Annotated in this window: 52 protein-coding genes, 3 tRNA genes and 1 pseudogene; 37 read left to right on the top strand and 19 right to left on the bottom strand. The window is 71.7% G+C overall.

Annotated features, from left to right (window positions below; translation table 11 throughout):
- Nucleotides 1-424 precede the first annotated feature (424 nt).
- Both ligA and SACE_RS29645 read left to right on the top strand, forming a co-directional pair.
- Nucleotides 425-2,608: an NAD-dependent DNA ligase LigA gene (ligA, locus tag SACE_RS29650; protein ID WP_009944378.1), complete on the top strand. Its 2,184-nt coding sequence runs from the start codon at nt 425-427 to the stop codon at nt 2,606-2,608.
- Nucleotides 2,609-2,616: 8 nt separating this feature from the next.
- Nucleotides 2,617-3,117 (top strand): GNAT family N-acetyltransferase, encoded by a 501-nt coding sequence (locus tag SACE_RS29645; RefSeq protein ID WP_009944379.1) that lies wholly within the window; start codon nt 2,617-2,619, stop codon nt 3,115-3,117.
- A 637-nt stretch (nt 3,118-3,754) separates the two neighbouring features.
- On the opposite strand, the gene SACE_RS29640 is transcribed toward SACE_RS29645, so the two are convergent.
- Complete coding sequence (locus tag SACE_RS29640; RefSeq protein WP_029621463.1) at nt 3,755-4,408, bottom strand: ACT domain-containing protein; 654 nt, start codon at nt 4,406-4,408, stop codon at nt 3,755-3,757.
- Nucleotides 4,409-5,105: 697 nt separating this feature from the next.
- Here SACE_RS29640 and gatC point away from each other — a divergent pair.
- The 4 genes from gatC to gatB are packed head-to-tail and all read left to right on the top strand — an operon-like array spanning nt 5,106 to nt 8,639.
- Nucleotides 5,106-5,405, top strand: coding sequence for an Asp-tRNA(Asn)/Glu-tRNA(Gln) amidotransferase subunit GatC (gene gatC, locus SACE_RS29635; RefSeq protein ID WP_009944381.1), 300 nt, complete (start codon nt 5,106-5,108; stop codon nt 5,403-5,405).
- On the top strand, nt 5,405-6,934 hold the full coding sequence (gatA, locus tag SACE_RS29630; RefSeq protein WP_009944382.1) for an Asp-tRNA(Asn)/Glu-tRNA(Gln) amidotransferase subunit GatA: 1,530 nt from the start codon (nt 5,405-5,407) through the stop codon (nt 6,932-6,934). Before gatC ends, gatA begins: the two co-directional genes overlap by 1 nt.
- Nucleotides 6,935-6,936: 2 nt before the next feature.
- Entirely contained in the window at nt 6,937-7,137 is a 201-nt protein-coding gene (locus SACE_RS29625) for a hypothetical protein (protein ID WP_031334250.1), read from the top strand.
- Entirely contained in the window at nt 7,134-8,639 is a 1,506-nt protein-coding gene (gatB, locus tag SACE_RS29620; RefSeq protein ID WP_009944384.1) for an Asp-tRNA(Asn)/Glu-tRNA(Gln) amidotransferase subunit GatB, read from the top strand. The genes SACE_RS29625 and gatB overlap by 4 nt, the downstream gene beginning before the upstream one ends.
- A 60-nt stretch (nt 8,640-8,699) precedes the next feature.
- Here the strand turns inward: gatB and SACE_RS29615 are convergent, their stop codons facing one another.
- Nucleotides 8,700-9,095, bottom strand: a complete 396-nt coding sequence (locus tag SACE_RS29615; protein WP_009944385.1) for a DUF2267 domain-containing protein — start codon at nt 9,093-9,095, stop codon at nt 8,700-8,702.
- Between the two features lie 35 nt (nt 9,096-9,130).
- Complete coding sequence (locus SACE_RS29610) at nt 9,131-9,640, bottom strand: hypothetical protein (RefSeq protein ID WP_009944386.1); 510 nt, start codon at nt 9,638-9,640, stop codon at nt 9,131-9,133.
- 83 nt (nt 9,641-9,723) lie between these two features.
- Between SACE_RS29610 and SACE_RS29605 the strand changes: the two genes are divergently transcribed.
- A complete protein-coding gene (locus SACE_RS29605; RefSeq protein WP_009944387.1) occupies nt 9,724-10,380 on the top strand; it encodes a TetR/AcrR family transcriptional regulator in 657 nt (218 codons plus the stop codon).
- 22 nt (nt 10,381-10,402) lie between these two features.
- On the opposite strand, the gene SACE_RS29600 is transcribed toward SACE_RS29605, so the two are convergent.
- The 4 genes from SACE_RS29600 to SACE_RS29585 all read right to left on the bottom strand — a co-directional run bounded on the left by SACE_RS29600 (nt 10,403) and on the right by SACE_RS29585 (nt 14,753).
- On the bottom strand, nt 10,403-11,899 hold the full coding sequence (locus tag SACE_RS29600) for a potassium/proton antiporter (protein WP_009944388.1): 1,497 nt from the start codon (nt 11,897-11,899) through the stop codon (nt 10,403-10,405).
- A gap of 85 nt (nt 11,900-11,984) precedes the next feature.
- Nucleotides 11,985-12,317: a hypothetical protein gene (locus SACE_RS29595; RefSeq protein ID WP_009944389.1), complete on the bottom strand. Its 333-nt coding sequence runs from the start codon at nt 12,315-12,317 to the stop codon at nt 11,985-11,987.
- 93 nt (nt 12,318-12,410) lie between these two features.
- Nucleotides 12,411-13,538 (bottom strand): PQQ-dependent sugar dehydrogenase, encoded by a 1,128-nt coding sequence (locus SACE_RS29590; protein ID WP_009944390.1) that lies wholly within the window; start codon nt 13,536-13,538, stop codon nt 12,411-12,413.
- Nucleotides 13,539-13,799: 261 nt separating this feature from the next.
- A complete protein-coding gene (locus tag SACE_RS29585) occupies nt 13,800-14,753 on the bottom strand; it encodes an alpha/beta fold hydrolase (RefSeq protein ID WP_009944392.1) in 954 nt (317 codons plus the stop codon).
- A 243-nt stretch (nt 14,754-14,996) separates the two neighbouring features.
- Here SACE_RS29585 and SACE_RS29580 point away from each other — a divergent pair, with 243 nt between their 5' ends.
- Nucleotides 14,997-15,725, top strand: a complete 729-nt coding sequence (locus tag SACE_RS29580; RefSeq protein ID WP_011874968.1) for a DoxX family protein — start codon at nt 14,997-14,999, stop codon at nt 15,723-15,725.
- 129 nt (nt 15,726-15,854) lie between these two features.
- On the opposite strand, the gene ilvD is transcribed toward SACE_RS29580, so the two are convergent.
- Both ilvD and SACE_RS29570 read right to left on the bottom strand, forming a co-directional pair.
- On the bottom strand, nt 15,855-17,699 hold the full coding sequence (gene ilvD / locus SACE_RS29575; RefSeq protein ID WP_009944394.1) for a dihydroxy-acid dehydratase: 1,845 nt from the start codon (nt 17,697-17,699) through the stop codon (nt 15,855-15,857).
- A 191-nt stretch (nt 17,700-17,890) separates the two neighbouring features.
- Entirely contained in the window at nt 17,891-18,610 is a 720-nt protein-coding gene (locus tag SACE_RS29570; protein WP_231849835.1) for a PH domain-containing protein, read from the bottom strand.
- 294 nt (nt 18,611-18,904) lie between these two features.
- On the opposite strand from SACE_RS29570, the gene SACE_RS29565 reads away from it, so the two are divergent.
- The 10 genes from SACE_RS29565 (at nt 18,905) to SACE_RS29520 (ending at nt 29,942) form a co-directional block, all read left to right on the top strand.
- Nucleotides 18,905-20,737, top strand: a complete 1,833-nt coding sequence (locus tag SACE_RS29565) for an acetolactate synthase large subunit (RefSeq protein WP_081468259.1) — start codon at nt 18,905-18,907, stop codon at nt 20,735-20,737.
- A 7-nt stretch (nt 20,738-20,744) separates the two neighbouring features.
- A complete protein-coding gene (gene ilvN, locus SACE_RS29560) occupies nt 20,745-21,251 on the top strand; it encodes an acetolactate synthase small subunit (protein ID WP_009944397.1) in 507 nt (168 codons plus the stop codon).
- Nucleotides 21,252-21,354: 103 nt separating this feature from the next.
- Nucleotides 21,355-22,353, top strand: a complete 999-nt coding sequence (ilvC, locus tag SACE_RS29555; protein WP_009944398.1) for a ketol-acid reductoisomerase — start codon at nt 21,355-21,357, stop codon at nt 22,351-22,353.
- Between the two features lie 309 nt (nt 22,354-22,662).
- Nucleotides 22,663-22,908 carry a DUF397 domain-containing protein gene (locus SACE_RS29550; RefSeq protein ID WP_009944399.1) on the top strand — a complete coding sequence of 82 codons (246 nt, stop codon included), beginning with the start codon at nt 22,663-22,665 and terminating at the stop codon, nt 22,906-22,908.
- Between the two features lie 189 nt (nt 22,909-23,097).
- A complete protein-coding gene (gene serA / locus SACE_RS29545) occupies nt 23,098-24,693 on the top strand; it encodes a phosphoglycerate dehydrogenase (protein ID WP_009944400.1) in 1,596 nt (531 codons plus the stop codon).
- 336 nt (nt 24,694-25,029) lie between these two features.
- Nucleotides 25,030-26,073, top strand: a complete 1,044-nt coding sequence (locus tag SACE_RS29540) for a 3-isopropylmalate dehydrogenase (protein ID WP_009944401.1) — start codon at nt 25,030-25,032, stop codon at nt 26,071-26,073.
- 157 nt (nt 26,074-26,230) lie between these two features.
- Entirely contained in the window at nt 26,231-26,674 is a 444-nt protein-coding gene (locus tag SACE_RS29535; RefSeq protein ID WP_009944402.1) for an SRPBCC domain-containing protein, read from the top strand.
- Complete coding sequence (locus SACE_RS29530; protein WP_009944403.1) at nt 26,671-27,000, top strand: ArsR/SmtB family transcription factor; 330 nt, start codon at nt 26,671-26,673, stop codon at nt 26,998-27,000. Before SACE_RS29535 ends, SACE_RS29530 begins: the two co-directional genes overlap by 4 nt.
- Nucleotides 27,001-27,336: 336 nt before the next feature.
- Nucleotides 27,337-28,980, top strand: coding sequence for a citramalate synthase (gene cimA, locus SACE_RS29525; protein ID WP_009944404.1), 1,644 nt, complete (start codon nt 27,337-27,339; stop codon nt 28,978-28,980).
- Nucleotides 28,981-29,159: 179 nt separating this feature from the next.
- Entirely contained in the window at nt 29,160-29,942 is a 783-nt protein-coding gene (locus tag SACE_RS29520) for a fumarylacetoacetate hydrolase family protein (RefSeq protein WP_009944405.1), read from the top strand.
- Between the two features lie 52 nt (nt 29,943-29,994).
- On the opposite strand, the gene SACE_RS29515 is transcribed toward SACE_RS29520, so the two are convergent.
- Nucleotides 29,995-31,224, bottom strand: a complete 1,230-nt coding sequence (locus tag SACE_RS29515; protein WP_009944406.1) for an FAD-dependent oxidoreductase — start codon at nt 31,222-31,224, stop codon at nt 29,995-29,997.
- Between the two features lie 101 nt (nt 31,225-31,325).
- On the opposite strand from SACE_RS29515, the gene gltX reads away from it, so the two are divergent.
- From gltX to SACE_RS29490, 5 genes are all read left to right on the top strand, one after another.
- Nucleotides 31,326-32,837, top strand: a complete 1,512-nt coding sequence (gene gltX / locus SACE_RS29510; RefSeq protein ID WP_011874967.1) for a glutamate--tRNA ligase — start codon at nt 31,326-31,328, stop codon at nt 32,835-32,837.
- Between the two features lie 172 nt (nt 32,838-33,009).
- Complete coding sequence (locus tag SACE_RS29505) at nt 33,010-33,768, top strand: HAD family hydrolase (RefSeq protein ID WP_009944408.1); 759 nt, start codon at nt 33,010-33,012, stop codon at nt 33,766-33,768.
- A gap of 180 nt (nt 33,769-33,948) precedes the next feature.
- A tRNA-Gln gene (locus tag SACE_RS29500) sits at nt 33,949-34,020 on the top strand.
- 54 nt (nt 34,021-34,074) lie between these two features.
- Nucleotides 34,075-34,147 (top strand) — tRNA-Glu (locus tag SACE_RS29495).
- A gap of 696 nt (nt 34,148-34,843) precedes the next feature.
- Nucleotides 34,844-34,916: transfer RNA gene (locus SACE_RS29490), tRNA-Glu, on the top strand.
- Between the two features lie 219 nt (nt 34,917-35,135).
- On the opposite strand, the gene SACE_RS29485 is transcribed toward SACE_RS29490, so the two are convergent.
- On the bottom strand, nt 35,136-35,837 hold the full coding sequence (locus tag SACE_RS29485; protein WP_193755451.1) for an IclR family transcriptional regulator: 702 nt from the start codon (nt 35,835-35,837) through the stop codon (nt 35,136-35,138).
- Nucleotides 35,838-35,926: 89 nt separating this feature from the next.
- On the opposite strand from SACE_RS29485, the gene leuC reads away from it, so the two are divergent.
- From leuC to SACE_RS29470, 3 genes are all read left to right on the top strand, one after another.
- Complete coding sequence (leuC, locus tag SACE_RS29480) at nt 35,927-37,330, top strand: 3-isopropylmalate dehydratase large subunit (protein ID WP_009944410.1); 1,404 nt, start codon at nt 35,927-35,929, stop codon at nt 37,328-37,330.
- A 26-nt stretch (nt 37,331-37,356) separates the two neighbouring features.
- A complete protein-coding gene (gene leuD / locus SACE_RS29475; RefSeq protein ID WP_009944411.1) occupies nt 37,357-37,959 on the top strand; it encodes a 3-isopropylmalate dehydratase small subunit in 603 nt (200 codons plus the stop codon).
- 136 nt (nt 37,960-38,095) lie between these two features.
- Nucleotides 38,096-38,836 carry an HU family DNA-binding protein gene (locus SACE_RS29470; protein ID WP_425328972.1) on the top strand — a complete coding sequence of 247 codons (741 nt, stop codon included), beginning with the start codon at nt 38,096-38,098 and terminating at the stop codon, nt 38,834-38,836.
- A 130-nt stretch (nt 38,837-38,966) separates the two neighbouring features.
- Here SACE_RS29470 and SACE_RS29465 read toward each other — a convergent pair whose 3' ends face one another.
- From SACE_RS29465 to cofC, 3 genes are all read right to left on the bottom strand, one after another.
- Complete coding sequence (locus SACE_RS29465) at nt 38,967-39,953, bottom strand: NUDIX hydrolase (protein WP_009944413.1); 987 nt, start codon at nt 39,951-39,953, stop codon at nt 38,967-38,969.
- Between the two features lie 2 nt (nt 39,954-39,955).
- A complete protein-coding gene (locus SACE_RS29460) occupies nt 39,956-42,235 on the bottom strand; it encodes an RNA degradosome polyphosphate kinase (RefSeq protein WP_009944414.1) in 2,280 nt (759 codons plus the stop codon).
- A 99-nt stretch (nt 42,236-42,334) separates the two neighbouring features.
- A complete protein-coding gene (gene cofC, locus SACE_RS29455; protein WP_009944415.1) occupies nt 42,335-42,967 on the bottom strand; it encodes a 2-phospho-L-lactate guanylyltransferase in 633 nt (210 codons plus the stop codon).
- Nucleotides 42,968-43,079: 112 nt separating this feature from the next.
- Between cofC and SACE_RS29450 the strand changes: the two genes are divergently transcribed.
- The 6 genes from SACE_RS29450 to SACE_RS29430 all read left to right on the top strand — a co-directional run bounded on the left by SACE_RS29450 (nt 43,080) and on the right by SACE_RS29430 (nt 47,307).
- Nucleotides 43,080-43,859, top strand: a complete 780-nt coding sequence (locus tag SACE_RS29450; protein ID WP_011874964.1) for a lysophospholipid acyltransferase family protein — start codon at nt 43,080-43,082, stop codon at nt 43,857-43,859.
- Entirely contained in the window at nt 43,852-44,883 is a 1,032-nt protein-coding gene (locus tag SACE_RS29445) for an NAD(P)H-dependent glycerol-3-phosphate dehydrogenase (RefSeq protein ID WP_009944417.1), read from the top strand. Before SACE_RS29450 ends, SACE_RS29445 begins: the two co-directional genes overlap by 8 nt.
- 24 nt (nt 44,884-44,907) lie before the next feature.
- The gene (locus SACE_RS29440) at nt 44,908-45,996 is read left to right on the top strand and encodes a cystathionine gamma-lyase (RefSeq protein WP_009944418.1); all 1,089 of its coding nucleotides are present in this window, start codon (nt 44,908-44,910) and stop codon (nt 45,994-45,996) included.
- Nucleotides 45,997-46,045: 49 nt separating this feature from the next.
- Nucleotides 46,046-46,174 (top strand): hypothetical protein, encoded by a 129-nt coding sequence (locus SACE_RS39855; RefSeq protein ID WP_009944419.1) that lies wholly within the window; start codon nt 46,046-46,048, stop codon nt 46,172-46,174.
- 34 nt (nt 46,175-46,208) lie between these two features.
- Entirely contained in the window at nt 46,209-46,577 is a 369-nt protein-coding gene (locus SACE_RS29435) for a mycothiol transferase (protein WP_231849833.1), read from the top strand.
- Nucleotides 46,578-46,830: 253 nt separating this feature from the next.
- Nucleotides 46,831-47,307 (top strand): cysteine dioxygenase, encoded by a 477-nt coding sequence (locus SACE_RS29430; RefSeq protein ID WP_011874960.1) that lies wholly within the window; start codon nt 46,831-46,833, stop codon nt 47,305-47,307.
- Nucleotides 47,308-47,585: 278 nt separating this feature from the next.
- Here the strand turns inward: SACE_RS29430 and SACE_RS29425 are convergent.
- Nucleotides 47,586-48,267 (bottom strand): annotated as a pseudogene (locus SACE_RS29425) (pyridoxamine 5'-phosphate oxidase family protein).
- A gap of 60 nt (nt 48,268-48,327) precedes the next feature.
- On the opposite strand from SACE_RS29425, the gene pdxR reads away from it, so the two are divergent.
- Together pdxR and SACE_RS29415 are read left to right on the top strand one after the other, a co-directional pair.
- Complete coding sequence (pdxR, locus tag SACE_RS29420; RefSeq protein WP_011874959.1) at nt 48,328-49,734, top strand: MocR-like pyridoxine biosynthesis transcription factor PdxR; 1,407 nt, start codon at nt 48,328-48,330, stop codon at nt 49,732-49,734.
- Between the two features lie 36 nt (nt 49,735-49,770).
- Nucleotides 49,771-50,859 carry a D-alanine--D-alanine ligase family protein gene (locus SACE_RS29415; RefSeq protein WP_009947516.1) on the top strand — a complete coding sequence of 363 codons (1,089 nt, stop codon included), beginning with the start codon at nt 49,771-49,773 and terminating at the stop codon, nt 50,857-50,859.
- A 27-nt stretch (nt 50,860-50,886) separates the two neighbouring features.
- On the opposite strand, the gene SACE_RS29410 is transcribed toward SACE_RS29415, so the two are convergent.
- Together SACE_RS29410 and SACE_RS29405 are read right to left on the bottom strand one after the other, a co-directional pair.
- Complete coding sequence (locus tag SACE_RS29410; protein ID WP_231849831.1) at nt 50,887-51,468, bottom strand: DUF3515 domain-containing protein; 582 nt, start codon at nt 51,466-51,468, stop codon at nt 50,887-50,889.
- 79 nt (nt 51,469-51,547) lie between these two features.
- Nucleotides 51,548-51,781, bottom strand: coding sequence for an Lrp/AsnC ligand binding domain-containing protein (locus SACE_RS29405; protein ID WP_011874957.1), 234 nt, complete (start codon nt 51,779-51,781; stop codon nt 51,548-51,550).
- A 95-nt stretch (nt 51,782-51,876) separates the two neighbouring features.
- On the opposite strand from SACE_RS29405, the gene SACE_RS29400 reads away from it, so the two are divergent.
- Entirely contained in the window at nt 51,877-52,842 is a 966-nt protein-coding gene (locus SACE_RS29400; RefSeq protein ID WP_009947520.1) for a thiamine-phosphate kinase, read from the top strand.
- 110 nt (nt 52,843-52,952) lie between these two features.
- Here SACE_RS29400 and SACE_RS29395 read toward each other — a convergent pair whose 3' ends face one another.
- A complete protein-coding gene (locus SACE_RS29395; protein WP_009947521.1) occupies nt 52,953-54,293 on the bottom strand; it encodes an MFS transporter in 1,341 nt (446 codons plus the stop codon).
- Between the two features lie 376 nt (nt 54,294-54,669).
- Between SACE_RS29395 and SACE_RS29390 the strand changes: the two genes are divergently transcribed.
- Nucleotides 54,670-55,344 (top strand): uracil-DNA glycosylase, encoded by a 675-nt coding sequence (locus tag SACE_RS29390; protein WP_011874956.1) that lies wholly within the window; start codon nt 54,670-54,672, stop codon nt 55,342-55,344.
- Between the two features lie 268 nt (nt 55,345-55,612).
- Nucleotides 55,613-56,194: an Rv1733c family protein gene (locus SACE_RS29385; protein WP_009947523.1), complete on the top strand. Its 582-nt coding sequence runs from the start codon at nt 55,613-55,615 to the stop codon at nt 56,192-56,194.
- Nucleotides 56,195-56,288: 94 nt separating this feature from the next.
- On the opposite strand, the gene rpmB is transcribed toward SACE_RS29385, so the two are convergent.
- Complete coding sequence (gene rpmB / locus SACE_RS29380) at nt 56,289-56,480, bottom strand: 50S ribosomal protein L28 (RefSeq protein WP_009947524.1); 192 nt, start codon at nt 56,478-56,480, stop codon at nt 56,289-56,291.
- Nucleotides 56,481-56,678: the final 198 nt, after the last annotated feature.

Genomic DNA, 56,678 nt, shown 5'->3' with positions numbered 1-56,678 from the left:
GCCGTCCCGTGGACCGCAGGCGGACTGGTGACGCGCTGGTGCGCCCGGAAAGAGAGGCCGTGAGTTTGTGCCCGCCGTGCGGTGGGTCGATCGGCCAGCGAATCGGGGGACACTCAAACGACGGGCCGGGGAGCGGCGGACCTTCGACTGGTTGACCTTCGACCGGAGGACCGTCGGACGGTGAGCTAGAGGCCGGGGTTCGGAGCCCATGGCCACAGGCACACCGGCCTGAGTGACGCGCCAGCCATGGAACGGACCGGTCCGGGTGGCTGTCCTGCTGGCGGGCACGTGCCCCGCCGCGCCGTCCGCCGCCGCGCCACCACCGCACGGCGCTACGCCCGCCCCGCCGCGCGTGCCCCGCCGCCCCGCCCCGCCGCGCCGGACACCGGGCGCCGGTGTCGGGCCCGCTGGTTAGTCTCGTGGGGTGACCAGCAACGACCCAGCCGACCCAGCCGACCGCGCCGAGTTCGACGACGCGGCGGTCGCCGGAATGACCAGCGAGGCCGAGGCCGGTGCGACGGCCGAGGGCGTCGAGGACGTGCCCGCCGGAGTGCGGGAGCGCTACGCCGATCTCGTCGAGCAGGTGCGCGCGCACCAGTTCCGGTACTACGTGCTGGACTCGCCGACGATCTCCGACGGCGAGTTCGACGAGCTGTTCACCGAGCTCCAGACGCTGGAGTCCGACCACCCCGCGCTGCGCGACCCGGACTCGCCGACGCAGGTGGTGGGCGGCACCTTCTCCACCGACTTCACCGCGGTGGACCACCTGGAGCGGATGCTCAGCCTCGACAACGCCTTCGACCCCGACGAGCTGCGCGCCTGGGTGGAGCGGGTCGAGCGCGAGGTCGGCTCCTCCGCGCACTACCTGTGCGAGCTGAAGATCGACGGCCTTGCCATCAACCTGCTCTACCGCGACGGCAAGCTCGAACGCGCGCTGACCAGGGGCGACGGACGCACCGGCGAGGACGTCACGCTCAACGTCCGCACCATGGACGACGTGCCCGACCAGCTGACCGGCACCGACGAGTACCCGGTGCCCGCGCTGGTGGAGATCCGCGGCGAGGTGTTCTTCCGGGTCGACGAGTTCGCCCAGCTCAACGCGTCGCTGGTGGAGGCGGGCAAGCCGCCGTTCGCCAACCCGCGCAACTCGGCCGCCGGCTCGCTGCGGCAGAAGGACCCGCGGGTGACCAAGAGCCGCCCGCTGCGGATGATCTGCCACGGCCTCGGCAAGCGCGAGGGCTTCGAGCCGAAGCAGCAGTCGGAGTCCTACGCCGCGCTCAGGGCGTGGGGCCTGCGGGTCTCCCCGCACACCAAGGTGCTGTCGACGGTGGACGAGGTGCTGGAGCACATCGACTACTGGGGCAAGCACCGCAACTCCGCCGAGCACGAGATCGACGGCGTCGTGGTCAAGGTCGACGAGGTGTCGTTGCAGCGCAGGCTCGGCGCCACCTCGCGCGCCCCGCGCTGGTCGATCGCCTACAAGTACCCGCCGGAGCAGGCCACCACCCGGCTGCTGGACATCCAGGTCGCCGTGGGCCGCACCGGCCGGGTCACCCCGTACGCGGTGATGGAGCCGGTCAAGGTCGCCGGCTCGACGGTCGCCAGGGCGACGCTGCACAACGCCGACCAGGTCCGCCACAAGGGCGTGCTGATCGGCGACCGGGTGGTCATCCGCAAGGCCGGTGACGTGATCCCCGAGGTCCTGGGCCCGGTCGTCGACGTCCGCGACGGCAGCGAGCGCGAGTTCGTCATGCCGACCGAGTGCCCCGACTGCGGCACGGCGCTGGCCCACCAGAAGGAGGGCGACGTCGACCTGCGCTGCCCGAACTCGCACAACTGCATCGGGCAGCGCCGCGAGCGCCTGTTCCAGCTCGCCGGGCGCAAGGCGTTCGACATCGAGGTGCTGGGCTACGAGGGCGTGTCGGCGCTGCTGTCGGCGGGCGTGGTCTTCGACGAGGGCGACCTCTTCGACCTCAACGAGGAGGCGCTGCTCAAGACCACGCTGTTCCGCACCGACGACGGCAGCCTGTCGGTCAACGGCGGCAAGCTGCTGGCCAACCTGGAGTCGGCGAAGCAGCAGCCGCTGTGGCGGGTGCTGGTGGCGCTGTCCATCCGGCACGTGGGCCCGATCGCGGCGCGGGTGCTGGCCCGCGAGTTCGGCTCGCTCGACCGCATCCAGGAGGCGTCGGAGGAGGAGCTGGCGGCGGGCGAGGGCGTCGGCCCGACGATCGCCACCGCCGTGCGCGAGTGGTTCGACGTCGACTGGCACCGCGAGATCGTGCGCAAGTGGAGCGAGGCCGGCGTCCGGATGGCCGACGAGCGCGACGAGTCGATCGAGCGCCACCTGACCGGCCTGTCGATCGTGGTCACCGGGTCGCTGGAGGGCTTCTCCCGCGACGAGGCCAAGGAGCTGATCATGGCGCGCGGTGGCCGGGCCGCCGGCTCGGTGTCGAAGAAGACCGCGTTCGTCGTCGTCGGCGAGTCGCCCGGCTCCAAGTACGACAAGGCGGTGCAGATGAAGGTGCCGGTCCTGGACGAGGACGGCTTCCGCGTCCTGCTGGAGCAGGGCCCGGAAGCGGCGGCCGAAGCGGCGCTGCCCGCCGAGTGAGGCCGCCGATGAGGACTTCCACGATCACGGTCCGCGCCGTCGGACCGGACGACTTCGAAGCGGTCGCCGACCTGACCGCTCGCGCCTACGTCGACGGCGGGCACCTGTCCGCCGACGACGGCTACGTGCGCAAGCTGCGCGACGTGGCCGACCGGGCGCGGCGCGCGGAGCTGCTGGTCGCCGTCGAGGGCGACCGGGTGCTCGGCTCGGTGACCCTGGCCAGGGGCGAGGGCGACTACGCCAACATCGCCAGGCGGGGCGAGATGGAGTTCCGGATGCTGGCCGTCGCGCCCGAGGCTTCGGGTCGCGGCGTCGGCCGGGCGCTGGTGCAGGCGGTGGTCGACCGGGCCCGCGTCGAGGGGCACGAGCGGATCGTGCTCACCAGCCAGGCGTCGATGACCGTCGCCCACGGGCTCTACGAGCGCTTCGGTTTCCGGCGGACGCCCGACCGCGACTGGGAGCCGGAACCCGGGCTGCACCTGATGGCCTACGTCCTCGACCTGGGCTGAGCCAGGCGCTCCGAAGCGGCGCGGGCCTGTGGCCGGGCTCCGCCGCCCGGCCTGCCGATAGGCCCGTGGCGGGACGCCGCCGCTCCGGGCGCCATTGGCCGCAACCACCAGGACCCCGGTGAGAGCTTCCGGGGACGGGGAACGAAACCGTCCAGGCCACGCGTGGAAGTCCCCGGACCCGGCGAGCCAACGCCTGACCGGCGCGGCGCGGACCTTCCCCGTGGCCAGGCACGGCGAGCTTGGCCGCCAGTGCGCAAGAGCCCACCCGCGGCCGGGTCCGGCGAGTCGACGCCCACCGCTAGGGAGCGAGAGCCGCCCGTGGCCGGGTCCGGCGAGTCAACGCCTCGCTGCCGGTGCGCGAGAGCCGCCCGTGGCCGGGTCCGGCGAGTCAACGCCTCGCTGCCGGTGCGCGAGAGCCGCCCGTGGCCGGGTCCGGCGAGTCAACGCCTCGCTGCCGGTGCGCGAGAGCCGCCCGTGGCCGGGTCCGGCGAGTCAACGCCTCGCTGCCGGTGCGCGAGAGCCGCCCGTGGCCGGGTCCGGCGAGTCAACGCCTCGCTGCCGGTGCGCAAGAGCCGCCCGCGGCCGGGCCCGGCGAGCCGACGGCCGCCGCCAGAGCGAGAACCGCGCCGACCGGAAGTCAGCCGTCGAGGACCACCGAGACGATGCCCGCCAGGTGGGCGAGCCTGGCCACCTCGGCGGCGCGGAACATCGGTCCGCCCGGCCGTCCGGCCAGCAGCACCCGGTCGGGCTTGCCGATCGGGGTGGCGGCCAGCTCGGTGCCGAGCTCCTGCCAGGTTTCGGGCACCCACGGCTCGTCGCCGTCGAGGATCGTCGCCCTGGGCAGCGGCAGCCACGGCAGCTCCAGGTAGCCCTCCTGCGGGGCCGAGGTGCTGGCGGCGAGCTGCTCGGCGCCACCGGAGCGGTGCCCGAACACGACCGCCCAGCCGGAGCGGATGATGCGCGGCACGCCCTCGGCGAAGATCTGCAGACCTCGCGCGGGTTCGGCCGCGATCTCCTCGACCAGCTCCAGCTCCCGGTGGGTGTCGAGGACCCCGGCGTAGGGGCGCACCGCGTCGACCTCCACGCCCGCGACCGACTCCGCGGCGGTGATCAGCACGTCGGGGAGCCGTCCGGACGGCAGCTCCACCACCATGTCGTCGATCGCCATGTCGTTGCCGCGCTCGACGACATCGACGCTGAGGATGTCGGCACCGATCTCGCCCAGCGCGCTCGCCACCGCACCGAGCGTTCCCGGACGGTCCGGAATCTGCACCCGGATCAGGAAGGACACCGGACTCAACGCCTCCAGCTTCTTGCGCGGCACCTTGCCGTCCGCGCTCCTCGCGATACCCGTTCGGGTCGCGTTCAAGTCGCACTCAAGCCGCCACCGCGCGAGGCGCAGGCGATGAAATTGTGTCAGACCCGCGGCGCGTGGCGTCGCCAGGCGCGCAGCTCCGACCGCCGGGGCGGGCAGGCGATGGCCCGTCGGCCCTCCCGGCGGAACGAGGACCACCCGCCGCGCCGGGTGAGGGGCTCACCGGGCCTTCCGCACGGCGGGCGCGGGGCCCGGATGTGGTTCTCCGGGCCTCCGGCGCGGTGGTCGTGGCCACCGTCTGCGCCGGGTCGGGGTCTTCGCGGCCTCGCTTTCCACGGCCGGCCGATGACCCCCGCACACCGTGCGGAGCGGCGAGCCTATGCAGTCTCCGCACACTCCCGCAAGGTCGTTCTATCGCGTTGTTACCCCGAGTCGTTACACCGAAACCGATCGGAGACCAATACCACTGCGCCCACTCGGCTCGGGTACTCCGGAGGCGGGAGTGGCGCACGGGGTAAGGGCCCGGCGGACGGCGACACCGGCCCGCGACCGGCGCCGTCGGGTGCGGGAAGGCCCTCAGCCCCCTGGGGACCGCGACCGGTGGCGGCCATAGACTTGAGCGTTGATGACGGGGGACACCCGTGAACCGGACATGACCAGGGAGCCTTCGCAAGTGTCCAAGATCTCCCGCGACGAGGTCGCGCACCTCGCCGGCCTGGCCAGGCTGGCGGTCACCGAGCAGGAACTCGACACCTTCGCCGGGCAGCTCGACCAGATTCTGGACGCGGTGGCCAAGGTGGGGCAGGTCGCCGCGGAGGACATCCCGCCGACCTCGCACGCCGTGCCGGTGACCAATGTCTTCCGCGAGGACGTGGTGCGGCCCGGGCTGTCGCGCGAGCAGGCGCTCTCCGGCGCGCCCGCGGCGGAGGAGAACCGCTTCCGCGTCCCGCGGATTCTCAGCGAGGAGGCGTGATGACCACGACCGGTGGTCGCTCGGAACTGACCGGACTGACCGCGGCCGAGCTTGCGGGCCGGCTGAGCGCGGGTGAGGTGTCGTCGGTCGAGGTGACGCAGGCGCACCTGGACCGCATCGCAGCCGTGGAGCCCGTCGTGCACGCGTTCCTGCACGTGGACTCCGATGGCGCGCTGGCCGCCGCCCGCAAGGCCGACGAGGACCGCGCGGCCGGGCGGGCCGCCTCGCCGCTGGCGGGCGTGCCGCTGGCGCTCAAGGACGTGCTCGCCACCAGCGACATGCCCACCACGTGCGGCTCGAAGATGCTGGAGAACTGGACGCCGCCCTACGACGCCACGGTGACCCGCAGGCTGCGCGAGGCCGGGATCGTCGTCCTCGGCAAGACCAACATGGACGAGTTCGCGATGGGCTCCTCCACCGAGAACTCGGCCTACGGCCCGACCCGCAACCCGTGGAACACCGACCGGATCCCCGGCGGCTCCGGCGGCGGGTCCTCGGCGTCGCTGGCCGCCTTCGAGGCGCCGCTGGCCATCGGCACCGACACCGGCGGCTCGATCCGCCAGCCCGGCGCGGTCACCGGCACGGTCGGCGTGAAGCCCACCTACGGCGGGGTGTCGCGCTACGGGCTGGTCGCGTTCTCGTCGTCGCTGGACCAGCCGGGGCCGTGCGCGCGGACGGTGCTCGACGCCGCTCTGCTGCACGAGGCCATCGCCGGGCACGACCCGATGGACTCCACCTCGATCGACCAGCCGGTGCCGCAGGTCGTGGCCGCGGCCCGGGAGGGCGCGAGCGGCGACCTCAAGGGCGTGCGGGTCGGCGTGGTCCGCGAGTTCTCCGGTGACGGCTACCAGCCGGGCGTGCAGCGGTCGTTCCAGGCCGCCGTCGACCAGCTCGCGGCGCTGGGCGCGGAGGTCGTCGAGGTCTCCTGCCCGCACTTCGACTACGCGCTGCCCGCCTACTACCTGATCGCGCCGAGCGAGGCGTCGTCGAACCTCGCCCGCTTCGACGCGATGCGCTACGGCCTGCGCGTGGGCGACGACAGCACCCGCAGCGCCGAGGAGGTCATGTCGCTGACCCGCGAGGCCGGTTTCGGCCCCGAGGTCAAGCGGCGCATCATGCTCGGCACCTACGCGCTGTCGTCGGGCTACTACGACGCCTACTACGGCCAGGCGCAGAAGGTCCGCACGCTGATCACCCGGGACTTCGACGCGGCCTTCGCCCAGGTCGACGTGCTGGTCTCGCCGACCACGCCGACCACGGCGTTCGAGATCGGCGCCCGGGTCGACGACCCGATGGCGATGTACCTGGCCGACCTGTGCACCATCCCGGCCAACCTGGCGGGCAACGCCGCCATGAGCGTCCCGAGTGGACTGTCCGATGAGGACGGCCTGCCGGTGGGCCTGCAGATCATGGCCCCGACGCTGGCCGACGACCGGCTCTACCGGGTCGGCGCGGCCTACGAGACCGCCCGCGACGCCGCGCAGGGCGGTCCGCTGATCGACCGTGTTCCGGAGTTGGAGGTAGCGTGAAGATGAATCCCAAGATGAAGGCGGTCTTCCAGCTCGTCTCCGCTCTTTCGGCGGTCTTCGGGCTGCGCGCCAGCTTCCGCGACGCGCGCGCGAACAACGACAAGCTCGCGCTGGCCGACACCATCATCACCACCCTCGGTCTGATCACCGGAACCGCGCTGGCCGTGCGCACGCTGCGCCGGGGAGAGGACGCCGACAAGTGACCGCGGTAGCCGAGATCATGGATTACGACGAGGTGCTGGCCCGGTTCGACCCGGTGCTGGGCCTCGAGGTCCACGTGGAGCTGTCCACGGCGACCAAGATGTTCTGCGGCTGCGCCAACGCCTTCGGTGCCGAGCCCAACACGCAGGTGTGCCCGGTGTGCCTGGGCCTGCCGGGCGCGCTGCCGGTGGTCAACGGCAAGGCCGTCGAGGCGGCCATCCGAATCGGTCTGGCGCTGAACTGCCAGGTGGCGGAGTGGTGCAGGTTCGCGCGGAAGAACTACTTCTACCCGGACATGCCGAAGAACTTCCAGACCTCGCAGTACGACGAGCCGATCGTCTTCGACGGCCACCTCGACGTCGTGCTCGACGACGGCGACACCTTCCGGGTGGAGATCGAGCGGGCGCACATGGAGGAGGACACCGGCAAGTCGCTGCACGTCGGCGGCGCCACCGGCCGCATCCACGGCGCCGAGCACTCGCTGCTGGACTACAACCGCGCGGGCGTGCCGCTGATCGAGATCGTCACCAAGCCGATCATCGGTGCCGGTGAGCGCGCGCCGGAGGTCGCCCGCGCCTACGTCACGGCGCTGCGCGACCTGCTGCGCTCGCTGGACGTCTCCGACGTCCGGATGGACCAGGGCTCGCTGCGCTGCGACGCCAACGTGTCGCTGATGCCCAAGGGCTCCTCGGAGTTCGGCACCCGCACCGAGACCAAGAACGTCAACTCGCTGCGCAGCGTGGAGCGGGCGGTGCGCTACGAGATGCGCCGCCACGCCGCCGTGCTGGCCTCCGGCGGGTCGATCGTGCAGGAGACGCGGCACTTCGACGAGTCCACCGCGAGCACTTCGGCCGGTCGTCCCAAGGAGACCTCCGAGGACTACCGGTACTTCCCGGAGCCCGACCTGGTGCCGATCGCGCCGTCGCGCGAGTGGGTCGAGGAGCTGTCCGGGACGCTGCCCGAGCTGCCGTGGGAGCGGCGCAAGCGCGTGCAGGAGGAGTGGAAGCTCTCCGACGAGGAGCTGCGCGACCTGGTCAACGCCGGTGCGCTGGAGCTGGTCACCGAGACCGTCGACGCGGGCGCCCCGCCAGCCGAGGCGCGGTCCTGGTGGGTCGCGTACCTGACGCAGCAGGCCAACACCCGCGGCGTGGAGCTGCCGGAGCTGGCGATCACGCCGAAGCAGGTGGCCCGGGTGATCGAGCTGATCGCCGAGGGCAAGCTGACCAACAAGCTCGCCCGCCAGGTCGTCGACGGGGTCCTCGACGGCCAGGGCGAGCCGGACGAGGTCGTCGCGGCCAAGGGCCTGGAGGTCGTCTCCGACGACTCGGCGCTGCAGTCGGCGATCGACGAGGCGCTGACCGCTCAGCCGGACGTGGCCGACAAGATCCGCGGCGGCAAGGTGCAGGCCGCGGGCGCCATCGTGGGCGCCGTCATGAAGGCGACCAAGGGCCAGGCCGACGCCAAGCGCGTCCGCGAGCTGGTGCTCGCCGCCTGCGGTCAGTGACCACGGGTCTTCCGGTCGCCGTGCGGGCGGCGACCGGAAGACCCCGACGCCCGCACGGCGTCACGGCGCGACCAGTTCGCGGAAGCCGGCCGGTAGCTGCGAGCGCACGTCCTCCAGCTCGCCCTCGGACACGAACCCGGCGATCGTCCCCAGCACGGCGCGGGCGTGGGCCTGACCGATCTCCGGGTCGCCGCCGCGGCCTTCGCGTTCGGCGATGCGCCGGAAGAACTCGTCGGCACCGAACTTCTCGGCCGCACCGGTGTGCCTGGTCAGGGGCCCCTTCAGCTCAGGGGGAAGCTGGCCTGCGAGGTCGGCCGGTTCCTGGCCTTCCAGGCGGCTTCCCAGTTCCTCGAGCACGATGGTGCTGACCTGCTCCGGGGATTCGATGCCGCTCTTTTCCTTCAGCTGCTTGAGAAACTCGTCGTAGCGCATGCCGTCGTCGTACCCGGCGGCCACACGGCCTACACGTGCACGCGACCGCCGTGGAGGGTCTACGCGGCCTGGGCCTTGCGCTCCAGGCGCTGGTAGGTGGTGCGCAGCAGGCCCGGCACGATCTGCCGCTGCTTCCTCGACAGAGGCTCCCACACGCGCCGCGCGAGCAGGCGGTCGTAGCGGACGAACGTCGCCAGGGACACGTGGTCGTCGCCGGCTTCCAGGACCAGGTTCGCGGTCATGAACCAGGAACTCGCCTCCAGCCGCACCCAGGTGTCGCCGCGACCACCGAGCCGCCATCCCGCCACCCGGTCCGGCGCTGACTTGAGCCGCAGGCCGAGCAGCCCGCGCCAGAGGACCTGAGCCTGGCGCCCCAGGGCGTCTTCGGTCGCCGTGCGGGCCCACTGCTCCGCGGACGTGCCCGGCAGGCCGGCAGCCATCGTGAACAGGTCGACGTAGTCGGGATCGCTGATCGAGCTGAGCGCGCGGATCGACTCGGTGGCGGTGTGCTGCTGGTGGACAGCCGGCTCGAAGCTCCGCTCGTCCGGGTGGGGACTGCTGTCTGCCATTTCCTGACTCCTCCCGGCGGGGCGGGTGGCGCACCGCCTACGGCCACATTACATACACGCGTGTATGTACGTAAGCTGGTCCGGTGGAATCGATACCTTCTCGCCGGACGCAGGCGGACCGGCGCGCGCGGACCAGGAACGCCCTGCTGGAGGCGGCGGCCCGCGGGCTGTCCCGGTACGGCTACAACAACCTCAGGCTGGAACGCGTGGCCGCCGACGCCGGCTACACGCGCGGGGCCCTGTACCACCTGTTCGCCAACAAGGAAGAGCTGGCGCTGGCGGTGGTGGAGTGGGTCGAGCGGACCTGGGGCGAGGAGGTGGGCAGCCTCGGCGACGGCGCGGACCCGCTGGACGCGCTGATCGCGATCGCGCGGGGCCACGTCGCCTACTGCCGGCGCGACGTGGCCCGCGTGATGATGACGCTGCACATCGAGTTCGCCGGGCAGGACCACCCGGTCGGCCGGGCTGTCACCGAGGTCGGTGACAGCTTCGCGGCCGACACGGCCAAGCGCATCGAAGCCGCACGGGCCGCAGGCGCGCTCCCGCCGGGCCCGCCGCCCCGCGAGACGGCGCTGGCCTACCTCGGTGCGCTCCACGGGCTCGGCATCCACCTCGCCTGCGGAGCTCCCCACGACGTCGAGCTCGCCGAGCGAGCGGTTCGCGGCGTGCTCGGGCTGCCGCCCGTCGCGGGCGGGGAAGCCGAGCCGGCGGAGCCGTTGCCGCGCAAGGAGGTCCGGTGACCCGCGCTGGTGTCCTCGGCTCCTAGTCCGGCTCGCCGTGCTCGCCGAACCAGCGGGCGAGCTTGCCGCGGCGGCTGATCGCGCGCAGCCGCCGCTCGGTGTCCTCGCGGTGCGCGCTAGTGGTGACGATGATCAGGGTGTCGCCGCCGAGCAGCTTGGTGTGGGGCTGCGGCACGAAGGTGCGGCCCTCGCGGATGACCAGCGTGATCATGCTCGGTCCTGGCAGCCGGAGCTCGAGCACGCTGACGTAGTGCAGCCCGGACTTCTCCGGGATGGCCAGGGTCAGCATCTCGGCGTCGAGCACGTCCAGCGGCGCGGACTCCACGTGGACCTCCCGCGCGGTGTCGGCGCGCACCAGGCCCAGCGCCCGGGCCAGCACGTGCAGGCTCGGCCCCTGCACCAGGGTGAAGATGACGACCAGCACGAAGACGATGTCCAGCAGCCGGGCGCTGCCCGGCACGCCCTGCACGATCGGGAAGGTCGCGAGCACGATCGGCACCGCGCCGCGCAGCCCGGCCCACGACAGGAACGCCTGTTCCCGCCAGGGGATCCGGAAGCCCGCGACACTTCCCATCACCGACAATGGCCGTGCGAGCAGCAGCAGGACCAGGCCGATGCCGAGGGCCGGCAGCACGGCCGCGGGCAGCTCGCTCGGCGTGACCAGCAGGCCGAGCAGCACGAACAGCCCGATCTGGGCCAGCCAGCCCACGCCCTCGGCGAACGAGCGGGTCGCCGACCGGTGCGGCAGACCGGCGTTGGCCAGCACCACACCGGCGAGGTACGCGGCGAGGAAACCGCTCGCGTGCACCGCGCCGCCGGCGGCGAAGGCGACGATGCCCAGGCCGAAGGTCGCCAGCGGGTAGAGTCCGGAGGCCGGCAGCGCGATCCGGTGCAGCGTCATCGCGCCGAGCCTGCCGATGACCAGGCCGACCGCGGCGCCCACCGCCAGCTGGTAGACAATGCCCGCGGCGACGGCCAGCCCGTCGAACCGCAGCGGTACGGTGCTGAACAGCAACACCAGCAGGACGGTCGGGGCGTCGTTGAAGCCGGACTCTGCTTCGAGCAGCCCGCGGATGCGTCGCGGCAACGGCAGGGTTCGCAGCACCGAGAAAACGGCGGCCGCGTCGGTGGAGGCCACGATCGCGCCGAGCAGCAGCGAGAGCTGCAGGTCGAAACCGAGCAGCAGGTGCGCGCCGAGCGCGGTGACCGCGACGCTGAGCACCACGCCGACCGTGGCCAGCGCGGCGGCCGGGGCGACGAGCCTGCGCACGTCCGGCCACCTGGTCGTCAGCCCGCCCTCGACCAGGATCATCGCCAGCGCCGCGGTGCCGAGGTTCTGCGCGAGCAGCGCGTCGTCGAACTGCACGCCCAGCACGTCCTCGCCGATGAGGACGCCCAGGGCGAGGAAGACCAGCAGGCTGGGCAGGCCCGCGCGGGAGGCGAAGCGGGTCGCGACGATGCTCGCCAGCAGCACCACGCCGCCGGCGAGCAGTGCGAGGTACAGCTCGTGAAGGCTCATGGTGCCCTTGGTCGTCGGTCCTGGTCGCGTGTCCCTGCCTACCGGGTGCCTACGAGTTCACCACGCAGGCGTGCGCGGTGTCCGGTCACCGCGCCGGGCGACCGCGGTCGGCCCGGCATGCCGGTCGACCTCGGGTCTCCCGGAGAAGATCCTGGCACGGCTGCCGCGTGGACCGCCGGAGCACCGGCTTCACGCTGGGGTTCCTGCCGATGTGGCGGTCGGGGCGGACCAGCACGAGGGTGACGTCGTAAACCCGCCGCGCGCGGCCGTCGGTGTCCACAGTGGAGGCCGGTCGGCGGTCGTGGTCCACCCCGGACGAACCGGCCTGCGGCGGGTCGGCTCCGAACACGAGCAGCGTCCAGTGGGTGCCGCGGAAGAGGTCGAACAGCCGTGCGGGGCGTCCGTCGCCGTCGAGCACGGGGGAGTCGGGCGCAGGGTCGCGGGCGGCTCGCTACTCGCGGGTCAGCGCGCTGGCGATCTCCGGGCTGTGGTGGCAGTCCGGCAGGGGTGCTCAGTCCTTGCCCGCGGTGCCACCGGTCGGCGGTTCGATGCGCACCACCCGGTCGTCGCTCGGCTCGGGCTGACCGCCCGCCTTGTTCGCGGTGCCCGCCCAGAGCAGGCCGTCCGGGCCGAGAGCGGTCGACGAGAACCGGCCGTAGGTGTTCTCCAGGACCTTCGTCGGCTGACCGGTGAACGCGCCCTCCGGCGTCGGGTTGAGGCTGAACATCGCCCTGGCGTCGCTGAGCGCCACGACCACGATCGCCGGCGAGGCGACGCAACCCGCCACGCCGGGGCGGTCCGGCCACGTCCAGGCCGGCGAGCCGAGCGGCTGGCCGGGCCTGATCTGGTACAGCGCGTCCTGCGGGCCGCCGCGGTCGGTCACCCAGTACGTGCCGGTCTGGGCCGCGGCGCACAGCCCGCCGGGCGCGGACAGACCCGAGGCCAGCACCGGGGAGGCCGGGTCGGGGTTGCCCGGTGCCGGCTTGCCGAAGCCGTCGATGCGCAGGACCTTCCCGGCGAGCGAGGTCGGGTTGGCCGCGTTGGCCGGGTTGCCCGCGTTGCCGGTCGCCACCAGCAGCGCGCCCCTGCCGTCATCGATCAGGGCACCCCCGTTGCCGCTGCCGCCGCGGGGTATGCCGGTGAGCACCGGCTTCGGGCGGTCGCCCGGTGCGACCCGCACGACCTGGTTGTCGCCGCCGGTGGTCACGTAGGCGTAGAAGAGCTCGTCCTCGTGGTAGGTGGGGGAGAGCGCCAGGCCGGTGAGCCCGCCACCGCCTGCGGTGTTGACCGGGATCCGCGCCAGCTCGACCGGTGGCGCGCCGCGCTGCACGCGCAGCACGCGGCCGGTGGCGCGCTCACCGACCAGCGCGCTCTGGCCGTCCGGGAGGACGACGACCGCGCCGATCGGGTCGAGGCAGGTCGCCACCACGGCCGGGTCGGGATCGTGGCAGCCGTTGGCCTGCGGTTGCTGCTGCTGCTGCGGAGGCACGCTCTCGGCGGGCGGTTCCTCGCCCTCGATGGACGGCTGCGGACCGGTCTGCGGCTCCAACGACGGCTGTTCCTTCCACGCGCCGGTGTGCTCGTCCGGGAACTGCGCGCAGCCGGCCAGCAGGGCGCCGACCGCCGCGACCGCGCCCACCAGAACCCGACTCCTGCGCATCGAACCAGCCACGACGCCCGAGCCTAGTGCGAGCCCCGTGAACGCCCGGTGAGCCGGGTGCCGTGCGTCAGCCGGAGCGCACGTCACCGCGCAGCAGCTCCGGCAGGGACGGGTCGAAGACGATGCGGCTGTGGATCTCCAGACCGGACAGGCCGAGGTCGTGCGGTTCGACCAACGAGAGGTCGATGACGTCCTCACGCCCGAGAACCGGTGTGCGACCCGAACCGGGGCCGCGAACGCTCAGCGGGGGTAGGGGATCGGGCGGCGCGGGGTGCCGACTTCGGGGACCTTCCAGCGGATCCGCCCGCGGCGCGGGGCGGGTGGGTCGATGCCCAGCCGCGCGCACTCGACGGTCTGCACGCGGTGCAGCAGCAGCGCGAGCTCGTCGTGCAGCGCGTCCGGTGCCTCGAACGGTACGAAGTGCGAGGTGTCCAGCACCCGCAGCCGGGCCTGCGGCAGCGGCGCGACCGCGCGGCCCAGCGCGCGCAGGTCCGACAGCACGTCGTAGCGCCCTGCGAGCACGGTCACCGGGCAGTCCAGGCCCTCCAGCGACCACTCCCGCGCCGAGTCCGCCAGCAGCGGCAGGTACCAGCGCCACTCCCGGCCGAGGAATCCGCGCACCGCCTCCGTCACCGCGGCGGTCTCGCCGCCGGGCAGCATGAAACCGCTGTGCTGCAACAGGATCGTGGACAGCTCCGACGTCGGGATGCGGGGCAGCACGGATTCCAGCAGTGGCGCCGACATCCGCAGCGAGCTGGTGCCGGCGAGCGCGGCGAGCCGTCGCAGGAACTCCGGCACCCCGAGCGCCGCGGCGAGGGAATCGACGCTGCTGCCGGGAATTCCACCGACGAGCAGCAGGCCGCGCACGCGGTCGGGGTAGCGCCGCGCGAACTCCGCGGCCACGCCCGTCTCGGCGGAGAAGGCCGCGAGCGTGCAGGTCTTGACGTCCAGGGCGTCCAGCACTGCGAGACCGTCGTCGACGTGGCGTTCGATCGGTGTGCCGAATCCGCCGCGGTGGTTCCATCCCATGGCGTGGGCGAGGGGAACGGGGCGCAGCAGGCCCTCGCGGATTCCCGGAATCGCGCCGAGTCCGGGACACAGCAGCAGCGCCGGCTGGTCGGCGGCGAGTCCGGTGTGCCACGCGCGCAGCGGGTCGTCAGCCGCACCGATGCCGAATTCCACGTGGTCGGCCATCGCAGCATTCTGCCGCAACCGCTGATCCGGTGGGAACCCGCCGCACTCCGCGGAATCCGGGTGTTGATCACGCTGCGCGTTCGTCTGTCCACTCCGGGGTGCGATCTCCGTCAAGTGTGCGGACATCAGGCCAGTTCAGCGACCTGCGGCGGGATCGGCGGTGTAAACCCGCGGTCACAATGTTGGACAGGATTGCCCGCGGAGGGTCGCCCAGCGGGGTGACATGCCCTAGCCTTTGCCCGCGTGAGGATCCACGACGATCGCCCCGGTGGCGCGGGCGGCTACCCCGACGATCGCACTCAAGGCATGAACGCCCCGGCCGGGGCCGCCTCCCAGGGTCCCGCGGGAACCCAGGGACTCGGCGTCCAAGGCTACAACTACTACGACGACGATGACGGCTACAGCGAGGCCGAAGCGACGTCGGTGGGCGGCGGCTCCGACGACTACTACGACGACCTCGGCAACGAGCGCAAGCCGTTGCGCTGGCACGCCGGCGCGGACCTGGGCCTGCTCGTCATGCGGCTGGTGCTGGGCGGCATCTTCGCCGCCCACGGCGCGCAGAAGCTCTTCGGCGCTCTCGGCGGCCCCGGACCCGAGGGGTTCGCGCAGGCGCTGACCGGGATGGGCTTCCAGCAGGCGGCCACGCTGTCGCTGGTGACCGGCGGCACCGAGCTCGGCGCGGGCGCGCTGCTGGTGCTCGGGCTGTTCACCCCGCTGGCCGCGGCCGGGATCGTCGGCGTCATGGCCAACGCGGTGGCGCTGAAGTTCGGCTCCGGTTTCTTCGCCAGCGGAGGCGGGGTCGAGTTCGAGGTCACCCTCGGCGCGATGGCACTGGGCCTGATGTTCACCGGCCCGGGACGGGTGGCGCTGGACTACGGGCGCGTGTGGTTCCGCCGCCCGCTCATCTTCGGCTTCATCAGCCTGGTCATCGCGGCGGGCGCGTCGGCGGCCGTCCTGTTGCTGCTGCGCTGACGACCGCGTCGCCGCAGCCCTGCGCCCCGCGAGGCGCTGCGACGAGCAAGAACGACACGAAGCGAAAAGGGCCCCGCACTCGCCGAGTGCGGGGCCCTTCGTCGTTTCCGAGGGCGAACTCTCACGACCTCACTTGCTGACGTCGCGGACGGCGCCGTAGGAGGCCGAGGTCGCCAGCCGCGCGTACGCGCGCAGCGCGGCGGTCACCGGACGCTCGCGGCCGACCGGCTGCCACGGGTGCTCGCTCGCCTCCATCTTCGCCCGCCGCTCGGCCAGGACCTGCTCGTCCACCAGCAGCTCCAGCCTGCGCTCGCGGACGTCGATGCGGATCTGGTCGCCGTTCTCCACCAGGCCGATCGTGCCGCCGTTGGCCGCCTCCGGCGAGATGTGCCCGATCGACAGGCCCGACGACCCGCCCGAGAACCGGCCGTCGGTGATCAGCGCGCACTTCTTGCCCAGGCCGGAACCCTTGAGGAACGCGGTCGGGTGCAGCATCTCCTGCATGCCCGGGCCGCCCGCCGGACCCTCGTAGCGGATCACCAGCACCTCACCGGGCTGGATCTCGCGGTTGAGGATCGCCGAGACCGCCTGCTCCTGGCTCTCCAGCACGCGGGCGGGGCCCTGGAAGGACCACAGCTCCTCCTCGACCCCGGCGGTCTTGACCACCGCGCCGTCCTCGGCGAGGTTGCCGCGCAGCACCGCCAGACCGCCGTCGGCGGTGTAGGCGTGCGCGACGTCGCGGATGCAGCCGCCCTCGGCGTCGGTGTCCAAAGAGGACCAGCGGTTGTCGGTCGAGAACGCCTTCGTGGTGCGCACCCCGCCCGGCGCGGCGTGGAACAGCTCGACCGCCTCCGGCGACGGCGACGCGCCGCGGATGTCCCAGCGCTCCAGCCACTCGGTCAGGTTCGCGCTGTGCACCGAGGGGACGTCGCGGTGCAGCATGCCCGCGCGGTCCAGCTCGCCGAGGATGGCGGTGATCCCGCCGGCGCGGTGCACGTCCTCCATGTGGTAGTCGGAGTTCGGGCTGACCTTCGACAGGCAGGGCACCCGCCTGCTGATGTCCTCGATGTCCTGCAGCGTGAAGTCGATCTCGCCCTCGCGCGCGGCGGCGAGCGTGTGCAGCACCGTGTTCGTCGATCCGCCCATGGCCATGTCCAGCGCCATGGCGTTCTCGAACGCCTCCTTGCTCGCGACCGACCGCGGCAGCACCGACTCGTCGTCCTCCTGGTACCAGCGCTTGGCGATGCGCACGACGGTGCGCCCGGCCTCCTGGAACAGGGCGCGGCGCGCGGCGTGGGTCGCCAGCGTCGAGCCGTTGCCCGGCAGCGCCAGTCCCAGCGCCTCGGTGAGGCAGTTCATCGAGTTGGCGGTGAACATGCCCGAGCACGATCCGCAGGTCGGGCACGCCGAACGCTCGACCTCGCTGAGCCCCTCGTCGTCGACCGCGGCGTTGGCCGAGGCCGCGATGGTGGTGATCAGGTCGGTCGGGGCTTGGGCGACGCCTTCGACCACGACGGCCTTGCCGGCCTCCATCGGACCGCCGGAGACGAACACCGTCGGGACGTTGAGCCGCATCGCGGCGTTGAGCATCCCCGGGGTGATCTTGTCGCAGTTGGAGATGCAGACCAGCGCGTCGGCCTGGTGGGCGTTGACCATGTACTCGACGGAGTCGGCGATCAGCTCGCGCGACGGCAGCGAGTAGAGCATGCCGCCGTGGCCCATGGCGATGCCGTCGTCCACGGCGATGGTGTGGAACTCGCGCGGCACACCGCCCGCCTCGCGGATCGTCTCCGCCACGACGTCGCCGAGGTCCCTGAGGTGGACGTGCCCGGGGACGAACTGGGTGTAGGAGTTGGCGATCGCCACGATGGGCTTGCCGAAGTCGTCGTCGGTCATCCCGGTGGCCCGCCACAGCGACCGGGCGCCTGCGGCATTCCGGCCGTGGGTGGTGGTGCGAGAACGCAGCTGGGGCATGGTGAGTCTCTGTTCCTGTCGACAGGCAGCCGCCCGCGGGCGGCGGGGTGGTGCGGCGTCTTGCCGACTCGTCGGCGATGGGCCGGGCGGTGCCGGCCCGGTAGTCCTCGCTCCTCGGCCGAGCTGTTCACTCGTGCGCCGGGCGCAGGGCGAGCCCTGGTTGGCGAGGGAAGGTCGCGGTGGACGCGAGATTACTCCGTCTTCTCGCGCGAGGTCGTCCCGGATTCCGATGACGGCGCCTCCCGGCCCGGCTCCGCCGGGGCCTCGCCGCGCTCCGCCTTCGGCTCCGACGCGGACACCTCCGCCTCCGCGTCGGCGGTCCCCGCCTCCGGCGACGCCGCCGCGCCGGCCTGCGGCTCCGCCGCCTCCGCGCCGGACGGCGTTCCCGCCGCCTCCGCCTCCGCCGCGTCCGCCTGCGGCTCGGCCGCCTCCGGCGACGCCTCGGCGTCCGCGTCCCCAGGCGTCCGCTCCGTGAGATCCGGGATCCGGCCGCCGCTGATCGCGGCGAGCCTGGGCAGGTCGCGGACCCGCACGGCGGGCAGCACGACCTCCTTGCCCGAGTTCAGGACCGCGCGCAGCCACCGGCGCTCGTCGAGCCGGAAGGACGCGATCTCGTCCCAACCGAACCGGGTGCTGCCCAGCACCCGCCGGGTGGTGACGTGCGTCGCGTCGATCGTGGTGCGGGTGCGCAGCACCCAGACGACCAGCGCCAGCGGGATGAGGTAGAGCGACAGCGCCCACGGACCGGCCGTCCACGCCACCGGTGTCACGCCGATCAGGACGGTCAGCGCGGCCAGCAGGGAGACCGGTGTGATGCGGTAGGTCAACGACGCGGGACCGTCCTGTGACCGAGCTCTCTCGTCTTCGTTCGCGGGGTTCCCGGGCTCCTGCCCGGCTGCGGAATCGCTCACGATCGGATCGTCTCACCTGCGGTTTCGGCCCCCGCCGCGGGACCCGTCAGGATGAACGCGCGTCCAGGATCTGGGAGAAGCGTCCCGCATGGTTTGACGCGGCGACGTGGTTGCCGTTAACGTCCAGGACATGCAGCGACTGATCGACCTTCTCGTAATTTCCTGGCGCGTCGACGCCTAGGAAGTTCGTACCGTCGACGCGCCAACCCTCGTAAGACCAGCGTCTGGTCTGCGGGGGTTTTTTCGTGCCCGGCCCCATCTCCGACCCGTCCTGTCGACCAAGAGGCAGATCCGATGACCAGCGCCAACACCAGGCAGAGCCCGGTCCCGGCTCCCCCGCCCGGACAACGTCCCAAACCCGCCCCGCCCAGCGGTGCTCCAGTGAAGCTCACCGGCGCGCAGGCGCTCGTCCGCTCGCTCGAGGCCGTGGGCTGCGAGGTGGTCTTCGGAATTCCCGGCGGCACGATCCTCCCGTCCTACGACCCGCTGCTCGACTCGACCAAGGTCCGCCACGTGCTGGTCCGCCACGAGCAGGGCGCGGGCCACGCCGCCACCGGCTACGCCCAGGCCACCGGCAAGGTCGGCGTCTGCATGGCGACCTCGGGCCCCGGCGCGACCAACCTGGTCACCCCGCTGGCCGACGCGCACATGGACTCGGTCCCGGTCGTGGCGATCACCGGCCAGCAGAGCACCTCGCTGATCGGCACCGACGCCTTCCAGGAAGCCGACATCTGCGGCATCACGCTGCCGATCACCAAGCACAACTTCCTGGTCACCTCGGCCGAGGACATCCCGCGCACCATCGCCGAGGCGTTCTACATCGCCAACAGCGGCCGCCCCGGCCCGGTGCTGGTGGACATCCCCAAGGACGTCCAGCAGAGCACGACGTCCTTCGCCTGGCCGCCGGAGATGAAGCTGCCCGGCTACCGCCCGACCAGCAAGCCGCACGGCAAGCAGGTCCGCGAGGCGGCCAAGCTGATCACCGCGGCCCGCCGGCCGGTCCTCTACGTCGGCGGCGGCGTGCTCAAGGCCGAGGCCACCGCCGAGCTGCGCAGCCTCGCCGAGCGCACCGGCATCCCGGTCGTGACCACGCTGATGGCCCGCGGTGCGTTCCCCGACTCGCACCCGCAGCACCTGGGCATGCCGGGCATGCACGGCACGGTCGCCGCCGTGGCCGCGATGCAGCGCGCCGACCTGCTGATCGCGCTCGGCACCCGGTTCGACGACCGGGTCACCGGCCAGCTCTCGTCCTTCGCCCCCGAGGCCAAGGTCGTGCACGCCGACATCGACCCGGCCGAGATCTCCAAGAACCGCAACGCCGACGTGCCCATCGTCGGCGACTGCAAGGACGTCATCACCGAGCTGATCGACGCCGTCGGGGCCGCGACCGAGGAACACGGCACCGCCGACCTCGACCCGTGGTGGGAGCAGCTGCGGCACTGGCGCGACACCTTCGCGCTGGGCTACGAGGAGCCCGCCGACGGCAGCCTGTCCCCGGAGTACGTCATCGAGCGGTTGGGCCGGATCGCAGGCCCGGAGGCGATCTACGCCGCGGGCGTCGGCCAGCACCAGATGTGGGCCGCGCAGTTCATCGGCTACGAGAACCCGCGCACCTGGCTCAACTCGGGCGGCCTGGGCACCATGGGCTACGCGGTGCCCGCCGCGATGGGCGCCAAGGCGGGCATGCCCGACCGGACGGTCTGGGCCATCGACGGCGACGGCTGCTTCCAGATGACCAACCAGGAGCTGGCGACCTGCGCCATCGAGGACCTGCCCATCAAGGTGGCGGTCATCAACAACGGCAACCTGGGTATGGTCCGTCAGTGGCAGAACCTGTTCTACGCCGAGCGCTACTCACACAGTGACCTCGGCACCCACAAGCACCGCATCCCGGACTTCAAGCTGCTGGCCGAGGCGCTCGGCGGCGCCGGGCTGCGGTGCGAGTCCAAAGAGGACGTCGACAGCGTCATCCAGCGGGCGATGGAGATCAACGACCGACCCGTCGTGATCGACTTCGTGGTGGGCAAGGACGCGCAGGTGTGGCCGATGGTGGCGGCCGGCACCGGCAACGACGAGATCATGGCGGCGCGCGGCATCCGCCCGCTGTTCGACGAGGACGAGGGGTGAGGCGCTGATGAGCCGACACACGCTCAGCGTCTTGGTGGAGAACGTCCCCGGCGTGCTGGCCAGGGTCTCCGGGCTGTTCTCCCGGCGCAGCTTCAACATCGAGTCCCTGGCGGTGGGTCCGACCGAGCACCCGGACATCTCCCGGATGACGATCGTGGTCTCGGTCGAGGACCAGCCGCTGGAGCAGGTCACCAAGCAGCTCAACAAGCTGATCAACGTGATCAAGATCGTGGAGCTGGAGCCGGGCGCCTCGGTGCAGCGGGAGCTTCTGCTGGTCAAGGTGCGCGCCGACGCGTCGGTGCGCAGCCAGGTCCTGGAGACGGTGCAGCTGTTCCGGGCCAAGGTGGTCGACGTCTCCCCGGAGGCGCTGACCATCGAGGCCACCGGGGATGCCGACAAGCTCGACGCGCTGCTGCGCATGCTGGAGCCCTACGGCATCCGGGAGATGGTGCAGTCCGGGTCGATCGCCATCGGCCGCGGTCCGCGCTCCATCACCGCCACCGCCGTGCGCTGAGGCGCGCGCAACCACCTCCAATCCGTACTGTCCGCGTCCGCGCTGCCAGCGCGGACACCCGTGAACGGGCGTTCTCGGCGCCCGAAAGGAACACTGAACCAACATGGCAACTGAGATCTTCTACGACGCCGACGCGGACCTGGGGATCATCCAGGGCCGCAAGGTCGCGGTCATCGGCTACGGCAGCCAGGGCCACGCCCACGCGCTGAGCCTGCGGGACTCCGGGGCGGACGTGCGGATCGGCCTGCCGGAGGGCTCCAAGTCGCGCGCCAAGGCCGAGGAGGAGGGCCTGCGGGTGCTCACCCCCGCCGAGGCGTCCGCCGAGGCCGACCTGATCATGATCCTGGCGCCCGACACCAAGCAGCGCCAGATCTACGCCGACGACATCGCGCCGAACCTCAAGAGCGGTGACGCGCTGTTCTTCGGCCACGGGTTCAACATCCGCTACGGCCTGATCAAGCCCCCGTCCGATGTGGATGTCGCGATGGTCGCCCCGAAGGGGCCGGGCCACCTGGTGCGCCGCCAGTTCGTCGACGGCAAGGGCGTGCCGTGCCTGATCGCGGTCGAGCAGGACGCGTCCGGCAACGCCCAGGCGCTGGCGCTGTCCTACGCCGCGGGCATCGGCGGTGCGCGGGCGGGCGTCATCAAGACGACCTTCACCGAGGAGACCGAGACCGACCTGTTCGGTGAGCAGGCGGTGCTCTGCGGCGGTGCCAGCGCCCTGGTGCAGACCGGCTTCGAGGTGCTGGTCGAGGCCGGCTACCAGCCGGAGATCGCCTACTTCGAGGTGCTGCACGAGCTCAAGCTGATCGTGGACCTGATGTGGGAGGGCGGCATCGCCGGCCAGCGCTACTCCATCAGCGACACCGCCGAGTACGGCGACCTCACCCGCGGCCCGCGGGTGATCGACGCCCACGTCAAGGAGTCGATGCGCAAGATCCTGGCCGAGGTCCAGGACGGCACCTTCGCCAAGGAGTGGGTGGCCGAGGACGAGGCAGGCCGCCCGAACTTCAACAAGCTCCAGGACCAGGGCAACGCCCACCAGATCGAAGAGGTCGGCAAGAAGCTGCGGTCCCTCATGTCGTGGACTCAACGCCCCTGATCTGAAGCGCCAGATGGCGCTTCAGACGGTGCGAAGCACCATCCGCCCGCAGGGCGGATGACAGTGTCGGCACGCCCACAGCGGTGCCGACCGAGGTTTCGTGCCGTCCGGCAGAGCCGCGCACGATCCCGCACAAGGCGCCCTACCGCGACGCACGGTAGGGCGCCTTGTCTTCATCCGCACTCGTCGGGGTGCGCGCCATACCGCGCAAAGCGCCATCTGCAACCTCGAATCGCGCGAAACTTTCACAAAAAATCACCCCGCAAACGCCGGATCGCGATGCGTTGGGTCAGCGATAGAGTGCGCGCTGTGAACGAACCGAACGAGATCATCGACGACAAGGCGCACATCAGGCACAAGCTGGACTTCAGCGATGCCGAGTGGATCACCAGCACCGAAGAGGACGACGAGCCGGGCGTCGAGGTGGCCTTCGTGGACGGCTACGTCGGAATGCGCAACGGCGCGGACCCGGAAGGGCCGGTGCTGGTGTTCACTCCCGAGGAGTGGGACGCCTTCGTCGAGGGCGCCAAGGACGGCGAATTCGACGAGCCGTGAGCGATTCGCCCGGCGGTAGCGGACAATTCGTGGCAATCTCGGCCAACGGGCCCGGGCCGGGACGCTTCCGGTCCGGTGATCCGGGCTACACCCTTGTGAACGGATTCTCAAACTCCCGTTAAACTTCCCGACCGTCCGGGCACAACGTCGTGCCCTGCTTCGACCGTGATCTCTTTTTGGAGCGCGCCCGTGACCAACGCAAGCCGTCCTGTCGTCCTGATCGCCGAGAAGCTGGCCCCGTCCGTGCTCGACGCACTGGGAGACGAGGTCGAGATCCGCCACGTCGACGGAACCGACCGTCCGGCGCTGCTCGACGCCGTACGCGACGCCGACGCGCTCCTGGTCCGCTCGGCCACCAAGGTCGACGCGGAGGTGCTCGCCGCGACCACCCGGCTCAAGGTCGTGGCCCGCGCCGGTGTCGGGCTGGACAACGTCGAGGTACCCGCCGCGACCGAGCGCGGCGTGATGGTGGTCAACGCCCCCACCTCCAACATCGTCTCCGCCGCCGAGCACGCCGTCGCGCTGCTGCTGGCCGTCGCGCGCAACGTGGCCGCCGCCGATGCGAGCCTGCGCGCCGGTGAGTGGAAGCGCAGCTCGTTCAGCGGCGTCGAGCTCAACGGCAAGACCGTCGGCGTGGTCGGGCTCGGCAAGATCGGCCAGCTCTTCGCTCAGCGGATCGCCGCCTTCGGCACCGAACTGATCGCCTACGACCCCTACGTGTCGCCCGCCAGGGCCGCCCAGCTCGGCATCGAGCTGGTCAGCCTGGAGGAGCTGCTGGAGCGTGCCGACGCGATCTCCATCCACCTGCCCAAGACGGCCGAGACGCTCGGCCTGATCGGCGCCGAGGAGCTCAAGCGCGCCAAGAAGGGCCAGCTCATCGTCAACGCCGCGCGCGGCGGCCTGATCGACGAGGAAGCGCTCGCCGACGCCATCCGCAGCGGCCACATCGGCGGTGCGGGCATCGACGTCTACAAGACCGAGCCGACGACCTCCAGTCCGCTGTTCGAGCTGACCAACGTCGTGGCCACCCCGCACCTGGGCGCCTCCACGGCCGAGGCGCAGGACCGCGCGGGCACCGACGTCGCCCGCTCGGTGCTGCTGGCGCTGCGCGGCGACTTCGTGCCGGACGCGGTCAACGTCCAGGGCGGAGCCGTCGGCGAGGAGGTGCGCCCGTACCTGCCGCTGACCCAGAAGCTGGGCCAGGTCCTCGCGGCGGTGCTGGGCTCCACGCCCAGCTCGGTGACCGTGGAGGCCCGCGGCGAGCTCGCCGACGAGGACGTCTCGGTGCTCCAGCTCGCCGCGCTGCGCGGTGTGTTCTCCGGTGCGGTCGAGAACCAGGTCACCTTCGTCAACGCGCCGCAGCTCGCCGAGGAGCTCGGGGTCAGCGTCGAGGTGCAGACCTCGCCGGAGAGCCCGAACCACCGCAGCGTCGTCTCGGTGCGCGCGGGCCTGCCCGACGGCCGCTTCGCGGTCGTCTCCGGCGCGCTGACCGGCCGCAACCTGGTCGAGAAGATCGTCGAGGTCAACGGCAGGCACTTCGACCTGCGCGCCGAGGGCAACGTGCTGCTGCTGGAGTACCCGGACCGCCCGGGCGTGATGGGCAAGGTCGGCACCCTGCTCGGCGAGGTCGGGGTGAACATCGAGGCCGCGACCGTCAGCCAGACCACCGAGCGCTCCGACGCGGTCATGCTGCTGCGCGTGGACCGGCCGGTCGACGCCGGGGTGCTGGAGCCGATCGGCGCCGCCGTCGGCGCCCGCGTGGTCCGCGCCGTCACGTTCGAGTAAGCGCCGCACCGGCCGGGGCCGCGAGGCCCGCTGGGCGCCGCGGCGGGCCGGGTGTCCCGGCATCCGGACCCGCCCGTCGCGTCCCTTCGGCCGGTGGGAAACGACCCGAAGGGGCCAACGAGGGCTGCGGGGGCCGTCGCATTCGGTGCGGCGGCCCTCTGCTTTTCGCTGGACACGGGCTCGCGCTCTGGCGTTGCACCCTTCCGGGTGTCCCGCCAATCGGGAGAGATCAACCACTTGGTGGGTCCGGCGTGCCTGGGTCCGCGATGATGCCGGTAGCCTTCGGCGCAATGGTTAAAGCCCCGCGGGTCGGGGTGGTACTCGGGAGGTGTGTACATGCGGCTCGCTGTGATCCCAGGTGACGGGATCGGGCCGGAGGTGGTGGCCGAGGCGCTCAAGGTCCTCGGTGAGGTCGTCCCCGATACCGAGATCACTCGATACGACCTCGGAGCCGCTCGCTGGCACGCGACCGGGGAACTCCTGCCGGAGTCGGTGCTGGGTGAGCTCCGTCAGCACGACGCGATCCTGCTCGGCGCGGTCGGCGACCCGTCGGTGCCCAGCGGAATCCTGGAACGCGGCCTGCTGCTGCGCCTGCGCTTCGAGCTGGACCACCACGTCAACCTCCGCCCCGCGCGGCTGTACCCGGGCGTGAAGAGCCCGGTGTCGGACCCGGGTGAGATCGACATGGTCGTGGTCCGCGAGGGCACCGAGGGCCCGTACGCGGGCAACGGCGGCCTGCTGCGCAAGGACACCACGCACGAGATCGCCACCGAGGTCAGCATCAACACCGCCTTCGGCGTGGAGCGCGTCGTGCGGGACGCGTTCGCGCGGGCGGCGTCCCGGCCGCGCAAGCACCTCACGCTGGTGCACAAGACCAACGTGCTGACCCACGCCGGGTCGCTGTGGTCGCGCGTGGTCGAGGAGGTGTCGCTGCAGCACCCGGACGTCACCGTCGCCTACCAGCACGTGGACGCCACCACGATTCACATGGTCACCGACCCGTCGCGGTTCGACGTCATCGTCACCGACAACCTCTTCGGCGACATCATCACCGACCTCGCCGGCGCGATCACCGGTGGCATCGGCCTGGCGGCCAGCGGCAACATCGACGCCACCCGCCGCAACCCGAGCATGTTCGAGCCGGTGCACGGCAGCGCGCCCGACATCGCCGGCCAGGGCACGGCCGACCCGACCGCCGCGGTGCTGTCGGTGGCGCTGCTGCTGGACCACGTCGGCCAGTCCGAGGCCGCCCGCAGGGTCGAGGCCGCGGTCGCGTTCGACCTCGCGACCCGCGACCACTCTGCCCCGGGCGCGACGTTCGCCATCGGCGACCGGCTCGCGGCGCTGGTCTCCTCCCGCGAGGTGGCCCAGCAGGCGTGAGGCCCGGCGTCCGGCACGCCGAAACCGCAGGAAGGCGCCTTCCCCGGCACGGGGGAGGCGCTTTTCTCCGCATCGAGGTGCAACCGTGCGGTTGCACCGCCCTCCGGTACGTGCAACCCTGGGGTTGCGTCTGGAGTCGCGGAGGAAGGAGCCGGCCATGGTCGCCGACAGGATCGAACGCGAGGTCGTGATCGCCGCACCGCTCGATCAGGTGTGGGCGGAGCTGGTCGAGCCCTCGTTCTGGCTGGGGGAGGCGGACCCGGCGGGCGCCCGCGTGGAGGAGGGTGCGCTGCTGGTGTCCGAGCACCACGAGTACGGCAGCTTCCCGCAGCGCATCGAGAAGGTCGACCCGCACCGCCGCCTCTCCTACCGGTGGGCCAGCGCCTTCCCGGGGGAGGAGCCGGTGGAGGGCAACTCGACGCTGGTGGAGTTCACCCTGACCGAAGAAGCGCACGGCACCCGGCTGCGGGTGGTGGAGAGCGGCTTCGCCGCGCTCGAGCTGGGCGAGCAGAAGCGGCGCGACGCCTGGGACGACAACACCGGCGGGTGGGCGCAGGTCATCGGCGAGGTCAAGCGGAACGCGGAGAAGCGGCGAGGGTGAGCGAGCGCGGCGGCAGCGGGGTCGACGAGGTCCTGGTGGCGCTGTCGGACCCCACCCGGCGGCGGCTGCTCGACCTCCTCGGCGAGCGGGGCGAGGCGAGCGCGACGGGGCTGGCGGCCGGGCTGCCGGTGTCGCGGCAGGCGGTCGTGAAGCACCTGGGCGTGCTGGAGTCGGCCGGACTGGTGGTCGCGCGCCGGCACGGCCGGGAGGTCCGCTACGCGGTGCGGCCGGAGCCGCTGGACCTCACCGCGCGCTGGATGGCAGCGCTGGCCGCGAGCTGGGACCGGAAGCTGGACGCCATCAAAAGGCGTGCGGAGTCCGATTAGCACGATTGCGCACGTTCGGCGGACTATGTACGAATTCGCCAGCGAATCGAAACAGTGAATTCGATCTATTCCCGAACCGACATCCATCGCGCCGCGAACCGTACTCAGAGTCGCGTGCGAGTACTGTCGCGGTTCCACGAAGTGGGATTGCTGGCCCAGGGCTTGGTTCCAATTCCGGATGTGGCAGCATACGGGCGTGGCTTTCCACAGCACGATCATTATCGGCCAGCGCGCCGGGTGACGACTCCGCACCCCCGGCGCGCAGACCTCTCGCATTCGCGGGGGGTCTTTTTTGTGTCTCGAAACGCCTCCACCCCCAGCCGACGGGAGACCCCAGTGACTCGCACGACTCCGGCAGGAACACCCCTGGGCGACGAGTTCCACGTCTACGACACGACCCTGCGCGACGGCGCCCAGCGGGAAGGCATCTCCTACTCGGTCACCGACAAGATCGCCGTGGCCAGGCTGCTGGACTCGCTGGGGGTCGGCTTCATCGAAGGCGGCTGGCCCGGCGCCCTGCCGAAGGACACCGAGTTCTTCCACCGCGCCGCCGCGGGCGAGCTCGAACTGCGCCACGCCGCGCTCGTGGCCTTCGGCTCCACCCGCCGTGCGGGCACCCAGGCGCACGATGACCCGCAGGTGCGTGCGCTGCTCGACTCCCAGGCCCCGGTCGTGACGCTGGTCGCCAAGTCCGACCGCAGGCACATCGAGCGCGCGCTGCGCACCGACGTGGCCGAGAACTGCGCGATGGTCGCCGACACGGTGCGCTTCCTGGTCGGCGAGGGCCGCCGGGTCTTCCTCGACGCCGAGCACTTCTTCGACGGCTACGCCTTCGACCCGGACACCTCGCTGCGGGTCCTGGAGGCCGCCGCCGGTGCGGGCGCCGACGTCGTGGTCCTGTGCGACACCAACGGCGGGCAGCTCCCGACGCAGCTCGCCGAGACGGTCACCGAGGTCGTCGCGCGCACCGGTTTCCGGGTCGGCATCCACTGCCAGGACGACACCGGCTGCGCCGTCGCCAACACCGTCGCCGCCGCGCAGGCCGGTGCCACCCACGTGCAGTGCACCGCCAACGGCTACGGCGAGCGGGCGGGCAACGCCGACCTGTTCCCGGTGATCGGCAACCTCGCGACCAAGCTGGACATGCCGGTGCTGCCGGAGGGCAGGCTCGCCGAGCTCACCAGGGTCTCGCACGCGATCGCCGAGATCGCCAACCTCGCGCCGGACACCCACCAGGCCTACGTCGGCACGTCGACGTTCGCGCACAAGGCCGGTCTGCACGCCAGCGCGATCAAGGTGGACCCGGAGCTCTACAACCACATCGACCCCGCCCGGGTGGGCAACGGGATGCGCGTGCTGGTCACCGAGATGGCCGGCCGCGCCAGCCTGGAGCTCAAGGGCGCCGAGCTCGGCATGGACCTCAGCGACTCGCCCGATGCGGTCACCGGCGCAGTGCGGCGGGTGAAGGAGCTGGAGGCGCGCGGGTGGTCGTTCGAGGCCGCCGACGCCTCGCTGGAACTGCTGCTGCGCCGCGAGGTCGCGGCGGCCGAGGGCGAGCAGGCCCCGCCCGACGCGCCGTTCGAGCTGGAGTCCTACCGGGTCCTGCTCGACCACGCCCAGGACGGTTCGGTGGTGTCGGAGGCGACCGTCAAGGTCCACGTCGGGCAGGAGCGCGTCATCGCCACCGCGGAGGGCAACGGGCCGGTGAACGCGCTCGACGCCGCGTTGCGCAAGGCGCTGGTGCCGCACCTGCCGTGGGTGGAGTCGGTCGAGCTGGCCGACTACAAGGTCCGCATCCTCACCGACACCCACGGCACCGAGGCCGTGACCCGGGTGCTCGTCGAGTCCCGCGACGGCGACCAGGAGTGGACCACGGTCGGTGTGCACGGCAGCATCGTCGAGGCGAGCTGGCTGGCGCTGTGCGACGCGCTGGCGTTCAAGGCCATGCGGCGCGACGCGGTCGCCTCCCGCAAGTCCTGACCGGGGTATCGGCTTCCGCCGCGGCACGCCGTCGCCTCGCCCGGCTACGGCTCCGGCCCGCTTCCGCGGTGCCGGGACGGGGTGCCGCGTGCCGGGGCCGGACGGTCCACTTCGGCCGCATGGGATCCTTGAGGGGTCCGTGCGCCGCGGTTCTACTGACTGACTACGGAGGTCCTGCCTTGCGCCTGGCACGTGTCGCCCACTCCGACGGGGTGTCTTTCGTCGCGCTCGAACCGGATCCCGCCGCGCCGAAGGAGAAGGTGCTCGCCGTCGAGATCGACCAGCACCCGTTCGGCGACCCGACCTTCACCGGGCGCAGGTGGCCGATGGCCGACGTCCGGCTGCTTGCCCCGATCCTGCCGTCGAAGGTGATCTGCGTGGGCAAGAACTACGCCGACCACGCCAGGGAGATGGGCGGCGAGGCACCGGAGACGCCGGTCATCTTCATGAAGCCCTCCACCTCGGTGGTCGGGCCCAACTCCCCGATCAAGCTGCCCGCCAACTCCGAGCGGGTGGACTTCGAGGGCGAGCTGGCGGCCGTGATCGGCCAGCCGTGCAAGGACGTCCCCGAGGCGCGCGGAACCGACGTCGTGCTCGGCTACACCATCGCCAACGACGTCACCGCGCGCGACCAGCAGAAGGCCGACGGGCAGTGGACGCGGGCCAAGGGCTACGACACCTTCTGCCCGCTGGGACCGTGGATCGACACCACCGTCGACCCCGCCGACCTCGCGCTGCGCACCGAGCTCGACGGCGAGGTCAAGCAGGACGCCCGCACCTCGCTGCTGCTGCACGACGTCAGCGCGCTGGTGTCCTGGGTCTCCCGGATCATGACGCTGCTGCCCGGTGACGTCATCCTCACCGGCACCCCGGCGGGCGTCGGCCCGATGCAGCCGGGCCAGAAGGTCTCGGTCTCCATCGACGGCCTCGGCACCCTGACCAACCCGGTGCAGCAGGGCTGAAGCCAGGCGGGCCGCGGTTCCACAACGGAGCCGCGGCCCGGGCGCCGCGTTCTCAGCGCAGCGACACCTTCGGCGGCCGTTCCCGCATCGCCCCGTACGCGAGCAGGTAGGCGGGGACCCGGCGCAGCCACGGCAGCCTGTTCGCCACGCGCAGCGGCAGCGGCGGGTGGATGCTGTCGGTGAAGTCGATCTCCCCGCGCAGCGCCGGTTCCACGACGTTGTCGTGGATCGCGCGCTGCAGGCGCTGGACCAGCGCGGTGGTGAGCCAGCGCCTGCGCTGGACGGCCACCACGTGCCCGCGCCGCAGGCGCTTCTCGCGCAGCGGTTCGGCGAGGTGGCGAGCCGCGGCGACGGCGTCCTGCACGGCCAGGTTGATGCCGATGCCGCCCACCGGCGACATCGCGTGCGCCGCGTCCCCGATGGCCAGCAGGCCCGGCAGGTGCCACTTGCGCAACCGGTCCAGCGTGACGTGCAGGAGCTTCACGTCGTCCCAGTCGCGCACCAGCTCCCGGTCCCCGAGCCACGGGATGTTCGCGCGCAGCCGCTCGTTGAACGCCTCGATCGGCCCCGCGCGGTCCTCGGCGTCGGTGTCTTTGGCGATGATGTGGGCGACCTGGAAGTAGTCGCCGCGGTCGATCATCGCGGTGAACGAGCCCCGGCGGATCATGCCGATCGCGCCTGCGGGGTCTTCGGAGTCGCGCGGGACCTTGAACCAGCGCACGTCCATCGGGGTGGGGAAGTCGCGCAGCCCCAGCTCCGGCAGGTCGCGCACGAGCGACCTGCGGCCGTCGCAGGCGACGGTGATGGTGGCGCGCAGCTCCCCGGTCGTGCCGTCGCTGGTGCGGTAGCGCACGCCGTTGACCCGGCCGCCCTCCCGGACCAGGTCGGTGACCTCGGTGTTCATCCGGAGCTGGAAGGTGGGTTCCTGCTTGGCCGCGTCGGCCAGCATGTCCAGGAAGTCCCACTGCGGCACCAGGGCGATGTAGTTGTACTTGATCGGCAGCGTCCGGAAGTCGCCGAGCGTCAGGAACCGCCCCTCCGGACCGGTGGGCACGCGCACGGTCTGGAGCCTGCGCTGGGGCAGCTCGGCGAACCGCTCGGCGAGCCCGAGGTCGTCCATGAGCTGGAGGGTGGTCGGGTGCACCGTGTCGCCGCGGAAGTCGCGCAGGAAGTCGTTGTGCTTCTCCAGCACGGTGACCTCGACCCCCGCCCGGGCCAGCAGCAGTCCGAGGACCATGCCGGCGGGACCGCCGCCGACGATGCAACACGTCGTTCGCTCCATCGCGATCCTCCAAGTTTTCAACGCATGTTGAATAACTTCAGGGTGCCCTGCCGGGACTCGCCGGTCAAGGGCGGAAGCCGACTGGATACGCTGAACGCGTTATGAGCACGCCAGAAGCCACCGCAGAAGCAGTCTCGGGCCACGAGCCGAACCGCGCCGTGCGGGCGAGGTTCTGCCCCTCGCCGACGGGCACCCCGCACGTCGGCCTGGTCCGCACCGCCCTCTACAACTGGGTCTTCGCCCGGCACAACCAGGGCAAGCTGGTGTTCCGCATCGAGGACACCGACGCCAGCCGGGACAGCGAGGAGTCCTACCAGGCGCTGCTCGACGCGCTGCGCTGGCTCGGGCTCGACTGGGACGAGGGCCCCGAGGTCGGCGGCGAGTACGGCCCCTACCGGCAGAGCGAGCGGCGCGACATCTACGCCGACATCGCTCGGCGGCTGCTGGAGGCGGGCGAGCTCTACGAGTCGTTCTCCACCCCCGAGGAGGTCGAGGCCCGGCACCGGGCGGCCGGACGCGACCCCAAGCTCGGCTACGACAACGCCGACCGCGACCTCACCGACGAGCAGAAGGCCGCCTTCCGCGCCGAGGGTCGCAACGCGGTGCTGCGCCTGCGGATGCCCGAGCACGACATCACCTTCGCCGACCTGGTCCGCGGGGAGATCACCTTCCCGGCGGGCTCGGTGCCCGACCCGGTGCTGGTGCGGGGCAACGGCGACGCCCTCTACACCCTGACCAACCCGGTCGACGACGCGCTCATGCGCATAACCCACGTGCTGCGCGGCGAGGACCTGCTGTCCTCCACCCCGCGCCAGATCGCGCTCTACGACGCGCTGCGCCGCATCGGCGTCACCGACTTCACCCCCGAGTTCGGCCACCTGCCGTTCGTCATGGGGGAGGGCAACAAGAAGCTCTCCAAGCGCGACCCGCAGTCCAACCTGTTCCACCACCGGGACAGGGGTTTCCTGCCGGAGGGGCTGCTGAACTACCTCGCGCTGCTCGGCTGGTCGATCTCCGAGGACCGCGACGTCTTCACGCTCGACGAGATGGTCGAGGCGTTCGAGATCGGCCGCGTCAGCTCCAACCCCGCCCGCTTCGACCAGAAGAAGGCCGACGCCATCAACTCCGCGCACCTGCGCGCGCTGGCGCCGGACGACTTCCTCGAGCGCGTGGTGCCCTACCTCGTCTCCGGCGGTGTGCTCCCGGCCGAGCCGACCGAGGAGCAGCTCGCCACGGTCCGCGCCGCGGCACCGCTGGTGCAGGAGCGGCTGATCGTGCTCTCCGACGCGGTGGGCATGATGCGGTTCCTGTTCGACGGCGACGACTTCGCCCCGGACCCGGCCTCGGCCGAGAAGGCTCTGGGCGAGGACGCCAGGCCGGTGCTGGAAGCAGCCGTCTCGGCGCTGGAGGCGCTGCCGGAGTGGACCACGGAGGCGATCGAGGCCGCCCTCAAGGAGTCGGTCGTCGACGGCCTCGGCATCAAGCCGCGCAAGGCCTTCGCGCCGGTGCGGGTGGCCGTCACCGGACGCACCGTCTCGCCGCCGCTGTACGAGTCGATGGAACTGCTGGGGCGCGAGGTGTCGCTGCGACGTCTGCGCGCACCGCTGGGCTGATCGGCCGCGGGTGGGCCTACTTTCGCACTCAACCGAATCAGCGCCTCCAGTATCACCGACTTGGGCGAGTCGAATACGGCATGTGAACGCCTAGCCTCTCGGAGTGACATCCGCGCTTGAGATATCGGCAGCTCGCCCACCCGTACAGACCAAGGTCGGCCGCGTTCGTGCGGTGTGCCTGGACATCGACGACACACTGCTGGACAACGAGTCCTCCTCCCGGCAAGGACTGCACGCGCTGGTAGGCAACGACGGCGCGTGGCCGGTGTGGCGGCGGACGACGGAGGAGCACTACGCGCGGTTCGTCGCCGGCGAGATCGGCTTCGACTCGATGTGCACCGAACGCACCCGCGCGTTCTTCGCCGCCTTCGGGGAGGAGCTCAGCGACGCGGAGGCGGCGCGCCGCGAATCGGTGCGCATGGCGGCGATGCAGCGCGCTTGGAAGCTCTTCGACGACGCCGCACCGTGCCTGGAGTGGCTGCGCGCCGCCGGCCTGAAGCTGGCGGTCATCACCAACGCGCCCAGCGCGTACCAGCGCAAGAAGATCGCCTCGATCGGGCTCGCCGACGCCTTCGACGCGCTGCTGATCTCCGGCGAGGTCGGCATCGCCAAACCCGAGGCCGGGATCTTCGAGGCCGCGTGCGCGGCGCTGGACATGCGACCCGAGGAGGTCGTGCACGTCGGCGACCGGCTCGACACCGACGCGCAGGGCGCGTCGGCGGCCGGCATGCACGGCGTCTGGCTCAACCGCGGCGCGCAGCGGGTCGATCCGCCCGCGGGGGTGCGCGTGATCAACAGCTTGAGCGAGCTGCCCGAACTGCTCGTGTGCGACCTGCACCCGGACCTCGTCCAGACGCAGGGCTGGATGCCCGCCCAGGATCGCCACATGGCCTCCCAGGACTGCCGGGAGGTCTTCGGACCGGTCCGCTGACCGCGCCCGGCTCCCGGGTCGCCACTGCCTTGCTCACCTGCGAAAATCCCCCGAGGAGGGGGGTGTTTTCCGGGGCCTTCGGGCGATGGTCTAATATTCTCTGCAGCAAGGCGGACAGCGGCCCGGGAGCCGGACTTCCTCCGAGAAGCCCGGAAACGAGCGGCTGGACGTCGAAGCCGATGGGGTATGGTGTAATCGGCAGCACGACTGATTCTGGTTCAGTTAGTCTAGGTTCGAGTCCTGGTACCCCAGCGAGAAGATCCGAAGTCGGCATCGCCAGCCGATATCGACTCGGTGATCTCACGCGGTCCCGTCGTCTAGCGGCCTAGGACGCCGCCCTCTCAAGGCGGTAGCGCGGGTTCAAATCCCGTCGGGACTACACGGATGGGCGGACCCTACTCGCGTAGAGCGCGAGTGGGGTCCGTTTCGTTTTGTTGTCGGGGGGCCGAGCCCTCCGGGGCCCCCACGGTGCGGTGGTTGCTTTTCGTCGGCTCCTTGCTTTTGGGGAGTTCCCGGCCTGGGTTGGGACCAGCAGAACGGAACTTCACTTCACTTCACCCCTGGCATTGGGGGCGGTCCCGGCTTCACCCTGGCTTTGGGGGGTCCTGACTTCACCCGTGGCCTTTCAGCGGTCCATACATCGCGCCTGGCTTTCCGGTGGGGCTTGTCCCGGCCCCCTGGGTGTCCCGGCTTCGCCCCCGGCTTTCGGCGGAGTTGCTTGTCCAACGGCCTCAATGACTTGTGGTGCGCGGTTTCGGAGCGCGCCAACACAGCCCCATGTCCCCTCGCCGCACTCAGCCATTGGATCGCCGATAGCCGGATGCTTGCCGCTGCTCGCATTGCACGACCGATATCGGACACCTCGCACGACTACGTCCAAGCCATAGCCATACGGGCGGAATGGGTGTGCCGTACCTGTGGGTGTGGGCGGTGTTACACCGGAGGTCTGGGGCACGGCTTCGGCGGGTTCGGGGTGGTGCTTGGGGTGTGTGGGGCTTCTGCCTGCGGTGATGGGTTGGGGGAGGGGGGTGTGCGAGGGACGTGAATGGGTGTTGTAGTCTTTTACCCGTAGCGCGGTCCCGTCGTCTAGCGGCCTAGGACGCCGCCCTCTCAAGGCGGTAGCGCGGGTTCAAATCCCGTCGGGACTACGGAAGAAGCGGCGGGGCCGGTGTGTCGAGGACATACCGGCCCCGCCGCTTTTCGCTTGCCTCGGTGGCGGGCCGGCGTCAGCGCGCGTGTGCTGTGGGCGGGCCGTCGGGGCACTTGGCCGGCGGGTGGAGCGTGCCGCTCCCGGCCGCTGAGGCGTTCTCCGCCGCGTCGGGTCGTGGCGCGAGGGCAACGGGCCGCCACGACCCGCTCGCGGCGCCTCAGAGGCGGTTCTGCAGCCCGTCCGCTGCGGCCAGCAGGTCCGCCGCCCAGCGGGCGCCCGGGCGGCGCCCCATCCGGTCGATCGGCCCGGACACCGATATGGCCGCCACCACGTTGCCGCCGGAGTCGCGGACCGGCGCCGACACGCTGGCCACCCCGGACTCGCGCTCGGCGACGCTCTGGGCCCAGCCGCGGCGCTTGACCTCCATCAGGGTCCGCTCGCCGAAGACCGCCTCGGCCAGCACGGCCCGCTGCGTCGCCGGGTCGGCCCACGCGGCGAGCACCTTGGCGCCGGAACCCGCCGCCATCGGCAGCGCGCTGCCGACCGGCACCGTGTCGCGCAGGCCGCTCGGCGGCTCCGCCGCCGCGATGCACAGCCGCTGCATCCCGTCCCGGCGGTAGAGCTGCACGCTCTCCCCGGTGACGTCCCGCAGTTTGGGCAGCACCTGGGCGGCCGCCTCCAGGAGCGGGTCGACCGCCCCGCCCGCGAGCTCGGCCAGCGCGGCCCCGGGGCGCCAGCGGCCGTCGGAGCCGCGCCGCAGCAGGCGGTGCACCTCCAGGCCCACGGCCAGCCGGTGCGCGGTCGCTCTGGGCAGCCCGGTCCGGCTGCACAGCTCGGCGAGGCCGCACGGTTCGCTGGCGACGGCCTGCATGACGGCCACCGCCTTGTCCAGTACTCCGATACCGCTATGCTGTCCCACGTACCGATACTAACTTCTCGTCATCTGGGAAGTCCACTTCATGGGATGTGACCCCGGCCGGGGTCACCACTGCTCGACGCGGAGGAGCGATGGGCAAGACGCTCGCGGAGAAGGTCTGGGAAGCGCACATCGTGCGCCGCGGCGAGGGCTACGAGCCCGACCTGCTCTACATCGACCTCCACCTCGTTCACGAGGTCACCAGCCCGCAGGCCTTCGAGGGGCTGCGCCTGGCGGGGCGGCAGGTGCGCCGTCCCGACCTGACGCTGGCCACCGAGGACCACAACGTGCCCACCACGGGCATCGACCTGCCGATCGCGGACCCGGTTTCGCGGACCCAGGTCGACACCCTGCGGCGCAACTGCGAGGAGTTCGGCATCCGCCTGCACCCGATGGGCGACGCCGAGCAGGGCATCGTGCACGTGGTGGGGCCCCAGCTCGGCCTCACCCAGCCCGGCACGACCGTCGTCTGCGGCGACAGCCACACCTCGACCCACGGCGCGTTCGGCGCGCTGGCCTTCGGCATCGGCACCTCCGAGGTCGAGCACGTGCTGGCGACGCAGACGCTTCCGTTGCGTCCCTTCAAGACCATGGCCATCAACATCGAGGGCACGCTGCGCCCGGGGGTCACGAGCAAGGACGTGATCCTGGCCGTCATCGCCAAGATCGGCACCGGCGGCGGGCAGGGCTACGTGCTGGAGTACCGGGGCAGCGCCGTCGAGAAGATGTCGATGGAAGCCCGCATGACGATGTGCAACATGTCGATCGAGGCGGGTGCGCGGGCCGGCATGATCGCGCCCGACGAGACCACTTTCGCCTACCTGCAGGGCCGTCCGCACGCCCCGGAGGGCACGGAGTGGGACGCCGCGGTCGAGTACTGGAAGACGCTTCGCACCGACGAGGACGCCGAGTTCGACGCCGAGGTGACCCTCGACGCCGACGAGCTGACCCCGTTCGTCACGTGGGGCACCAACCCCGGTCAGGGCCTGCCGCTGGGCGCTCGGATCCCGGACCCCGCCGCCATCGCCGACGAGAGCGAGCGCTTCGCGACCGAGAAGGCGTTGGACTACATGGGCCTGGAAGCGGGCACTCCGCTGCGCGAGGTGGCCGTGGACACGGTGTTCCTCGGTTCCTGCACCAACGGCCGGATCGAAGATCTTCGGGCCGCAGCGGACGTTCTGAAGGGCCGCAAGGTGGCTTCGGAGGTGCGCATGCTGGTCGTCCCGGGCTCGATGAGGGTCCGCAAGCAGGCCGAGGCCGAGGGGCTCAACGAGGTTTTCACCGCCGCCGGGGCGGAATGGCGTTCGGCCGGTTGTTCGATGTGCCTGGGCATGAACCCCGACCAGCTCACCCCCGGGGAGCGCAGCGCGTCGACCTCCAACCGTAACTTCGAGGGCAGGCAAGGAAAGGGCGGCCGCACCCACCTGGTCTCGCCGCTGGTGGCCGCCGCGACCGCGGTGCGCGGCACCCTCTCCTCGCCCGAAGACCTCGACTGACCCCCTACCCACCAGGAGCAGCGACGATGGAACCGTTCAAGACGCACACCGGGGTCGGCGTGCCCCTGCGCCGGTCCAACGTGGACACCGACCAGATCATCCCGGCGGTCTACCTCAAGCGGGTCTCCCGGACCGGCTTCGAGGACGCCCTGTTCGCCGCCTGGCGGGCCGACGATGACTTCATCCTCAACAACCCGCACTTCCGCAACGGCAGCGTTCTGGTCGCCGGACCCGACTTCGGCACCGGCTCCTCCCGGGAGCACGCCGTCTGGGCGCTGAAGGACTACGGGTTCCGAGTGGTCATCTCCTCCCGCTTCGCCGACATCTTCCGGGGCAACTCCGGCAAGCAGGGGCTGCTGGCGGCCCGCTGCGAGCAGTCCGATGTGGAACTGCTCTGGAAGGTGCTGGAGACCGAGCCGGGCACCTCGGTGACGGTCGACCTGGAGGCCCGCACGGTGCACGCCAAGGACCTCACGGTGCCCTTCGAGATCGACGACTACACCCGCTGGCGGCTGCTGGAAGGTCTCGACGACATCGGCCTGACCCTCCGGCAGGCCGAGACGATCGACACTTTTGAGAAGACCCGGCCGAGCTTCAAACCGGCCACCCTGCCCGCCCGCGCGGGCTGATCGGGAGGCCGCTCCGGGGCGCGTTTTTCCCCTCGTGAAAGGAAAAACGCGCCCCCGGGAACTCAACAGAACAGTCCCCCGGGAGGGCCCGGGGACCGCTCCGGACAGACACGATTGCCGATGCGCCAACGAAAAAATGGGGCGTGGCGAATGGCATTTGTTTGTTCGGGGCTTTACCGTGGGCATGAGTCGGCCCGACGGGGCCGTTGTTGTCCTGGGAGGGACTGAAGTGAACAAGGCCCAACTCATTGAGGCTCTGGCGGAACGCCTCGGAGACAAGAAGACCGCGAGCAAGGCGGTGGAGGACGTGGTGGACATCATCGTCCGCCAGGTCAACAAGGGCGAAAAGGTCAACATCACCGGCTTCGGTGTTTTCGAGAAGCGCGCCCGCGCCGCCCGCACGGCTCGCAACCCGCGCACCGGCGAGGCCGTCAAGGTGAAGAAGACCAACGTCCCCGCCTTCCGCGCGGGCACCCAGTTCAAGGAAGTCATCGGCGGCACCCGCAAACTGCCGCGCCTGAGCTCGGCGAAGTCGGGCACCCGGGCCTCGACCACGAAGGCCGCGGGCACCCGTGCCGCCGCCGCGAAGACCTCCACGACCCGTGCCACCGCGTCGAAGTCCGCCGCCACCAAGACGGCGGGCACCCGCGCCACCAAGTCGACCACCGCCAAGGCCGGCACGACCAAGGCGCGGACCACCACCAAGGCCGCCACCACCAGCAGGTCGACCGCCTCCAAGGCGGCGCCGAAGAAGGCGACCACCGCCAAGGCGGCCCCGAAGACCGCGGCCAAGAGCACGGCCAAGTCGTCGACCGCCAAGACGACGCGTCCGGCGACCCGGAAGTCGACCACGACGCGCAAGACCACCAAGAAGTGAGCACTCGCTTTCCAGGCGAGTCGATTCTCGGGCCTGAACGGGTGGCGTCCTGACCCCACGCGGGTAGGACGCCGCCCGTTCACGGCGTTCGGGGCGGTGTGCGGGCGGGCCGGAAGGCCCGCCTCGCGCGTCAGGTGACCGGGTCGTCCAGGTAGTCGGCAGCCGCCAGGCGCAGGTTCGGCGCCGCGCCGTCGGTCCGGTCGTGGTCGCGCCGGAACGCCAGCGTCCACACGCTGCCCTTGCGGCTGTGCACCTCGCCGAGGGAGAACCCGCCCCGGTCGGCCAGCCGGGCCACCAGGTCCGGAATCACGCCGCCCTGGCTGCACACCACGGCAGTCCCCGGCTCGGCTGCGATCCGCAGCAGGCGCCGAAGCCCCGCCTCGGGGTCGGCCACGTAGCCCTCTTCGGACAGCAGGGGCTCCGGTTCCACCACCGCGCCCAGTTCGGCCGCGAGCGGCTCCACGGTCTGGTCGCACCGGGTTCGCGGCGCCGAATGGACCCGCTCCGGGCCGAACAACCGCAACAGCGAATGCAATGCGTCGCGCTGGCGGATACCGGGTTCGGTGAGCGGGCGGAGCACGTCGTCACCGGTCCAATCCGCCCGTTTCCCCGCTTTGGCGTGGCGTACCAGAAGGACGGTCGGCGCATCCGGCGGAAGCGCGTCGAATGCGCCGAGCACGCGCGAATCGTGTGGATAACTGACCAGTCGCCGCGCGCATTCGGTGCTCGTCCACCGCAGTTCGTCGACTTCCGCATTGGGCGTGAAACGGCCACTTCCCGCGCGAGCGGCGAAGTAGTCGACGACCTTCTCGGCCCGCCCGCCATCGCGGGCGGGGACGGGATAGTTCACGCGCGTGAGCAACCGCGACAGCACGCACCGGAAGCCGGTCTCCTCCTCGACCTCCCGCACCGCCGCGTGCGCGGCGAGCTCGCCCGGATCCAGCTTGCCCTTGGGCAGCGACCAGTCGTCGTAGCGGGGCCGGTGCACGACGGCGACCTCGATCCCGCCGTCCGGCGCGGGGCGCCAAAGCACCGCGCCCGCCGCGCGGACGACCGCGGCAACGGCCGGTCCGGGCTCGACTTCCTCGAAGATCGGCTGGTTCTGGCTCGCCCCCATCGTCAGGACACCTTCGCGCCGTGCTGGCGCAGCATCTCGGCCTGGTGGTCCTTGACCCGCTCGCCGCTGCGCGGCGACGCCTCCCAGTCGCCCTTGGCGTTGAGGACCCAGCAGCGGGTGGCTGGGTCCAGCGCGGAGTCCATCATGCCGTCGAGTTGGGCGGTGAGCTTGGGATCGGTGACCCGCACCTGGGTTTCGATCCGCCGGTCGAGGTTGCGGTGCATCATGTCGGCGCTGCCGATCCAGTGCTCGTCGATGCCGACGAAGTGGAACACCCGGGAGTGCTCCAGGAAGCGCCCGAGGATCGAGCGCACCTCGATGTTCTCGCTCAGCCCGGGCACGCCCGCCTTGAGCGCGCAGATCCCGCGCACCACGACGCTGATGGGCACGCCGGCCAGCGAGGCGCGGTAGAGGGCGTCGATGATCTGCTCGTCGACGAGCGAGTTCACCTTCATCCGGATCCCGCACGGCAGGCCCTCGGCGGCCAGCGCCGCCTCGGCCTCGATGCGCTTCTTGATGCCGTTGCGGATGCCCTGCGGCGACACCAGGATCCGCCGGTACTCGCCGTGACGGGCGTAACCGGTGAGGACGTTGAACAGGTCGGTGAGGTCGGCGCCGATCTCGGCGGAGGCGGTCAGCAGCCCGAGGTCCTCGTAGATGCGGGCCGTCTTGGGGTTGTAGTTGCCGGTGCCGAGGTGGCAGTAGCGGCGGATGGTGGAACCCTCCTGCCGCACCACTAGCGCGGTCTTGCAGTGCGTCTTGAGCCCCACGAGCCCGTACACCACGTGCACGCCTGCGCGCTCCAGGGTCCGCGCCCACTGGATGTTGGCCTGCTCGTCGAAGCGCGCCTTGAGCTCCACCAGCGCCACGACCTGCTTGCCGGCCTCCGCGGCGTCGATGAGCGCGTTGACGATCGGCGAGTCACCTGAGGTGCGGTACAGGGTCTGCTTGATGGCCAGCACGTGCGGATCGGCGGCGGCCTGCTCGATGAAGCGCTGGACCGACGTGGAGAACGCGTCGTAGGGGTGGTGCACCAGCACGTCGCCCTCGCGCAGCGTCGAGAAGATGCTCTTGGGCGTCTGCACCTCGGCGAAGGCCGGGTGGGTGGCCGGGACGAAGGGTGGCTCCTTCAGGTCCGGCCGCTGCAGCTTGTCGAGCTGGAACAGGCAGGACAGGTCGAGCAGCCCGGGCACCTCGACCACGTCGTGCTGGTCGACCTCCAGCTCCCGCAGCAGCAGCTCGAGCATGTTCTCGCTCATGGTCTCGGTGACCTCCAGCCGCACCGGCGGCCCGAAGCGCCGCCGCGCGAGCTCCCGCTCCATCGCCTGCAGCAGGTCCTCGTCGCGGTCCTCCTCGACCTCCAGGTCGGCGTTGCGGGTGACCCGGAAGATGTGGTGCTCGGTGACGACCATGCCGGGGAAGAGCTTGTCCAGGTGCGCCGCGATGAGCTCCTCCAGCGGCAGGAAGGTGGCTTGCTCGCTCTCCCGGTCGGATTCCACCCGGATCAGCCGCGGGACGTTGTCGGGAACTTTGACCCTGGCGAAGCGCCGGATGCCCGCGTCCGGGTCGGCCACGGTGACCGCGAGGTTGAGCGAGAGTCCCGAGATGTAGGGGAACGGGTGTGCCGGATCGACCGCCAGCGGGGTCAGCACCGGGAAGATGTGGTCCTCGAAGTAGGTGCTCAGCTTCTGCTGGTCGGGCTCGTCCAGCTTGTCCCACGCCAGGATCCGGATGCCGTTGGCGGCCAGTTCGGGCAGCAGCTCGTCGAGGAAGATGCGGCCCTGCTTCTCGGTGAGGTCCTGGTTGCGGGCGGCGATCCTGGCGAGCTGCTCGTGCGGGGTGAGGCCGTCGGCGCTGCGCACCGAGAGCCCCGTCTCCTCGCGGCGCTTGAGCCCGGCAACCCGGACCATGTAGAACTCGTCCAGGTTGGACGCGAAGATCGCCAGGAACTTGGCGCGCTCCAGCACCGGCTGCGACGAGTCCTCGGCTATCGCCAGCACCCGGGCGTTGAAGTCGAGCCAGGACAGCTCCCGGTTGAGGTAGCGGTCCTCCGGCAGGTCGGTGATGATCGCCGCGCGGGTCGCCGCGGGTGGGGCTGCCGGTACGCGGGAGTCGCGGGGTTCGGCCGTCGCGGGGCCCGTCAGGACGTCCGGCGCGGTGGTGCCGCGCCGGGCCGAAACGGGGTCGCGGCGGGTGGTGGTCGTCCTGCCTTCGGCGGCCGCCCGAGACCTGCGCGGCGGCTTCCCGTCCCGATCGCTGCTGTCCGTACTCACGGCGTCCATTGTCACTCATCAGGGCACCTTCGCTCGACCTTTGAGGGCTGCACCACCTCGAGCCCGCCGAGCCGCGGTCGCCGTCGGTCACCGGTCCCGCCCGGCGGGTTACCGCGGGCGGTCGGCCAGATGGGAGCGGGTGCGAGGTCCGAGACCGAGCTGGGAGGCTGCGCGGAGGTCGTCGGTGGTGTCGACGTCGCAACGCAGCGAGTCCCACGGGCCGTGGAGAGTCTTGGCGCCGGAACGCTCGTGGGCGGCCGACGACCCGATCCCGAAGCGGGGGTCCAGCGGGCGGCCGGGTTCGGCCAGCAGCAGCGTCGTGCCGGTGGCCTGGCGGTCCGGGCAGTGCGAGCGGTCGTCACCGGCCGCGTCGAGCGCGTCCGCGAGATCTTCCGGCCGCAGCGCGGGCAGGTCGGCCTGCAGTGCGCCGACGCGGCGCACGGAGGCTCTCGCCCGCAGCAGCGCGTCGGCGTGGCGCAGCGCCTCGTTCAGGCCCGCGGAGGGGGTGTCGGGCACGACCTCCACGCCCATCGCGGCGAACGCGCCGGCCAGCCGCGCGTCGGAGGTCACCACCACGACCCCGGCGACACCCCGCGCGGCGCGAGCCGCCTCGACGGTGTCCAACGCCACCGACGTGACCAGCGCCGCATGCGCGGCGGGTGCGGCGCCCGCGGCGCGCAGCCGCGTCTTGGCCAGGTGCAACGGCTTGATCGGGACGATGAGGTGCGAACCGGTGGTCACGACCGACATCTTCCGCCCGGCGGCGCGCAGGCGGCAGGGCCGCCCGCTGTGCGAGCTTCACCCGGCCGGGAAGGTACGTTGACAGCCGCTCGTGACGCGGAAGGAGTCGGGCGTGACCGAACCGAGGAGTCTCCGGCGCAGGCGGAGGACCACCAACGAGAAAGCACGCGGGCTCGGCAAGTTCTGGCTGGGGCTGGCCCGGGCGGTCTGCTACCCCCTGACCGGCCTGCTGGCCAGGACCAGGGTCACGGGCCTGGAGAACGTCCCCGCCGAGGGCCCGGTCCTGCTGGTGTTCAACCACGTCTCGCACCTGGACCCCGTCTTCGACGCCGTCACCGTGCACCGGGCGGGGCGCATCCCGCGGTTCCTGGCCAAGAACACGCTGTGGAACGTGCCCGTGCTGCGCAACGTCCTCAACGGGGTCGAGCAGATCCCCGTCTACCGGGGCACCGTCGACGCGCAGAAGAGCCTGCGGGCGGCGCACGAGGCGATGGAGGGGTCCAAGGCCGTCATCATCTACCCGGACGGCACCATCACCAAGGACCCCGAAGGCTGGCCGATGACGCCCAAGTTCGGCATCGCGCGACTGGCGCTGGGCCACGAGGTGCCGGTGGTGCCCGCGGCGCGGTGGGGCACCCGCGACGTCTACGACCACTACCGGAAGAAGTTCCGGCCGTTCCCGCGCAAGACCGTCCACTTCCGGTTCGGCGAGCCGCTGGACCTGTCGGCGTACCGCGGGCGGGAGCTGGACAACCATTTGCTGCGCGAGGTCACCGACCTGGCGATGCACCGGGTCCGCGACCTGCTCGGTGAGATCCGCGGCGAGCAGCCGCCCGCCGAGTACTACTCCGCGGCCCGCAAGCGCAGCCGGAGCGAAGATGGCGATGCCTGAGCAGGCGGATCAGAACGGGCGCGTCCCGGCGAAGGTCGCCGTGCTCGGCGCGGGCTCGTGGGGCACCACCTTCGCGAAGGTGCTCGCCGACGCGGGGACCGACGTGACGCTGTGGGCGCGGCGGACCGAGGTCGCCGAGGAGATCAACTCCACCCGCGTCAACGCCGGCTACCTGCCGGGGATCGTGCTGCCGCAACGGCTGCGGGCGACCGACGACGCGGCCGAGGCGATGCACGGCACCGACGCGGTGGTGCTGGCCGTGCCGAGCCAGACGCTGCGGGAGAACCTCGCGGGTTGGCAACCGCTGTTGCCCGAGCGCGCGACCCTGGTCAGCCTCGCCAAGGGCGTGGAGCTGAGCACGCTCAAGCGGATGAGCGAGGTCGTCAGCGAGGTGGCCGACGTCGCGATGGAGCAGGTCGCCGTGGTGTCCGGGCCGAACCTGGCGCGCGAGATCGCCGCCGAGCAGCCGACCGCGACCGTGGTCGCGTGCAACGACCACGACCGGGCCGTCGCGTTGCAGCAGGCGTGCTCGACGCCGTACTTCCGCCCCTACACCAACACCGACCTGGTCGGCATCGAGCTCGCCGGGGCGTGCAAGAACGTGATCGCGCTGGCCTGCGGGATGGCCGTCGGGCTCGGCTACGGGCACAACACGATGTCGTCGCTGATCACCCGCGGACTCGCCGAGACCACCCGGCTCGGGGTGGCGCTCGGCGCCGAGCCGATGACCTTCGCCGGCCTGGCCGGCCTCGGCGACCTGGTCGCCACCTGCATGTCGCCGCTGTCGCGCAACCGGACCTTCGGCGAGCGCCTCGGCCGCGGCGAAACGCTGGCGCAGGCCCAGGACGCCGCGCACGGGCAGGTCGCCGAGGGCGTGAAGTCGTGCTCGTCGATCCGCCAGCTCGCCGCGCGCACCGGCGTGGAGATGCCGATCACCGATGTGGTGCACCGGGTTTGCCACGAAGGACTCGAGCCCGGGCCGGCGGCGGCCGAGCTGCTGGGCCGCGAACGCAAGGCGGAGTAGGGAGGAACGGCTGTGGGAACGCCGATGGCGGACTACGGGGACGGCACGCGCTGCGTCCACGGTGGCCAGGCCGCGCCGGAACCGGGCGCGCCGCTGTCGCACGGGCCGGTGTTCGCGGCGCCGTACCACCTCGGCGGCGGCGACTTCTACGGCCGCGCGGGCAATCCGGGCTGGCGGGGGCTGGAAGAGGCGATCGGGGAGCTCGACGGTGGCCGCTGCGTGCTGCTGCCGTCGGGGATGGCCGCGATCAGCACGCTGCTGCGGTCGGTGCTGCGCGCGGGGGACGCGCTCATCCTGCCGTCGGACGGCTACTACGCCACCAGGGAGCTGGTGCGCGACGAGTTCGCCGAGCTCTCCCTCGACGTGCGTGAGATCCCCACCGCCGGACCGTGGGAGGACGGCGTCTTCGACGGAGTTCGGCTGGTGCTGCTGGAAACGCCGTCGAACCCGGGCCTCGACGTCTGCGACATCGCCGCGCTCGCCGAGCGCGCGCACGCGGCGGGCGCGCTGGTGGCGGTCGACAACACCACCGCGACGCCGATCGGGCAGCGTCCGCTGGAGCTCGGCGCCGACATCGTCGTCGCCAGCGACACCAAGGCCCTGGCCGGGCACAGCGACCTGCTGATGGGCCACGTCTCGGTGCGCGACGAGGAGCTCGCCGAGCGGCTGGTCCGGGCGCGCACGCTGTCCGGGTCGATTCCCGGGCCGTTCGAGACCTGGCTGGTGCACCGCAGCATGGCGACGCTGGACCTGCGGCTGGCGCGGCAGGCCGAGAACGCGGCGGCGCTGGCGGAGGTCCTGCGCGAGCACCCGGCGGTCTCCGGCCTGCGCTGGCCGGGGATGGCCGCCGACCCCGCGCACGAGCTCGCGGGGCGGCAGATGCGCCGCTGGGGCGGGGTGCTGCGCTTCGAGCTGGCCGACGCCGGTGCGGTCGAGGAGTTCGTCCGGCGCAGCAGGCTGGTCGTGGCGGCGACGAGCTTCGGCGGCCTGCACACCACGGCGGACCGGCGGGCGCAGTGGGGCGACCCGGTGCCGGAGGGCTTCGTGCGGCTCTCGGCCGGGTGCGAGGACACCGCCGACCTCGTCGCCGACGTCGTGCAGGCCCTGGGCTGAGTCTTCGCTGTGGCGGCCCGGAAGACTCACCTGCCTCTAGTCTTCGGGCATGGTCAACATGATCGAACCGCCGCCCGAGCCCTCGGTGGCGCTGAGCGACCCCGCCGAGCTGCTGGCCGGATACCTGGACTTCCACCGGGATGCCGTGCTGCGCAAGCTCGACGGGCTCTGGCGATGACGAGGCCCGCCGCAGCCGCGTGCCATCCGGCTGGGTGCCGCTGGGGTTGCTCAAGCACCTCGCCCACGTCGAACGCCGGTGGTTGCAGTGGGGGTTCGCGGCGGAGCAGGTCGACCGGCCGTGGGCCGACCACGAACCCGGCAGCGACGACCGGTGGCTGCTCGAACCGGACGACACCCTCGACAGCGTCCGCGAGTTCTTCCTCGCCCAGTGCGAACGCTCCCGCGCGATCGCGGCGGGCGCGCGCCTGGAGGACCGCTCGGCCGTCGGCGGGCGATTCGGGCCCGGCGACGAACCGCCCACCCTGGCGTGGATCCTGTTCCACCTGCTCCAGGAGTACGCCCGCCACGTGGGCCACCTCGACATCGCGCGGGAGCTCGGCGACGGCCTGACCGGCGAGTAACCGGGCGGCGGAACCGCTCCGCAGTGTGAGATGCGCCTGGTCGGTTTGACGTCGGGGCGGCGCTGCTGGTTCAGTGAGCGGCGTGTACATGCGTGCCTTCGGTGAGCGGAGAGGTCACATCGACCTTCGCCGGGTAGCCAGCGCGCTCTGTCCTTCGCGGTGATCCATCCCACCGACCCTGCGGGTTGATGGCACGGCCACGTGCCGTTCGCGCCGTCCCCGCCTCGCCAAGACGCCGAAGGACACCTCAACCGTGTTTGCCGTTCCGCCCAACACCGTCGCCGTTCCCGCCAACCGCGCCATCGCGCACCCCGTGCGCATCGCCCGCGAACTGGCCGCCGCCCGCAGCAGCTGGGCCCACCTCGTGCGCTACGACCCCGAGCAGCGCTGGTTCGGGCTGCTCGAACGCACCGAGGAGCACGAGGCGTGGCTGCTGACGTGGCTGCCGGGCCAGCACACCGAGCTGCACGACCACGGCGGCGCCACCGGCGCCTTCACCCTCGTCTCCGGGGAGCTCTCAGAGCGCGTGATCCAGGACCGCGACGCGGGCCCGGTCGAGACGCTGCACTCGCTGGTCGAGGGCCAGTCGCGGGTCTTCGGGCCCAACTACATCCACCAGGTCCGCAACGAGGGCCAGGACCCGGCGATCAGCATCCACGTCTACCGCCCGGTCAGGGCGCCGATGCGGGTGTACCGGAGCAACCCCTACGAGGGCGTGCGGCCCTTGTAGGAATGTTGCGGAGCGGCTTGCGTCGCGGTGCCGGTAGCGGAACCTCAGGCGCCCTCTGGCTCCGGGATCTTCTTCTCACCTATCAGCCATACGCCGCGAAAAAGCTGTCCTCGCCAGAGGACGCCTGAGAACCCGCGGCGGTGCCGGTTGGCAGGGTGGGCCAAGCGGCTGCGCCGCTTCAAAGATTGAAGGCAGGCGCTCAGAAACCCGGCGGTGTGGGTGGGGTTCCGCGCCGCAAGCGGCTGACGTCGCTCGTGAAACTGCCCTAGGTGTTCTGCCTAGGGAGTGGTGCCGCCGGGAGCCGGTGGCCGCCGGTTCGGCACGTGGGCGGGTACGGCGAAGTCCTCCGGCAGGTCGTGGTTCGGTTCCGGCTCGCCCCACTGCGCGCGCAGCGGCAGCACCCCGGCCCACGCGGCGTTGGCCGCGATGTCCTCGGCGTCGTCGTTGGCTCCGCCGGAGCGGACCTTCACGGAGGCTTCGCCGAGGCTCAGGGCGAGCACCGCGGTCTTGGCGAGCTCCTTCGTGTCGGGCCGGCGAACGTGCTCCCACGACCCGGGCGCCAGGTGCTCGGTGAGCGCGCGAAGACCCGCCAGTCGCTCGTCCGGGTCGGTGACCAGCCGGGCGCGGCCGTGGACCACGGCGCTGCGGTAGTTGACCGAGAAGTGGAACGCCGAGCGGGAGTAGACGACGCCGTCGACGTGCGTCACCGCCACGCAGACCTCGGCGTCCCCGCCCGCCTCCCGCAGGCTGCGCGCGCCCGTCGAGCCGTGGAGGTAGAGCGTGTCGCCGATGCGCCCGTAGCCGGTCGGCAGGACCCGCGGTGCGCCGTCGACCACGACGCCGAGGTGGCACACGAGCCCGGCGTCGAGCACGGCGTGCAGATCGGCGGTCGGTCCGGGCCCGTTCCCGGCTTCGCTGGATGCGGCTCCGGTCGGTGGGGGAGAGCGTCGTTGGGGTCACGCTGAACAGGATCTTCCCAGAAGTGGCATTATCGAAGTGCCAATCAGGGAGAATTTCCAAATGCCACATTCGGTCCCCGCGGCGAGCTCGCCGCTGCTGGAGCTGGCCATCGACCTGCGCCGCGACGACCAGCGCCCGCTCGCCGTGCAGCTCGCCGACGCGCTGCGGCGGGCGGCCAGCGCCGGTCAGCTCCGCGGCGGCGACCGGCTGCCCTCCACCCGCGCCTTCGCCCGCCACCTGGCGGTGAGCCGCACTGTGACGGCCGCCGCCTACGAGCAGCTGCACGCCGAGGGCTGGATCGTCGGCAAGCACGGCTCGGGGACCTACGTCACCACCACCCCGCCGGGCACCGTCTCGGCGCCTCCGGCACCGCCGCGCCGCGACCGCACCGCCGGCGGCGAGGTCGACCTGACGCCGGGAGCGCCGTGGGCGGCCGGCATCGACCGGGCGGCCTGGCGGCGCGCGTGGCGCGCGGCGGCCGACGCGGGACCGGCGTCGGGCCCCGAACGCGCCGGGCTCGACGAGTACCGCTCCGCCGTCGTGGACCACCTGCTGCGCCACCGCGGCCTGGTCGTCGGCGGGTCGCCGGTGGAGACGGTCCTGGCCACCGGGGGAACCACCGCCGCCCTGGGGGAGCTGGCTTCCACCGTCCTGGGCCGCGGGGACGCCGTCGCGGTGGAGGAGCCCGGGTACCAGCGGGCGGTGGGGGCGCTGGACGCCGCGGGTATCCGCGTCGTCCCGGCCCCGGTGGACCACCAGGGCATCGTCGTCGACGCCGTCCCGAGCGGCGTCCGCGCCGTCTACTGCTCGCCCGCGCACCAGTACCCGATCGGCGGGCGGCTGCCCGCGGATCGCAGGGTCGCGCTGGTGGAGCGGGCCCGCGCCGAGGGCTGGCTGATCATCGAGGACGACTACGACGGCGAGCTGCGCTACGACGTCGCGCCGCTGCCCGTCCTGGCCTCGATGGCACCGGACGTCGTGGTGCACCTGGGGACGACCAGCAAGATCCTCACCCCGACCCTGGGCGTCGGCTGGATGCTGGCGCCCAAGCGCGTCGCCACCGCCGTCCTCGAACACCGGGCCCGCACCGGCACCCGACCCGCCCCGGCCGGGCAGCGGGTGCTGGCCGAGTTCGCCCGCCACGGCGACCTCGGCAGGCACCTGCGGCGCCTGCGGCGGGAGCTGTCCCAGCGCCGGGCGCTGATCGTCGAGCGCCTTGCCGAGCACGGCATCGAGGTCTTCGGTGACCAGGCGGGAGCGCACGTGGTGCTGCCGCTGCTTGACGGGGCGACCGAGCGGCGGGTCGTCGACCGCGCCCGGGAGGAGGGAGTGGTCCTCGACGGGCTGCGACGCCACCACTGCGGCCCGCAGCAGTGGTTCGGGCTCGCCCTCGGATACGCCGCCTGCTCCCGCCCGGAGCTGGAGGCCACGCTGCCGGTGCTGGCCCGTCTGTGCGGTGACACGTGACCGGCCGGCGCTCGCCCAGCAGGTAGGGTCCCGCGCATGACACAGCGCAAGACCCGGGTGGCGGTCGTCTTCGGAGGACGCAGCACCGAACACGGCATCTCCTGCGTCTCGGCCGGCAGCGTGCTGGCCCACCTGGACCGCGACCGCTTCGAGGTGGTGCCCGTCGGCATCACCAAGGAGGGCGCCTGGGTGCTGGCAGGCGACGACCCGGAGGCCCTGGAGATCCAGGACCGCAGGACGCCGGAGATCACCTCGGGCAAGGCGGTCGCACTGCCGGGCGACCCGACGCGCGACCTGATGTACCTGGAGCCGGGTCGCGGCGGCGAGGTGCTGTCGTCGGTCGACGTCGTGTTCCCGGTGCTGCACGGCGCCTTCGGCGAGGACGGCACCATCCAGGGCCTGCTGGAGATGGCCGGGGTGCCCTACGCCGGTCCCGGCGTGCTTTCCAGCGCGGTGGCGATGGACAAGGAGTACACCAAGAAGCTGCTCGCCGCCGAGGGCCTGGCGGTCGGCACCTACGAGGTCCTGCGCCGCGACCAGTCCACTCTGGACCAGCAGCAGCGCGAGCGCCTCGGGCTGCCGGTGTTCGTCAAGCCCGCCCGCGCGGGGTCGTCGCTGGGCATCACGAAGGTCACCGACCACGCCGACCTCGACGACGCCATCGCCGAGGCCCGCCGCACCGACCCGAAGGTCATCATCGAGTCCGCGGTGACCGGGCGCGAGGTCGAGTGCGGAGTCCTGGAGTTCCCCGACGGCCGGGTCGAGGCGTCGCTGCCCGCCGAGCTGCGCGTGACCGGCGACTCCACCTGGTACGACTACGAGTCGAAGTACCTCGACGACGTCACCGAGTTCGACATCCCCGCCAAGATCGGCGACGACGCCATCGAGCGCATGCGCGAGGCGGCGGTGACCGCGTTCCGCGCGCTGGAGTGCCAGGGCCTGGCGCGGGTGGACTTCTTCGTCGCCGACGACGGCGAGCTGATCGTCAACGAGGTCAACACCATGCCGGGCTTCACCGCGATCTCGCTCTACCCGCGGATGTGGGCCCAGACCGGCGTGGACTACCCGACGCTGCTGAGCACCCTGATCGAGACCGCCATCGCGCGCGGCACCGGCCTGCGCTGAGCCATCCACCGGCCCCCGGATGGGGGCTCAGGGGAAGACCGGCTGCTTGGGCAGCGTGTCGCGCAGGATCTGCGACAGGTCCTGGACCGGGCCGCTGCCCGAGCCGGCCGGGACGGTGAGCGCCACGTAGACCGGGCGGTCCACCGCCAGCCACGAGGACCGGCCGCCCTCGCTGATCTCCAGCCAGCTCACCCCGGAGATGTCGACCAGCTTCGACGTCGGGGTCAGCTCGGCGGGTGCGTCGATGCCGCAGCGCACGGTGACCGGGTCGTGCTCGGCGTCGCCCCAGACGACGGTCGCCGGCGGCACCGGCTCGGCCAGCGCCCGGCGCGGCACCGGTGACTCGCCCAGGCGCAGGTCCCGCGGCAGCGCGGCGACCACCTTCGCGCACTCCGGCGTCCCGGCCTCGGCGGCGGGGATCGGCGGGAGCGCCAGCGGTCCGGTGCGGCGAGCCTTCTGCGCGGCCTCCTGGGCCTGCCGCTCCTGGTCGCCGACGTGCTGGACGTACAGTCCGAGCGCGGCGACCGACACGGCCAGCAGCGCGCCCAGTGCGATGGCGACGACCAACACCGGTCGGGGCAGGCCGGGGGTTGGCACTTCGCGACTCACGCGGACCACTACAGCACGGCCGGCAGGGCACGACCGCACCGGCCCGCGGCCGGCGCCGTCGTGTCCCGCCGCCCGTCCACTACAGGTGCACCACCGGACACGTCAGGGTCCGGGTGATCCCCTCGACGTTCTGGATGTTGGCCACGACCATCTTGCCGAGCAGGTCGACGTTCTCCGCCTCCGCGCGCACGATCACGTCATACGGACCGGTGACGTCCTCGGCGCTGACGACGCCGGCGGAACCGGCGATCTCGGCGGCCACCGCGGCTGCCTTGCCGACTTCCGTCTGGATGAGGATGTATGCCTGAACCACGGCGTGCCCCTTCGTCTCGACCATGTGCGGGGTAGGAAACTTGCAGCAAGCTACCCCATTAGACCGAGCTGACGCTCAAGGAAGGAAGGTCTCAGTTGGGTCCGGATTCGTCGCAGGACGCACAGACCGTTTCCCAGGTGGGTGAGTTCGGTCTCATTGATCGGGTTACGTCCGGCAGGCAGCAGTCACCGGGCACGCTCATCGGCCCCGGGGACGACGCGGCCGTCCTGGCGGCCCCGGACGGCCGCGTGGTGGCCACCACCGACGTGCTCGTGGAGCAGGTGCACTTCCGTTTCGACTGGTCCACGCCGCGCCAGGTCGGGCGCAAGGCCGTCGCGGTGAACCTCTCCGACATCGCCGCGATGGGTGCGGTGCCCACCGGTCTGCTGGTCGGCCTCGGCTGCTCCCAGGACACGCCGACCGAGGTGGTCGACGAGCTGTCGGCGGGCATGTGGGAAGAAGCACAGCAGGTCGGGATCGGTCTGGTGGGCGGCGACATGGTGTCGGCAACGGCACTGGTGATCTCGGTTACGGCACTCGGCGATCTGCAGGGCAGGCAGCCGGTCACCCGTTCCGGCGCGCGGCCGGGCGACGTCGTCGCGGTGGCGGGCAGGCTCGGGTGGGCGGCGGCCGGTCTCGCGGTGCTCGGCCGCGGTTTCCGCTCGCCGGTGGCGGTCGTCGGCGCGCAGCGGGTGCCGGAGCCGCCGTACGCGGCCGGGCCGCTGGCGGCCGAGGCCGGCGCGACGTCCATGGTGGACATCTCCGACGGGCTGCTGGCCGACCTCGGGCACATCGCCACCGCATCGGGTGTCGCCGTCGACATCCGCAACGAGCTGCTGGAGGTGCCGCAGCGCCTCAGCGAGGTCGCCTCCGCGCTCGGCGCCGACGCCCGGCACTGGGTCCTCACCGGGGGAGAGGACCAAGCGCTGGCGGCGACGTTCCCGCCTGAGGTGGCGCTTCCGGAGGGTTGGCGCGCCGTCGGCGTCACCGCCGAGGGCCAGGGCGTGACCGTCGACGGCGCGCCCTACGAGGGCAGCTCCGGCTGGGAGCACTGGCGCTGACGCCGATCCGGACCGCACGAGCGAAAAGGGCCCGGCCGGGAGAGTTCCGGCCGGGCCCTTTCGTGCCGTGGGTCTTCCGGGTTGCCGTAGCGCCCCGGAAGACCCGCGGATCAGGTCGTGGCGGGGGCGGACTTGGTGACGCCCTCCTCCATCAGCGGCTTGCCCGCCGTCTCCTTCATCAGCAGGATCGGGATCAGCGCGACCGCCGCGGCACCCATCAGGTAGTAGGCCGGGAAGAAGGTGTTCCCGGTCGACTGGACCACCGCGTCGTTGATGAACGGCGCGGTGCCGCCGAACGCGGCCGTCGACACGTTGTACCCGACGCAGAAGGCCGCGTAGCGCACCTTGGTCGGGAACATCGCCGGCAGCGTCGCGGCCAGCGGCCCGATCGTCTGGATGTGCGCCAGGCCCAGCAGCGCCAGCCCGGCCAGCGTGGTCGGCAGGGTGCCCTGCGAGATCAGCATGAACGCCGGGATCGGCAGCACGATGAAGCAGATCGCCGCCGACAGGAAGACCGGCTTGCGCCCCACCTTGTCCGACAGCGCACCGACCGGCGTGATGAACACCAGCATCACCCCGACCGTGATCAGCAGCGGGATGAGCACCTGGTACTCCTGACCCGGCGCGTCGAGGTGGAGCGTCTGCTTGAGGTAGGTCTCCATGTAGGTGAGCAACGTGTAGTTGGCCACGTTGATCAGCACCACGATGCCCATCAGGATCAGCAGCCTGCGCCAGTGCTCGGCGATCAGCGCCTTCAGCGGCGAGTTGGCGACCTGGTGGGTCTCCTGGAGGTTCTTGAACGCGGGCGTGTCCTCCAGCTTGCTCCGCAGGTAGAGACCCACCGCGCCGAGCGGACCCGCGATCAGGAACGGGACGCGCCAGCCCCACGACTCCATCGAGGCCTGGTCGAGGTTGAGGATCAGGATGGTCGGCACCAGCGCGCCGAGGCCGAAGCCGACCAGGGTTCCGAACTCCAGCCAGCTGCCGTAGAAACCGCGCCGCCTGTCCGGTGCGAACTCGGCGATGTAGGTCGCCGCGCCGCCGTACTCACCACCGGTCGAGAAGCCCTGCAGCATCCGGCACAGCAGCAGCAGGACGGGGGCGAGCACGCCGATCGCGCTGTAGGTCGGCAGCAGGCCGATCAGCAGCGTCGAACCGGACATCAGCAGGATCGTCAGGGCCAGGACCTTCTGCCGTCCGATGCGGTCCCCGAGAGGTCCGAAGAACAGGCTGCCGAACGGCCGGATCAGGAAGGAGATTGCGAAGACCCCGAAAGCCGAGACCGTCTCCCACGGCCCGGGGAAGAACTGGTGGCCGACATAGCTGGCCACATAGGCGTAGACACCGAAGTCGTACCACTCCGTGGTGTTCCCGATCGCCGCCGCTCCGACCGCACGCCGCAGCAGTGACCGCTGTTCTGGGGTTGTCCCGTCTTTCTCCTGTGAAGTCATGGGGCTTAGCGCCACCTCCGGGGTTGAGCCTCCACGGCGTGTGCGTTTAGGTGGTCTAGGAACCTAGCTCAGGGTGCAGGGCATAGCCACCAATACGCCGGAATGTGTCCATTTCGATGATTACCCGCTTATGCGAATCGTCACGGCGAACTCGGCGCAGCAGTTGGCGCTCCGATCGCCGAATGGGGTCGCCAATTGCGGTCGTGACAGGCGGAAATGGCGAATCCGGGTGTGCTCCGGGGCGCATTGCGTACCCGCCTGATGTCACAGGCATCCAAATGGGTGTGACGACTGTCACTTTTCCGTGTTCGTGACCCAGAGTCACCGGCTGGGGCGGCGCCCTGTGGATCTCGCCGCCTCGCTAGGCTGTTCTGCCATGGCGCGTCCCCTCTCAGACGTGGTCGAGGCCGGGTGGGCCGAGGCCCTGGAACCGGTGGCCGACCGCATCAGCGCGATGGGCGGCTTCCTGCGCGACGAGGTCGCCGCGGGTCGCCAGTACCTGCCGGCCCCGGAGAACGTCCTGCGCGCGTTCAAGCAGCCCTTCCGCGAGGTGCGGGTGCTGATCGTCGGCCAGGACCCGTACCCGACGCCGGGGCACGCCGTGGGTCTCAGCTTCTCGGTCGCACCCGACGTGCGGCCGCTGCCGAAGAGCCTGGTCAACATCTTCCGCGAGTACACCGAGGACCTCGGCTACCCGATGCCCTCCACCGGCGACCTGACGCCGTGGACCGAGCGCGGGGTGCTGCTGCTCAACAGGGCGCTCACGGTCGAGCCCCGCAAGCCCGCCGCGCACCGTGGCAAGGGCTGGGAGGAGGTCACCGCGCAGGCGATCCGCGCGCTGGCCGCCCGGGAGGAGCCGCTGGTGGCGATCCTGTGGGGCCGCGACGCCCGCGACCTGCGGCCGCTGATGCCCGGCGTCGAGTGCGTCGAGTCGCCGCACCCGAGCCCGATGTCGGCCGACCGCGGCTTCTTCGGCTCGCGGCCGTTCAGCCGGGTCAACCAGATCCTGGAGAGCCGCGGCGAGGATCCGATCGACTGGAAGCTGCCGTAGCGCGGCTCACCCTCCGCAGAGCCGTCTTCGGCTCTGCTTGCGCCGGGCCGTCGCCGTTCGGCCGTGACATCGCGTTCCGGAGCCTGTCGGGCCGACGCCGCTCCGCCGCTTCCGCGAGTCGTCGGCTCCGCTTCCGCGCGGCCGTCACAGCACCGCTGTGTGTCGCCTACTCGCAGGTCAGCGCGCGTGCGCGGGTGGCTGTCGCTTCCGGCCGGTCGTACATTCGAGGGTGCCGGATACCAGCGTTCGTGTCGGAAGAAGGCTCGTCATGGGGGCCGGCCGGAACAGCAGCCTGCAGCGCCTCGCCCGGCGGGTGTGGCCAGGCGCCAATCCGCTGCGCCGGCGCACCGACTGGTTCGAGCCGGTCGCGTTGTTCGTGCTGTTCCTCGCGGCGATCGTGGTCGTGGCGCTGGCGTTGCTGACCTCCCAGTCCGTGCTGCGGGACCGCTTGGCGGCGGTGCACGAGGAGGAGACGTCGCGGCACCCGGTCGTCGCGACGGTGGTGGCCGACCTCCGGGACCAGGGCTCGGCGAACCGCTCGCTGGCCGTGCGCTGGGGGCAACCGCCCGACGAGCGCTTCGCCGTCATCCACGTCCCCGCGCACGTCCGCGCCGAGAAGACCGTTCCGGTCTGGCTCGACCGCGACGGGCAGATCACCTCCGCGCCGTCGACGCGCGCCGAAGCCACCCAGGCCGCCGGGACCATCGGCGCGGCGGTGCTGCTCGGAGGCCTGATGGCGCTCTCGATCGGCTACGGCCTCGCCCGCTGGCTCGTGGTCCGGGGCCGGTTGTCCGCCTGGGGCGCGGAGTGGGAATGGGTCGAGCCGCGCTGGCGCAACCACATGACCTGACCGCCCGGCCGCGAGCCGGGTGAGGCGCCGCCGATGGCACGAAAAACCCCGGGACGGCGGGACCGTCCCGGGGTTCGGCGAAGCCGGAGTGCGGTCAGCCCCGCACGACCTTGCCCGCCTTGAGGCACGAGGTGCACACGTTCATGCGCTTGCGCTGCGAAAGACCGATCTTCGCGTGCACGGTCTGGATGTTCGGGTTCCACCGGCGCCTGGTCTTCCGGTGGGAGTGCGAGACCGAGTTGCCGAAGCCTGGTCCCTTACTGCAGACGTCGCAGACGGCAGCCACGTCAGACACCCCTTACTTTGCGTTCACGGTTCCAGCGATGAGCGTCACGCAAGCGACTCCCACTTGCGTGAGGTCTCGCCACCCGCAGGTGACTGCGCTTGCCTGCACCGCCGACCGGCGGTGTGGTCCGGGCAGGCCGGGCCCGGCTGGGCCGCAACCGCCGGAATGGATCCCGGTGTGGGAACGTCCAGGGTCATC

This window comes from Saccharopolyspora erythraea NRRL 2338 (assembly GCF_000062885.1).
Lineage (GTDB): Bacteria > Actinomycetota > Actinomycetes > Mycobacteriales > Pseudonocardiaceae > Saccharopolyspora_D > Saccharopolyspora_D erythraea.
Note: the sequence above shows the minus strand (reverse complement) of the source record. Positions and strands in the feature narration are given on the sequence as shown.

Coding starts and splice junctions, on each gene's coding strand:
- SACE_RS29645 (WP_009944379.1), top strand. CDS start 2,617: ATGAGGACTTCCACGATCACGGTCCGCGCCGTCGGACCGGACGACTTC.
- gatA (WP_009944382.1), top strand. CDS start 5,405: ATGACCACGACCGGTGGTCGCTCGGAACTGACCGGACTGACCGCGGCC.
- SACE_RS29625 (WP_031334250.1), top strand. CDS start 6,937: ATGAATCCCAAGATGAAGGCGGTCTTCCAGCTCGTCTCCGCTCTTTCG.
- SACE_RS29610 (WP_009944386.1), bottom strand. CDS start 9,640: ATGGCAGACAGCAGTCCCCACCCGGACGAGCGGAGCTTCGAGCCGGCT.
- SACE_RS29600 (WP_009944388.1), bottom strand. CDS start 11,899: ATGAGCCTTCACGAGCTGTACCTCGCACTGCTCGCCGGCGGCGTGGTG.
- SACE_RS29585 (WP_009944392.1), bottom strand. CDS start 14,753: ATGGCCGACCACGTGGAATTCGGCATCGGTGCGGCTGACGACCCGCTG.
- ilvD (WP_009944394.1), bottom strand. CDS start 17,699: ATGCCCCAGCTGCGTTCTCGCACCACCACCCACGGCCGGAATGCCGCA.
- SACE_RS29565 (WP_081468259.1), top strand. CDS start 18,905: ATGACCAGCGCCAACACCAGGCAGAGCCCGGTCCCGGCTCCCCCGCCC.
- ilvN (WP_009944397.1), top strand. CDS start 20,745: ATGAGCCGACACACGCTCAGCGTCTTGGTGGAGAACGTCCCCGGCGTG.
- ilvC (WP_009944398.1), top strand. CDS start 21,355: ATGGCAACTGAGATCTTCTACGACGCCGACGCGGACCTGGGGATCATC.
- SACE_RS29540 (WP_009944401.1), top strand. CDS start 25,030: ATGCGGCTCGCTGTGATCCCAGGTGACGGGATCGGGCCGGAGGTGGTG.
- SACE_RS29535 (WP_009944402.1), top strand. CDS start 26,231: ATGGTCGCCGACAGGATCGAACGCGAGGTCGTGATCGCCGCACCGCTC.
- SACE_RS29515 (WP_009944406.1), bottom strand. CDS start 31,224: ATGGAGCGAACGACGTGTTGCATCGTCGGCGGCGGTCCCGCCGGCATG.
- gltX (WP_011874967.1), top strand. CDS start 31,326: ATGAGCACGCCAGAAGCCACCGCAGAAGCAGTCTCGGGCCACGAGCCG.
- leuC (WP_009944410.1), top strand. CDS start 35,927: ATGGGCAAGACGCTCGCGGAGAAGGTCTGGGAAGCGCACATCGTGCGC.
- leuD (WP_009944411.1), top strand. CDS start 37,357: ATGGAACCGTTCAAGACGCACACCGGGGTCGGCGTGCCCCTGCGCCGG.
- SACE_RS29470 (WP_425328972.1), top strand. CDS start 38,096: ATGGGGCGTGGCGAATGGCATTTGTTTGTTCGGGGCTTTACCGTGGGC.
- SACE_RS29465 (WP_009944413.1), bottom strand. CDS start 39,953: ATGGGGGCGAGCCAGAACCAGCCGATCTTCGAGGAAGTCGAGCCCGGA.
- SACE_RS29460 (WP_009944414.1), bottom strand. CDS start 42,235: ATGGACGCCGTGAGTACGGACAGCAGCGATCGGGACGGGAAGCCGCCG.
- SACE_RS29445 (WP_009944417.1), top strand. CDS start 43,852: ATGCCTGAGCAGGCGGATCAGAACGGGCGCGTCCCGGCGAAGGTCGCC.
- SACE_RS29440 (WP_009944418.1), top strand. CDS start 44,908: ATGGCGGACTACGGGGACGGCACGCGCTGCGTCCACGGTGGCCAGGCC.
- SACE_RS39855 (WP_009944419.1), top strand. CDS start 46,046: ATGGTCAACATGATCGAACCGCCGCCCGAGCCCTCGGTGGCGCTGAGC.
- pdxR (WP_011874959.1), top strand. CDS start 48,328: ATGCCACATTCGGTCCCCGCGGCGAGCTCGCCGCTGCTGGAGCTGGCC.
- SACE_RS29415 (WP_009947516.1), top strand. CDS start 49,771: ATGACACAGCGCAAGACCCGGGTGGCGGTCGTCTTCGGAGGACGCAGC.
- SACE_RS29395 (WP_009947521.1), bottom strand. CDS start 54,293: ATGACTTCACAGGAGAAAGACGGGACAACCCCAGAACAGCGGTCACTG.
- SACE_RS29390 (WP_011874956.1), top strand. CDS start 54,670: ATGGCGCGTCCCCTCTCAGACGTGGTCGAGGCCGGGTGGGCCGAGGCC.
- SACE_RS29385 (WP_009947523.1), top strand. CDS start 55,613: ATGGGGGCCGGCCGGAACAGCAGCCTGCAGCGCCTCGCCCGGCGGGTG.